The following is a 55834-nucleotide window of genomic DNA, read 5'->3' as shown; positions in this document are numbered from 1 at the left end:
AGAACCCGTCGCCAGTATTCTTGACGATCCGGCCGCTGTGCTCGGTGATTGCTGGATCAACCGCCTCCGCTAGGAGCGCGGTCAGTTTGGTGTGCGTCGCCTCTTCGTCATGATGCATGAGCCTCGAATAGCCGGCCACGTCGGCAGCCAATATAGCCGCCAACCTGCGCTCGATCCGCCCTAGCCGCTCCTGCGCCATGGCCCGCGATCCACTTTGGACGCATTGTACGATGGATTGGATGAAATTCCCACCGGACCGATGTGCTGTTAGGCCTTCGCCGTCTTGCCTCCCAAGTGCTGAACGTCGGCGTTCCGGCCGCTAGCGATCTCGTGACGGGCGGTGCCGGGAAGCCCGCGTGTGACCTGTTGCAGACGAGGTCTCATTGCTTCGTGAGAGCAGGGCAACTGCAGCCTAGGTCGCCGTGCCGGCGCACGGCAGAAGAGCGGATCACAAGGACCGTTCGCGCGACGGCGATGATCTGCGCGCTGCGCTTGACCCGCGCGCAAGATGCATCTAGGAACAAAACCGCTGGTTGAGCGTTTGTTTTCATTTACGCCTGGGTCGAAACAGAGCCTTGGAGGCCAAATGATTACCGCCGCGCAATGCTTGGAAATGGCGCATCGATACAGGACACTCTCTCAAACATCCGGCATTTCCAAAGACCGCGCTTTCATCATGAAGAACATCGCAAGAAGCTTTACTGGTTTGGCAGGTCAATTGGACCGACTTGATGCGCTCACGAGAGACGAACAGCCGACATAGTCAGCCGATGCGGACGGCGCGCGAGCGTGAATCCGCGAGGCTGCCGAGCAGACTGAGGATGTCGCCGAACTCCCGGAGGGTTGCCAGCCGGTATCCGTGAGGGAGGGGATTACCTCGAAAGAGGCCCGACAAGCACACCCTTGAAGCACTTGTCAGAGCGCTCCTGTTCCCGGATAGCATTGCGGATGGGGCAAATTGAGCCGATCCGCCGCCGCCATCAATCGCCGATCCGTCACGTGCGCCCGAACCACGTCGACGAGGACGATGGTGCAAGATTTTTCCGCGGCCTGCTGATTGCCGCGGGGCCGAGCCTGCTGCTTTGGCTATGTCTCGCGCTCTCATTCAAAATGATCCTCGAGGTCCATCTACTTCCCTGAGGGAAGCGAACGAGCGGCTCTTAGGGAGTGCATGCCCAAGCTTGCGGGACGCTCCTCGGCCTTGAACGCGTGGGCCATGTGATGCGACAATCGTAGAGCGAGCGCCACGACGATCAGCGTTGGATTGGCTTGACTGGACGTTGGCAACACCGACGTGCTGCACAGGTACAGGTTCGCGATGCCAAAAGCGCGAAGGTCCCTGTCCACAACTCCGTCCTTTGCCGATGAGGCCATGCGGGTCATGCCGAGTTGATGCGTGCCATCCTTGGCCTGCCGCAGAATGGTCTTTTGTTGATCGGATGGGTTACACCGCAGCACCATCCGGGCGAGACTTCCCCGCTTCAGCCATTCCGACATTCGCTGGTGTGTTCTCTCCAGGGATGCTGCGTCCGCTTCCGTAAAGCGCAAGTCGATCGCAATCCGGTTCATGCCCAACCGATCGACCTCGCCTGTCAAGGTTACCCGGCTCTCCCGATTGGGCAGATGCTCGGCATGATAGGCGAGCCTGTACTGCGAGCCTTGGTTGCGTATCAGGAAACCTGGAGGCCGAGGGTCTGCGTACCACCGCTCCAAAAGCGAGTTCGCGTCAGCCAGAATGCTCTTGAAGCCTGCTGGCGCGAGGTTTCGCAGATGTGCCCCGGCAGTGCTTCCGAGACTATTTTCGCTGTATCGGCGCCGAATGACTTCCGGCAAGATTGCTCGCCCGAGGCCGTTCGCGCCGGATAACAAGAACACCAGCGAGAGCAGCGCTCGTTGATGCCTCGCGTCTGCAATCGCGCCTTCCGGCCATAGAACCGTGTTCGACAGCGCCCATTTTTTCTGCGTCGCCTCGCTCGGCTGGAATCGGCGGCGGGTATAGGTTCCGTTCGCATCTTTCCGGAAATCGAACAGGTCTACGTGTTGCGGCTTGAGAAATCTGACGTCCGCTATCGAGCCCATCAAATGGCTCATGTAGTATCGCCCAAGGGGGCCAGCTTCGCCGCCGAACAGCCTGGGGCGATCGCGCTGCATATTCAAGGCCAACCTTGTCGTCTCGATCCCTCCCGCCGCAACAACGAGCATTCGAACGGGTAATCGGGACAGTTTCGATCCGTCCGACGACGCCACGGCAAGTCCAGTGACGACACCGTCGCCGGAGAGGAAAACCTCGGTCACCACCGTGTTCAGGCACACTCTGATCCGGGCGGATCGAACGGCGGCACCACCGTGCCGGACCTGGCTACGCCTCTCGCACGCGAAGCGCGCAAGACTCGTGCACGAAAACTCATCGCCAGATTCATGAGCTACGTTGGCCGCAATGAACTCCGCAGGGCCTGCGTCAAGAAAGCGACTGGCCGGTTCAAGGAACGGCGATACATCCTCGTATGTGATCGGCCACACTCCGTCGCTTACAAATTTCCGCTCCTTGAAGTCGATCGGATCGTAGGCCACGCAAGCTCCGGCCCAAAGATTGGATGTTCCCCCGAACATTTTTGCCGATACGGCCTCGAGCGGGCCGTGGGTTGCCGGCGTGCGGAGTTGCGCGGTGAACAGACCGTCCACGGATCGGCGTCGCCTCAGACCTCCAGCTTCGAGGACCTGACTGGAAATTCCCAGCCGATCGAGCTCGAGCGCGATTGCGAGACCTACAGGACCCGCTCCGATGATCGTGACTTCGGCAGCGTTCTGCGATCTATCGAAAGCGTCCCCAAACATTGGGTATCCTTCGGCGATTTAAGGACACAATCTGCGTGGGAATTGCGGTTGCAAGATGGATACGCACGATCAAGGGAGGCGAACAGCCCCTCCTGAGCGGAGCGAGCGTCACCGGGTCTGCTTGCGCGATGCGGCTTGAGGAGCGCGGCTCCTCATTTTGCAGACCTCAGCTGAGATCGATGCGACGTGAAGCAGGCTCGATGGAGACCCTGCCTGCGCCTTCGACGAGTGACGTCCTCAGCAGCGCGATCTTCCGGTCGAGTTGCCACACCTCGACATTGCCGCGCAACGCGAACTGCTGCGCATGGACGAGCGCGGCTGCATCGGAGGATGCCTCGAAGGCCTCGGCGGATTGGAAGATGCCGTTCGCCCCGACGAGATAAGCGCGATATTGCAGCGTCATGTCGGCGCTCTCAGACCGGGAGAGCTGAGCCATGCATCGATCTGCATGGCTGTTTCGTCCTGTTGCGCCCTGCGAAGTAACATCTCGCGGCGATGGCTTGGAGGAAGCAGGCGCGCCTCTTCGCGCAGACAATTGATTTCGTCGACGAGCCGCTCTCTGAGCGATCGAGTTTGTTCGCAGTGACTGCGTTTCATGCCGAAGCTCCCTTGTTCTGACAGGGCGGGAGCGCAATTGGCGTTCTCATCACCGATAGAAGCCACGGGCCGGGCGGTGATCACGAACCATACCATAGATCAGCAGCATGTATGTCCACAAAGACACTTTGTTCGCGCGGAATCTGCCAAGCCTGGGTTGCTCGCAAACTACCTCAGGGCTGCTTCCATAGTCCGCCCCGCTGGCACGCTCGATAGGGCGGCGCCCCGTTTGTTGCCGGCTGCGACCGGCTTTTTGGGCTTGACCACGATCAATCCGTCGCGAATGGCCTGCTTCCGCGCCTGCTTTCGCAGGCGCCGCACGGCGTCGGATTTTCGTCGCGCCGTCGCGGCCGACGGCTTCTCGTAGAATCGTGCGCGGCGCATCTCCTTGAAGACGCCTTCACGCTGCATCTTCTTCTTCAATACGCGCAGTGCTTGATCGACATTGTTGTCGCGGACGAAAACCTGCATCGGCGGCTCCTGTATTGAGGCTGCCTTGGTCAACCACGACTGCGCGACAGCCGCGTGCGCAGGGATGATTGGATCTCGCGAAGATCTCGCCGCTCACACGAGATGTCTTCAGGTCTGAGTCTCCAGGCGGGCAAAGGTTCCGCGGAAGCCCACGGCCGCGATTAAATCTGCCCGAAGCCTTGCTAATGCTAATGGCGAGGTATACCGTCCCTTTGTTCGTTCAGCCGCTGTGCCTTGTTGAATGCGCCCGCGGGCTCCTTTTTCCAGAGACATCGACGAATTGAATCGGTTCTGCGTGAGCGTCACGTGGAATGCGCGCCTATGCGCTTTGGAGAGAGAAATGACGACAGGTACTGTGAAGTGGTTCAACGGCCAGAAGGGCTTTGGATTCATTCAGCCCGACGACGGCGGCAACGATGTGTTCGTTCATGTCAGCGCAGTCGAACGGGCGGGTCTTGCGGGGCTCGCCGAGGGCCAAAAGGTCAACTTCGAGACCAAGACCGACAAGATGCGAGGCAAGGTCAGCGCTGAGAATCTCTCGCTGGCTTGAGTTTTCCTACGCCGTTTCACGGATGTACTGAAACGGCACGCGGCCCGCTCGATCCCGGATCGAGCGGGTTTTGCCCGTTACCGAAGAGGGTGAAAGACGAGCGCCAAGAGATGAGCGCCAAGAGATGAGCGCGAAGAGATGAGCGCGAAGAAATCGGCCGAACCGTCAACAGAGTCCATCGCGCGGACCGAGCGTCGCCGCCTGGCCGCCGAAGAGGGCGCGCGGGCGATGGCGGATGCCGAAAGGCGGGCGGTCGATGTCCGCAACAACATGGCGCGGCTTCGCGAGCTGCGCGAGGCCAGGGACGCGGCCGACGGAGATCTGCGTGCATCCTCGTCGTCGGCACCTGCACTGAAGAAGCGCAAGAGAAAGCTGTCGCGATAGCCGATTTCAACCGCGCGATGAGAGGGCTCGACATGCCAATGAGTGCGATCCGTGCCTAGGACCAAGCCGGATGGCGGCAGCACAATCACCTTCTTTCTCGCACTCGGCGCCGGCCGACAGATGTGCCGTCTCGCGACGACATTTCAGACGCAGAAGCAGGCCTTTAGCTATCTTCAGAAGTACCGGACGGAGTTTGAGCGCATCGCACGGGCGCGCCTCGAGTCAGGCGAGCTCGAAGACGGTGTCGTCGTTCTCTCGATGCTCTAAAGCATGATCCGGGCAAGTGCGCAGCGGTTTTCCGAAAAAGATCATGCTCAAACGACGACCTCAGGCGCGATGACGATTCATCCAGATCTCATCGCGCTTTAGGCGACGAGAATGCCGCGCGAAAGATCGGACCGTCGGCATCGCGCACCTCGATAGCCAGACCGCATCCGGTCGCGGACGGTGGAAGGTCCTTTGCGGTATCGGCAAGCGACAGCGCGGCCTCGATCTCGGCGGCCCTCTGGTTCGCCAGGGTCAGTCCCTCTTCGTCCACAGAGAGTGCGTTGCCGTCTCTGACGTCGAAGTAATAATGCGGCACCGGCATTCCCTTATCTGGGGCGGTTTCCCTGCTTGGCCTCTCGGGCCAGTCGTTCTGCTTTCAGGCGCTCGCGATTTTCGTGAAGGGATTGTTGCGCCTTCGCATAGTCGGTCATCGGCTTCTTCGTTTCGACCGGCTTGAACGCTTTATGGGCCTCCCGCAGAGCCCGGGACGCGGGATGATCTCTCATCATCTTGACCTCGATTGGGTGGACAGGCGCGATCTCGAAGCGCCGGACCTGGCGTTTCCAGCCCGCGGGCTGGTAGCGATCGACTTTGTCGTCGGATGGCCGCCTGCGATTCCACGGGCGTGCAGGGAATAACGGGACGGGACCTCGTCGGTTCCTTGGAGCCGGCCTCAATTCGGCATCGATCGCCACCCCCGGTTGCTCAGCGGGCCTATCTGCTGCGGGACGCGACCGCCAGCTTCATTCCGCCGCGAACTGCGTCAGCGTCGCGCTGCGCGGGGCGACGCGAATGAGTGCCTCGCGCGCCTCGATCTACGGATCCGATCCATTGTTGAGACCCGCGAAAGCGCGCTGACACCGTGGGTCCTGTCACCACCCAAAATCAAGTCGCCACACTCCGGTCCGATTCCGCTGACAGTTCCACTGCACTTGAAATCGACCCTGCGGCTGGCACGAAGTTCACGGTGGTCCCGCCGCATTGTCAGGAGATGTGCGAATGCTCGGCGCGAACGAAGGGGAGATCAAGAAAATCTCCCGGCAAGAAGAATCCCAAGGAGCTCCAGAAGCGATGCAAAGATGGACCAGCGCGGATGCCTGGACGGTCTACCGGCTTCCCTTCAACGATCTTCTGTTTCGTGCGCAATCCGTGCATCGCAGTCATTTTGACCCAAATCGCGTGCAGCTCAGCCGGCTCTTGAACATCAAGACCGGGGGTTGCCCGGAGGACTGCGGCTATTGCAGCCAGTCGTCGCATCACGCCACAAGCGTAGCGGCCTCCAAGCTGATGGAGGTCGAGAAGATCGTGGCCGAGGCCCGCAAGGCCAAGGCGAGCGGCGCGACGCGGTATTGCATGGGGGCGGCCTGGCGTAACCCCAAGCCGCGCGACATGGATGCGATCGTCGAGGTCGTCGGCGCCGTGAAGCAGCTCGGGCTCGAGACCTGCATGACGCTCGGAATGCTCGACCGCGCTCAGGCCGACCGGCTGAGCGCGGCCGGGCTCGATTACTACAATCACAATATCGATACCTCGGAGCGCTATTATCCGAGCGTCATCTCCACCCGCACATTCGCCGATCGTCTCGATACCTTGGAGCATGTCCGCGAGGCCGGCATGAAAGTGTGCTGCGGCGGCATCCTCGGCATGGGTGAGAACGAACAGGATCGCGTCGACATGCTGGTCACGCTCGCCAACCTCCCGGAAGCGCCGGAGAGCGTACCGATCAACATGCTGATCCCGATCCCGGGAACGCCGATGGCGAAAGCGACGCCGATCGGACCGATCGAGTTCGTGCGCATCGTCGCGCTGGCGCGCATCATGATGCCGGCCTCCTTCGTGCGACTCTCGGCCGGCCGGTCGGCCATGACCGATGAGATGCAGGCGCTGTGCTTCTTTGCCGGCGCAAACTCGATCTTCGTCGGCGACACGCTGCTGACGGCAGGCAATCCGCAGAACGAAGCCGATCGGAAGTTGTTTGGCAGGCTCGGGCTGGAGGCGCTGTGAGGGGATCGCTCTGGAAGGCCACCGAAACCGGTGGCCTTCCTCTGCGAGCGACCCGTCATGCGGGAGCCGTCACTGCGGGGCGTTTCACCAGTGCAAAGGCCGCGGCAGCCAACAGGCAGAGGATTCCGGCAAGAAGAAACGCCGGCACATAAGTCCCCAGCACATCTCTGCTGACGCCAGCGGCAAAGGCCATCAGGCCGACGCCGAACTGATGGGCGGCAAAGGAGCTTGAATCACGTCCTGGGCGCCGCCATCAACCGTCATGACTTATAGCCTTGCCGCTAATGTTCTGAATTTACTTCCGCTTTCGGCGGCATAGCGGACTCTGCCCGGAATTGCCGTTGGCTGAACCAGGCGCGAATGACCCAGAAGAGACATACGCCGCTCGGATCATCTGCTTAACGTGAGGCCGCCGATAATCCTATAACGCTTCGGGGAAGACATAATTCTGCCAGCTGCGCATACGCAGAAGTATCTTCCGCAACAGTGACAACTCGTGAAAATGTTCGGTATAGATGGCGGCCTCGCCTGCCGAGCCGAGCGGCACCTTGTAACCGGATATGTCATCGACGAGGTCAAGCCGAACAAGAGCCCGGCCTTCGGGCAGCCCCTCGACACTATATAGCGTACCCGAGGTTTGAAGCTGGCCAGCAGCAACCACATCAATCACGAGGCTGACCTTGGCCTTGAAGACACGACCCGGTACGGCTTTGAACAGAACTTCGGCCTCATTGCCAATATTAACACGCTGCAGGGCGTTTTGCTGGAACGCCGCTACCAAAGCCCGGTCCGTTGGGCTGTCATTGACGAAAACCATGGCTGGACGGAAGGGGGCCGGGACCACATAGACGCCCGGCCGCAGTGCCAGCTCGGCGACAAAGCCGCCTGTAGGGGCTCGAACAACGGTCTGGTCTAGATCGTATTGAGCATCGGCAAGCTCGTTGCGTAAACGCACAATGGCCGAGTGTTCACCGTCCACGGTCGCGCCATACGCTTGCCGGGTACGATCTTCTGCAGCAATAGTCTCGGCCGTCGCCTGTTTTGACGCATCCAGATTACGCGTGGCGGTGTCCAACGTCGCCTGCGCGACCACGTTCTTCTCGAACAGCTCCTTCTGCCGGTCGTAATTGATCTGGGCAAGCTCCTGGTTGGTCTTCGCCTTTGCGGTCGCCGCTGCGGCCTGATCGACGGACGCCTTGAGCTGGGCGACATTGGCCTCTGCGTCCGCTAGCCCCGCCCGCTTTTCCGCGACGACATACTCGTAAGGCTTGGGATCTATCTTGAAGAGAACGTCTCCAGCTTCGAGGTGCTGGTTGGTATGGCCCTGAACCGGTACCTCGATCACCCTACCTTTAATGGAAGGTATTATGGCCACAGTGGTGAAGTAAATGCGCGCGTTGGTCGAAAACGGTTGGTTGTAGGCCATTGTTATGAACAGGAGCGCAAGGCCGAAGATGCCACCGAGAGCCGCTGTCGCAAGGGTCCATTGATTGACTGGGATTCTGAAAATCTTGAAGATGGCAATGCAGATCGCCACGTAGGTCAATGTGAGCAAGATTTCCATCAGTGCCTCCTGAGGAACGCCTGACCTTGTCACAAGACTTATCTCGAAATTCCTGGCGCCTTTGATCTAGATCAAGAATGGCTCTCGCCTGGTATAGGCTGTATCATGTCGGCTCATGGCCCCTTTGAGACACGCCGACGGACCTCTCGATGACTGCTCGTCGGGGAAGAGCGGAAGTGGTTGGCGCACTGTCAAAGCGACGCGAGTGAGCCCAAACGGACAACAAGCACTAACGGACTGGGTCGTACCGTACTGCGCGCGACATCTTTCGGCCTGTCGACGAGTTGATATACGTCGAGGCTCTCGTGCTTGCCTTTGACGAGATGCATTCCCCGGCTGATGCAGTGAAAGCCGTCCGGGAGCATCTCAAAGATCTCGCGGCTAATCAGGGTGATCGACTCGGCATCGGGATCAATGACCTTTCCGAGGCTTTCCAACCGTTGCGTTGCGTTCACGGCGTCGCCGACGATCGTGTAGTTGATCCGGTTGGGCGCGCCGATGTCACCAACGATGACGGTTCCGATATGAACGCCGATCCGGATGCGAACCGGCTCAAACCCTGTGGCGACCCGTCGCTCATTGTCCGCCGCAATAGCCTGCTGTATCGCCGTGGCCGCCCGACACGCCGACGCGGCCGGATTGTCCACGCGGCCGGGCGCACCCCAGAAGGCCATGACGGCATCGCCGATAAACTTGTCGATGGTCCCGTCTTCCTGTTCGATACAGGCGGAGACAAGAGCGAGGTGTTGATTGATGAAATCGGCGACCTCACCAGCAGTCATGTTTTCGCATGCAGTCGTAAAACCGACGATGTCGGTGAACATGATGGCGAGCTTTCGTTCCTCTGTGCCGGCGCCGACCCGTCCTTCCTTGATAAGGCGCGTGACCAGCGTGCGCGGGACGTAGCGGCCGAAAGCCCGCAGGCCATCAAGCATCGCGTTGAATGACTGCGCGAGTCCGTTGATCTCGCGAATCCGGCTGTACGCCAGTGGCCCAACCTTGTCGAAATCAAAGGTACCAATCGCTGCGGCGCCCCTCGCGGCTCGTCGGATTGGGCCGGTAATCGCCCCAGCCATCAGCGCGGTAGCGATCAGTGATACCCCGAGCATGGCAAGAGCGATGATCGACGCCCAATAGAAGAGTCGAAGGGGAGCGTCGACCGCGCGCGCCAGAACGTAGACGCCGATGGTGATCGGCAGGTCGCTGTATCCGGAGATCTCGCGCGCAAAGACGAAATAGCGCTCGCCGTCGACCGTATGCTGACGTGCCAAATCGCCTACAGGCGGCGTTATTCCGGCTTCGTCGAGCGGCGGTAAACTGGAAAAATTTGCGATTACCCGGTCGCCAAATGTCCGAAGCATGAGCAACGGAGTACTTTCTGATTGCTGCCGGCTTCCATCGATCGCAAACCGGTGTGCGAGAACGCGATCCTGCCCATATAGCATGAAGGCTACTGAACGCGGCGGATCGCTCAGCTCCGTTGCAAGCTTTGACAGGGCTCGGGTAGAGACCGCGATGGCGAGAAACCCCACATATAGATCTCTCTTCCAAATGGGAACGCGATAGTTCAGGGAAGTCGTCTGTGTCGGCGCGCGAAATACCGGCGGTCCCCAATACGAGTCTTTGCGGGTACGAATCTCGTCGGCGACCTCGGCGAGTTGACGGTCCGAGGTGATGTCCAGACGGTCCAGTCGAAACTCTGTATTGGTTTTGCCACGCACGACGCGCAACGCGTTGCCGTTAGAGTCGGCAAGGATGAGCCCGCCGATCTGGGGGGCCGCCGCGATCGCGCCGCTCACGAAATCTCCGAGAGCGGGGTCGGAGAATAGATAGCGACCGTCGCCGATTGCCGCCGCAATGAAGGTTGCCTGATCAACCACCGCGTCCAGGTGTCGCCGCAGCGCCATCTCCTGTATAGTAAGCCCGCGCGCGATGAGCCGGGTGGCGAATTCATCTACGACACTGCGGCCGGTGATCCAATTCAAAGCCAGAATTGAACTGACTGAAACCAACACAAGCAATCCCATGCTTAGCAAGAGCGTCGGCATCAGTCCCAGCCGAGCATTATCTCGGCTGGACGAGATGCGTTTTGGTTCGAGATCGCTCATGTTGATGGTAGCGGCATTGGTCCACCTTAGCTTGTGAATGGGCCTGCCTTCCAAGGCCAGCACTATATCCCGCGCGACTGGCCGGCGCGGCACTCAAGCCTGCTGCGCCCGCTCATTCTGATCGGGCAGAATTCGTTGCCGATGTTCCGCCTCGGGGTATTCCTCTCATTCGCCGCGCATTGGTTCCTGTTCAGGTTGAAGGCGGTATCGACACCCAGATCCTAGTCATCGTTGCCGGCATGACGGCCATGGTGGGCCTGGAATGGCCATTGAACAGGTTCAAAGGCTTTTCCGGACCACCTCGCGCGGTCCAAGGCGGCCACGCCGGCATCGGCCTGATAGAGGATGGAGCCCGAAAACCGCTGTTTGCTGCGGCGCATGAGTCCGGAATTGGCCCATCGCGTCAGTTAGCTGAGCTGCAAACCCTAGGCGCTATCGGTGCATAGCGGACTCCGGCGAGTCGTCCGCCCGGTTAATTTATGGGTTCATGGCCTACAAGCTTCTCTGCGGCGCATCCTTCGAGACGCCCGCCTATGGCGGCCCTCAGGATGAGGTCGCATTTCGCGGCGAGATTTTAGACCCCTCATGGTGAGGAGCCCGCCAAAGCGTGCGTCTCCAGACGATGCTTCGCATTGCGAGTGAACCATGCAGGCCGAGTTTGCCCGGCAGCTTCCAGCTTTCTTATGCGAAACCGGCGGCGCCTCGACCCGAGTTTTACTCTTTCGGATGATGCCATATTACCCCTGTTTTGCCCGACGCGTCAAGCAATAATTCGTATAATCAGAAATTACGTTCGGGGCCGAGAGGTTGGCTACTGTGCATGGGGTTGTTTTCAACTTTTGAGTCGGGCCTGCGACCGCACGACCTTGCCCATGCAAAAAGGGCCGCCCGAGGGCGGCCCTTTCGTCTTGATTGAAGTGGCTCGCTTACTCAGCGGCCTGCTTCTGCGGCGGATCGAGCGCGCCGGACTTGTGGATATCGGCGACCTGGTGGTCCGAGAAGCCGAGCACGCTGCGCAGGATCTCGTCGGTGTGCTCGCCGAGCAGCGGGGAGCGGGTGACCTCGCTCGCGCTGTCCGACAGCTTGATCGGGTTGCCGACCGAGATGTACTTGCCGCGGGTGGGGTGATCGACCTCGACCACGGTGCCGGTGGCGCGCAGCGACTGGTCCTCGGCGATCTCCTTCATCGACAGGATCGGGCCGCAGGGGATGTCGTCCTTGTTGAGGATCTCCATCGCCTCGAACTTGGTCTTGGTCATCGTCCACTGCTCGATGCGGGCGAAGATCTCGTTGAGGCGCGGCAGGCGGGCCGCCGGCTTGGCGTAGTTCGGGTCGGTCTTCCAGGTGGGCTCGCCGATCACGTCGCAGATCTTCTCCCAGACCGGGGCCTGGGTGATGAAGTAGATGTAGGCGTTGGGATCGGTCTCAAAACCCTTGCACTTCAGGATGCGGCCGGGCTGGCCGCCGCCGGAGTCGTTGCCGGCGCGCGGCACGGCATCGCCGAACGGAATGCCTTCGCCGAACTGGCTGTACTCCTTGAGCGGGCCGTGGGCGAGGCGCTGCTGGTCGCGCAACTTGACGCGGGCGAGGTTGAGCACGCCGTCCTGCATCGCGGCGGTGACGCGCTGGCCCTTGCCCGAATGCGTGCGCTGATAGAGCGCGGTGACGATGCCGAGCGCCAGGTGCAGGCCGGTGCCGGAATCGCCGATCTGCGCGCCGGTGACGAGCGGCAGGCCGTCGCGGAAGCCGGTGGTGGAGGCGGCGCCGCCGGTGCACTGCGCGACGTTCTCATAGACCTTGCAGTCTTCGTACGGGCCAGGGCCAAAGCCCTTGATCGAGGCGACGATCATCTTCGGGTTGATCGCCTGGATCTTCTCCCAGGGGAAGCCCATGCGGTCGAGCACGCCGGGGCCGAAATTCTCGACCAGCACGTCGCACTTCTTGATCAGCTCGGTCAGGACTTCCTTGCCCTTGGGGTTCTTGGTGTCGAGCGTGATCGAGCGCTTGTTGTGGTTGAGCATGGTGAAATACAGGCTGTCCACGTTCGGGATGTCCTGCAGCTGGCCGCGGGTGATGTCACCCACGCCCGGGCGTTCCACCTTGATCACGTCGGCGCCGAACCAGGCGAGCAGCTGCGTGCAGGTCGGTCCGGACTGGACGTGGGTGAAGTCGAGAATGCGAACGCCCGTGAGCGCTTTGGTCATCGTGTTGCTCCGTACTCTGTCTGCCCCCGCAAACCGCAGGGAATAAGGGTTGAGGGGTGGACTTACTTCTTCTTCTGCAGAACGCTCTGCGGATTGAGGTTGCCGATGCGGCCGCTCTCCGAGCCCGCGGCCGGATCGATCACCGCGTTGATGAGCGTCGGCTTGCCCGAGGCCATCGCCTCGTTGACGGCGCGCTTCAGTTCATCCGGCGAGGTCGCATTCACGCCGACGCCGCCGAAGGCTTCCATCATCTTGTCGTAGCGCGCGCCCTTGACGAACACGGTCGTCGCGGGATCGTCGTTGGCGCCGTTGACGTCGGTGCCGCGATAGATGCCGTCATTGTTGAAGATGACGACGCAGATCGGCAGGTTGTAGCGGCAGATGGTCTCGACCTCCATGCCGGAGAAGCCGAACGCCGAGTCGCCTTCCACCGCGAGCACGGGATGGCCGGTCTCGAGCGCAGCGGCGATCGCCTGGCCCATGCCGATGCCCATCACGCCCCAGGTGCCGACGTCGAGACGCTTGCGGGGCTTGTACATGTCGATGACGCCGCGGGCGAGATCGAGCGTGTTGGCGCCTTCGTTGACGAGGATCGCCTCGGGGTGATCCTTGATCACGTTCTTCAAGACGCCGAGCGCGCCGTGATAATCCATCGGCGATTTGTTGTTCATGAGCTTCGGCGCCATCTTGGCGACGTTCTCGTCGCGCTTGGACGTGATCGCCTTGGTCCAGTCGGCGGGCGGGGCGGTCCAGCCCGTCGCGATCGCCTGGTTGAAGGCGGAGACGACCGAGCCGATGTCGCCGACCACGGGCGCGACGATCTCGACGTTGGAGTCCATCTCGCGCGGCTCGATGTCGACCTGGATGAACTTCTTCGGCGTCTCGCCCCAGCTCTTGCCCTTGCCGTGCGAGAGCAGCCAGTTCAGCCGCGCGCCGATCAGCATGACGACATCGGAGTCCTTCAGCACGGTCGAGCGGGCCGCACCAGCGCACTGCGGATGCGTGTCGGGGAGGAGGCCCTTGGCCATGCTCATGGGCAGGAACGGCACGCCGCTCTTCTCGACGAAGCTCTTGATCTCCTCGTCGGCCTGCGCGTACGCCGCGCCCTTGCCGAGGATGATGAGCGGGCGCTTCGCGCTCTTGAGCACGTCGAGCGCGCGCTTGACCGAAGCGGGCGAGGGGATCTGCGCGGGCGCAGCGTCGATCACCTTGACCAGCGACTTCTGGCCGGCATCGGCGTTCATGACCTGGCCGAACAGCTTTGCCGGCAGGTCGAGATAGACGCCGCCCGGACGGCCCGAGACCGCGGCGCGGATCGCGCGGGCGAAACCGATGCCGATGTCCTGGGCGTGCAGCACGCGATAGGCCGCCTTGCACAGCGGCTTTGCGATCGCGAGCTGGTCCATTTCTTCGTAGTCGCCCTGCTGGAGGTCGACGATCTCGCGCTCGGACGAGCCGGACACGAGGATCATCGGATAGCAGTTGGTGGTGGCGTGCGCGAGCGCGGTGAGACCGTTGAGGAAGCCGGGCGCCGAGACCGTGAGGCACACGCCGGGCTTCTTGGTGAGATAGCCGGCGATGCCTGCGGCGTAGCCGGCGTTCTGCTCGTGACGGAAGGAGATCACGCGAATACCCGCGGCCTGCGCCATGCGGCCCAAATCCGTGATCGGAATGCCCGGCACATTATAGATGGTGTTGATGCCGTTCAGCTTGAGCGCGTCGATGACGAGATGGAAGCCATCCGTCAGTTCCTGCTCGGTGCCCGGTGCCTCGGACTTGGTCGCGGTATTCAGCATGGGCCTTGTCTCCCTGGTCTCAAGTAGTGGGGCGAGTTTTTCGCCCTTCTGGTGAAGGTTGCTAGGTGAACAGTTACGTGAACAGTTCCTGGCCGTGCGCTTCGACGTAAGCGGCAAGGCCAAGGGTGTGGTCGCGGGCGCGCTTCTCGGCGAGCTCGGTGTCGCGCGCCTCGAGTGCTTCGATCATGGCGAGATGCTCGGGCAGCGAGGTCGCGGTGCGGTCCTTGCGCCCGATCGTGAGCTGGCGATAGCCGCGCACGTGCAGCAAGAGGTCGTTGGTGAGATCGACCAGAACAGGCGATTCCGACAGCGAGATCAGCGCCTGGTGGAAGGCGATGTTGGCGCGCGAATATTCCTCGACGTGATCCTCGGGCAGGCGGTCCTTGCCGAAGTCCTTGAAGAAGTCGCGCAGCGCCGAGATGTCCTTCTTGCGCGCGGTGGTGGTGATGAGGCGCGCGGCCATGCTCTCCAGCGCCGCCCAGGCGCGGATCATGTCGACGATCTCGCTCTTGGTCCTGCGCACCACCATGATGCCGCGGCGCGGCACGGTCTTCACGAAACCGTCCTGCTCCAGCATCGCGATGGCTTCGCGGATCGGCGTGCGGCTGACACCCAGACGCTCGGACAACGCGCGCTCGTCGAGCATCACCGGCTCGGGCGTCGAGTAGATGTCCATCTTGAGGATGGCTTCCTTCAAGGCGTCATACGCCTTGTTCTTGAAGCTGCTCTCCGGGGCAATACGAACGATTGCGATATCTGCCTCGGCCATGTTCGGCAACGCCTTGGTTGGTTTCCGCAGTGACACGACGAATCTCCTCCAGTGGGAGTCGTCTTTTACAGGATTATTAACGGGAAAGTTTTTGGCATACCACATGCCAGAATGTCAAGCTGCCTATTTTTTGCGGCGTTCTAAGTCGCGCGGCGACTTGACAAGTTGGCTTCTGGCATACCAAATGCCATCGCCAGCCATTTTTGATCCAGGGCGGCGGAGTAATGTCGGCCTTATGCCACTCCGTTCCGCCGCATGGAACAGAGCGCGGCGAATGGCAAGCATCACGGGCAGCCGCAACACGCGCGCGCTTTGCAAAGAACGAACTTAGGTCAAGGGAGAAGCCATATGTCCAATTCCAAAGATGCCGTCCGCAAGGTGCTTGACCAGGTCAAGGCGGACAACCGCACCAGCCTGACGGCCCCGGAAGGCAAGCTGGTCTGCGACGCCTACGGCATTCCGGTGCCGAAGGAGGGCGTGGCCAAGTCGGCGGGCGAGGCCGGCAAGATGGCCTCCGCGATGGGCTTCCCGGTGGTGATGAAGATCGTCTCGCCGGACATTCTCCACAAGACCGAAGCCGGCGGCGTCATCGTCGGCCTCAAGACGGCCGAGGAGGCCGAGAAGGCCTACGAGACCATCCTCGGTAACGCCAAGAAATATAAGTCCGATGCCAAGATCGAAGGCGTCCAGGTGCAGCAGATGCTGGCCGGCGGCACCGAGGTCATCGTCGGTTCCATCACCGACGCCTCGTTCGGCAAGCTGGTGGCCTTCGGCCTGGGTGGCGTACTGGTCGAAGTCTTGAAGGACATCACCTTCCGCCTCGCGCCGGCGACCAAGGAAGACGCGCTCTCGATGCTCGACGGCATCCAGGCGCATGAGATCCTCAAGGGCGTTCGCGGCGGCGAGCCGGTGAACCGCACGGCGCTTGCCGACGTCATCGTCAAGGTCTCGCAGCTCGTCACCGATTTCCCTGAAATCGTCGAGCTCGACCTCAACCCGGTGTTCGCAACGCCGAAGGGCGCGACCGCAGCCGACGTCCGCATCGTCGTCGACTTCGCCTATGTGCCCAAGCCGAAGCCGCGCCCGACCGAAGAGATCGTCGTGGCCATGAACCGTATCATGCAGCCGAAGGCGGTCGCCGTGGTCGGCGCCTCCGCCGAGGACGGCAAGATCGGCAACTCCGTGATGAAGAACCTCATCAACGGCGGGTACAAGGGCGAGATCTACCCGATCCATCCCAAGGCCGCCGAGATCCTCGGCTACAAGGCCTATAAGAGCGTCAAGGACGTGCCCGGCGTGATCGACGTCGCGGTGTTCGCGATCCCCGCCAAGTTCGTGGCCGCTGCGCTGACCGAATGCGGGGAGAAGAAAATCCCGGGCGCGGTGCTGATTCCGTCGGGCTTCGCCGAAGCCGGCGCGCCGGAGCTGCAGGCTGAGATTGTCGAGGTCGGCAAGAAGTACGACATCCGCCTGATGGGGCCGAACATCTACGGCTTCTATTATACGCCCGCCAATCTCTGCGCGACCTTCTGCACGGCTTACGACGTCAAGGGCCACGCGGCGCTGTCGTCGCAATCGGGCGGCATCGGCATGGCCATCATCGGCTTCTCGCGCTCGGCCAAGATGGGCGTCTCTGCGATCGTCGGTCTTGGCAACAAGTCCGACATCGACGAGGACGATCTGCTCGCCTTCTTCGAGCAGGACCCGAACACCAACCTGATCGCGCAGCATTGCGAAGACCTCAAGGACGGCCGCGCCTTCGCGGAAGCCGCCAAGCGCGTCTCCAAGAAGAAGCCGGTCGTCGTGCTCAAGGCCGGCCGCACCTCGGCCGGTGCGAAGGCGGCCTCGTCGCACACCGGCGCGCTCGCCGGTAACGACCGCATCTATGAGGATGTGTTCAAGCAGTCCGGCGTGATCCGCGCCCGCAGCTTGCGTCAGCTGCTCGAATTCGCCCGTGGCGTGCCGGTGCTGCCGACGCCGAAGGGCGAGAACGTGTTGATCATCACCGGTGCCGGCGGCTCGGGCGTGCTGCTGTCGGACTCCTGCGTCGACAACGGTCTGTCGCTGATGTCGATGCCGCCGGATCTCGACGCGGCCTTCCGCAAGTTCATCCCGCCGTTCGGTGCGGCCGGAAATCCTGTGGATATCACCGGTGGCGAGCCGCCGATCACCTACGTCAACACCGTGAAGCTCGGCCTGTCGGATGAGCGCATCCACGCGCTGATCCTCGGCTACTGGCACACTATCGTCACCCCGCCGATGGTATTCGCCCGCAACATGGTCGAGGTGAAGAAGGAGATGGAGGCCAAGGGCTTTGTGAAGCCGATGGTCGCCTCGCTCGCCGGCGACGTCGAGGTCGAGGAAGCCGCCGAATATCTCTACCAGCACGGCATCCCGGCCTACGCCTATTCGACCGAGCTTCCGGTCGAGGTGCTCGGCGCCAAGTACAAGTGGGCGCGCGGGGCAGGGCTGCTCTGAGACGAAGACGCCGCTTCGGCTTGATCCGGAGCGGCATTTCTTCAGGTACGTCGTTCCGGGGCGATGCGGAGCATCGAACTATGGTGCGCAATTGCGCACCTGAGAACCTCGAGATTCCGGGTCTGGTCCTTCGGACCATCCCGGAATGACGAACCTCCAAAGCGGCAGGTCGCGATGAGCAAGAACGTGATCCGGCGCAAATCGCTCGAGCCCAGGCCGGCCGCTGAGGCCGACCATGAGGGCCGTGACGGCGGCGTGCAGTCGGTCGACCGCGCGCTGTCGATTCTCGAAACTCTCGCTGAAGACGACGAAGGCTATCGCCTCAGCGATCTCGCCGTGCGGACCGGCCTGTCCGCCTCGACCGTGCATCGCCTGCTGGCGACGCTGGAAAGCCGCCGCTTCGTGCAGTTCGACCGCGCCGAATCCAAATGGCATGTCGGCGTCCGCAGCTTCACCGTCGGCGCAAGCTTTGCGCGGCGGCGCAATTTCTCCACGCAGGCGATTCCTTACTTGCGGAAGCTGCGCGATCTCACCCGTGAGACCGCCAATCTTGCCGTGGTGGACGATGAGTTCATCATCGTGCTGACCCGCATGGAGAGCCGCGAGATCATGCGGTCGCTGACCCAGGTCGGCGGCCGTGTCGCCATGGTGACGTCAGGCGTTGGCAAGGCGGTGCTTGCGACCTATTCCGACGAGGATGTCGGCGCGGTCATCCGCCATCACGGCATGCCCCGCCTGACCGAGAAGTCGATCGTGCGGCCAAGCGACCTGTTCAAGGAGCTCGAAAAGATCCGCAAGCAGGGCTTTGCGATCGACGATGAGGAGGCCTGCATGGGCCTGCGCTGTATTGCCGCAGTGGTCTATAACGACTGCGCCGAGCCGCTCGCGGCGATTTCGGTCTCGGGCATGACCAGCCGCCTGACCGACGACAGATTGCCGGAAATCGGCCAGATCGTGCGCGAAGTCGCCGGCGAGTTGACCATCGCGCTCGGCGGGGTGATGCCCGCCTCCGCCTAGCGAGGAACCAGGGTGCTGTCGGCTGGACAGCATAGGTCGTTTTGGCTGATATGCGACCAAACGACACAATGCGGCACACGATCAACACGTCCGCATAAGCCCTGGAGACTGCCCCGATGTTTCAATTCCCTGCGCGCCTTGTCGGCGCAGCCATCGCGCTGACCCTTGCGGCAGCAAGCCCGGCTTTTCCCCAGCAGCTCGAGCTCAAGCTGATGGCGCCGGCGGCCCCAGGCGGGGGATGGGACCAGACCGCGCGCTCGATGCAGCAGGCGCTGGTCGCCTCCGGCGTGGCGCGCAGCGTGCAGGTCACCAACGTTCCCGGTGCCGGCGGCAGCGTCGGTATTGCGCAGTTCGTCAACGGCGCCAAGGGCGACGGCAACCAGCTGATGATCAACGGCTTCGTCATGGTCGGTGCGCTCGCCATGAACAAGTCGCCGGTCACCCTCGATCAGGTGACGCCGATCGCGCGCCTGACCGAGGAAATCCAGGTGATCGTGGTACCCGCGAATTCGCCGATCAAGAATGCGCAGGATCTCGCCGCCGCAGTGAAGGCCGATATCGCCAAGGTCACCTTCGCCGGCGGCTCGGCCGGCGGCGTCGACCATGTGATGGCCGCGTTGTTCGCAAGCGCCGTCGGCGCGGACGCCAAGAAGATCAACTACATCCCGTTCTCCGGTGGCGGCGAGTCGCTCGCCGCGATCCTCGGCGGCAAGGTCACCGCAGGCATTTCGGGGCTGAGTGAGTATGAAGGACAGATCAAGTCCGGCAAGCTGCGCGCAATCGGGGTGACCTCGGAGAAGCGCATCCCGGGCAGCGATATTCCGACCTTCAAGGAGCAGGGCATCGACCTCGTGATCGCCAACTGGCGCTCGGTCGTCGCGCCTCCCGGCATCACGCCGGAGCAGAAGAAGACGCTCAGCGACGCGGTCGAGAAGATGGTCAAGTCGGACGCCTGGAAGGAGATCCTCAAGCAGAAGGGCTGGGAGGATGCCTATCTCGGCGGTGATGCCTTCTCTGACTTCCTGAAGAAGGAAATCGTGCGTGTCACCGACGTGCTGAAGTCGGTTGGTCTCGTCAAGTCATGAGCTCAAGCGATCCCGTCCAGCCGCGGCGCGTCGATCGCGCCGGCATCGTCATCGCCGCGCTGCTCGCAGGTCTCGCCGCGGTGCTGGTCTGGGACGCGCGCGGCCTGCAATCGGCCGCGATGTACGGCATGGGGCCGGAGGCGATGCCGGTCGTGGTCGCCAGCGGTCTTGCGCTGCTGGCGATCGGTAATTTCGTCGACGCGCTGCGTGGCAATCTGCCGGAGCGCGAGAGCGCCGATCCGGTGCCCGTCGTCTTGATCCTCATTGGCCTTGCGCTGCTGATCGCCATCATCGGCTTCGGCGGCGGCTTTATCCTCGCGACGTCAGCGCTGTTCGTGACGACGTCGGCCGCGTTTGGGCGCCGCGCTATCCTGGTCGACAGCATCATCGCCCTCGTGATGTCGACCCTCATCTACCTCGCGTTCGATCGCCTGTTGACGCTGAGCCTTCCGACCGGCCCGCTGGAGCGATTGCTGTGATGGACACTTTTGCGGCGCTGGCCCACGGCATGGCCGTCGCTGTCCAGCCGATGAATTTGCTCTATGCGCTGATCGGCGTGTTTCTGGGCACCGCCGTGGGCGTCCTGCCCGGCATCGGCCCGGCGCTGACGGTCGCGCTGCTCCTGCCCGTCACCTACAAGCTTGACCCCGGCGGCTCGCTGATCATGTTCGCCGGCATCTATTACGGCGGCATGTATGGCGGCTCGACCACCGCGATCCTGATCAACACGCCGGGCGAAAGCGCCTCGATGGCGACCGCGCTCGAAGGCAACAAGATGGCCAAGGCCGGCCGCGGCGGGCCGGCGCTGGCGACCTCCGCGATCGGCTCCTTCGTCGCCGGCACCATCGCCACCATTGGCCTGGCGTTCCTCGCGCCGTGGCTGGTCGATTTCGCCGTGCGCTTCGGCCCCGAGGATTACTTCGCGCTGATGTGCGTCGCCTTCGTCACGGTCTCGGCGACCTTTGGCGATTCCCCGGTCCGCGGCCTGACCAGCCTGTTCATCGGCCTGACGCTCGGCCTCGTCGGCATCGACAAGCTGACCGGTCAGGCGCGCCTCGCATTCGGCGTCCCTGAATTGCTCGACGGCGTCGAGGTGACGACGCTCGCGGTCGGCCTGTTCGCAGTGGGCGAGGCGCTCTACGTCGCATCGCGCCGTCACCACACCGAGGAGAAGCTCGAGCCGGTGCGCGGCTCGCTGTGGATGACCAAAGAGGACTGGAAGCGGTCGTGGAAGCCGTGGCTGCGCGGCACCATGTTCGGCTTCCCGATCGGCGCGTTGCCCGCGGGCGGCGCCGAGATCCCGACCTTCCTGTCCTATTCGACCGAGAAGCGGCTGACGAATCATCCCGAAGAGTTCGGCAAGGGCGCGATCGAGGGTGTCGCAGGACCTGAGGCGGCCAACAACGCTTCCGCCGCGGGCACCTTGGTGCCGCTCTTGACGCTGGGCCTGCCGACCTCGGCGACCGCTGCGATGATGCTGGCGGGCTTTCAGCAATACGGCCTCAACCCGGGGCCGCTGCTGTTCGCCGAGCGGCCTGACCTGGTCTGGGGCCTGATCGCCAGCCTGTTCATCGCCAACATGATGCTGCTGGTGCTCAACCTGCCGCTGGTCGGCCTCTGGGTGCGGCTGCTCGCGATCCCCCAGCCCTGGCTTTATGCCGGCATTCTCGTCTTTGCGACCATGGGAACCATCGCTGCAAAGCCCTCCGTGGTGGAATTGTCGATGCTGGCCGGCTTTGGTGTGCTCGGCTTCCTGATGCGGCGGTTCGATTTCCCGATCGCGCCGGTCGTCGTCGGCCTGATCCTCGGCCCGATCGCAGAAAGCCAGCTCCGCCGCGCGCTCGCGATCAGCCTCGGCGATCCCATGACGCTGGTCCAGAGCCCGATCTCGGCAACGCTGCTTGGCATCGCGTTGATCGCGCTCCTGGCGCCCTTCGTGCTGAAGGGACTCGGGCGGTTCAAGGCGAACGAGGATTAGCGATCCGTCGCGCGAATATCTGCTAGTCTCCCATCCATCCCGTGGGGAACGTCATGCCGTCGGAAATTCGCTCGCCTCGTCTCGCTGTCCTGATCGATGCCGACAATACGTCGGCCAAGATCGCGGATGGATTGTTCGAGGAGATCGCCAAGATCGGCGAGGCCAGCGTCCGTCGCATCTACGGCGATTTCTCCAACGCGCGGTCGAAGGGCTGGGCCGACATTCTGGCGAAGCACGCCATCATCCCGCAGCAGCAATTCGCCTACACGACCGGCAAGAACGCGTCCGACATCACGCTCGTGATCGACGCGATGGATCTGCTGCACAGCGGCCGCTTCGACGGCTTCTGCCTGGTGTCGTCGGACAGCGACTTCACCCGGCTTGCCGCGCGAATCCGCGAGCACGGCATCGACGTGTTTGGGTTCGGCGAGCAGAAGACGCCGGAGAGCTTTCGGCAGGCCTGCCGAAAGTTCGTCTACACCGAGAATTTGCGCGGCGGCGTGGTGAACAATCGAGATGCCGCGTCCACGCCACGTTCGCTGCAGCCGCCGGAAGCCGCAACATCAATCATCAAGAACGTCATCACCCAGGCGGAAAGCGAAGACGGCTGGGTCGAGCTTGGCGTCGTTGGAAAGCAGGTGACCAACCTGGCGCCCGATTTCGATCCGCGAACCTACGGGTCCCGAAAGTTGATCGACCTCGTGCGCAAGACCAACGCCTTCGACCTCGACCAGTCAAAGGGATCGGTGCGCATACGTGTCAAGCCTGTGACGGTGGCTGCGCCGGCGCCGAAACGACGTTCCCGGCGAAAAGCTGAGGAAGCCAAGAGCTGATCGCGAGGGCCCAAGCTCGCCATGGCCTGAAACGGCCGCCGGCGACGTTGCCCAATGCGTAAGCACGAGTGCCGTTTTATTTGAGTTGCCCCTGCCGCCGTCGGAGGCAACCATTACTGGGCTGTCCATGTCACGCGAGAGCCTCCGATGACCAAACTGACCCGTTTTTCCGTCGCGCCGCTGCACAGCATGACGCGGCGCCTCGCGGATGTTGCCTCGGGGCGCCTCGCGCCGGACCTCGTCGTCACGGGTGCGCGGGTGCTCTCGACCTATTCAGAGCGTATCCATCCAGGCCGCGAGGTCTGGATCACCGGCGGCCGCATCGCGGCGGTGAAGCCGGCCGGAGCGGCAAAGAAGGTCTGGAGCGGGGTCGCGACTTACGACGCGGCCGGCGGCATCATCGCGCCAGGACTGGTCGATCCGCACATCCACATCGAATCCTCGATGGTGACGGCCTGCGCCTATGCCGAGGCCGCGCTGCTCAACGGCACCACCACGATCTTCTGCGACAGCCACGAGATCGGCAACGTCATGGACGTCGCCGGCGTCGAGGCGATGCTGGAGGACGCCCGCGAGGCGCCGCTGTCGATCTTCCTGACGGTGCCGAGCACGGTGCCGGCGACCTCGGCCGAGCTTGAGACCGCCGGTGGCGACCTCACGCCGGACAAGATCGCAGGCCTGTTCGATCGCTGGCCCGAGGCGGTCGCGCTCGGCGAGAAGATGGACTTCGTGCCTGTCACGATGGGTGACGAGCGCAGCCATGCGATCCTCGCCGCTGCCCTGAAGCGGGGACGGCCGGTGTCCGGCCATGTCTATGGCCGCGAATTCGTCGCGGCCTATGCGGCATCGGGCGTCACTGACACCCATGAAGCGATCGACCGCGACATCGCCGACGATCTGCTCGACGCCGGCGTCTGGGTGTTCCTGCGCGGGGGCCCACCGACCACGCCATGGCATTCGCTGCCGCAGGCGATCCGCACCATCACCGAGCTCGGGGCCTCGCACAAGCGCGCGGCGGTCTGCACCGACGACCGCGACGCCGACGATTTGCTGCTGTTCGGACTCGATTGGGTGGTGCGCGAAGCCGTGAAAGCCGGGATGTCGCCGGAGCAGGCCTGGTCGATGGGCTCGCTGCACGGCGCGACGCGTTTCGGCATGGAGGGCGATATCGGCGGGCTTGGCGGCGGCCGCCGCGCCGATCTCGTGCTGATGGACGATCAGCTCAGGCCACAATGCACCTGGTATGGCGGCGAGCTGATGGTCGAGCACGGCAGGATTACCAAGCTGCTCGATCAGGCGCTGTCGCAGCGCTACGAATATCCCAAAGCGGCTTATGCGACCGTCAAACTGCCGGCGAAGATGAAGCTGACGCCGGAACTGCCGGCGAAGGCCTGCACCGTTAACGCAATCAAGACCGCGCTGCCCGGCATCACGCTGATCCATGAGAAGGTTGCGATCGAGCCGGTAAAGGACTGGCCGTCGCTGTTCGCGCGCTACGGTCTCTGCTTCGTCGCAGTGGTCGAGCGCCATGGCAAATCGCCTGGCAACGTCGCTCATGGCCTCCTCAAGGACTTTGGCCTGAAGCGGGGCGCGGTCGCCTCCAGCGTCGGCCATGACAGCCACAACATCATCGTCGCCGGAACCAACGAGGCCGACATGCAGGTGGCGATATCGGCGATCAAGGAAAAGCAGGGCGGCGTTTGCGTCGTCGCCAACGGCGAGGTGAGGGCGCTGGTGCCGCTGCCGATCGCCGGCCTGCTCTCCGACAAGCGTGTGACGGAAGTCGCTGAAGAGGTGAAGGTGCTGAAGAAGGAATGGGCCGAGGCCGGCTGCACTATCCCCTACATGGGGTTCAATTTGATTCCGCTATCGGTCATTCCGGAAATTCGTATCACCGACAAGGGCCTGGTGCTGGTACCTCAGATGGAGCTGGCGCCGCTGTTCGAGTGATTTCTTTCATGCATTTCTCGATCTAAGCGCTTGAGGCAGCCGCATTTTTCTCAACGCTGCCGCATCGTGGAAAATAAAATCGATCTCGTTGAGATCGGCTTCTCCGCATCTGATGATCTCGCTCGCTGACTTAAACCAAGCGAGGTCCGATATGGCGAAGATGCGAGCTGTCGATGCAGCCGTGCGTATCCTGGAGAAGGAAGGCATCTCGACGGCCTTCGGCGTTCCCGGGGCGGCGATCAATCCGCTTTACTCGGCGCTGAAGAAGCGCGGCTCGATCCGCCACATCCTGGCGCGCCATGTCGAGGGCGCCTCGCACATGGCCGAGGGCTATACGCGGGCGAAGGCCGGCAATATCGGCGTCTGCATCGGCACCTCGGGGCCGGCCGGCACCGACATGATCACCGGGCTCTATTCGGCGATCGCCGATTCCATCCCGATCCTCTGCATCACCGGACAGGCGCCGCGAGCGCGGCTGTACAAGGAAGACTTCCAGGCCGTCGACATCGAATCGATCGCAAAGCCCGTGACGAAATGGGCGGTGACTGTGCGCGAGCCGGCGCTGGTGCCGCGCGTGTTCAGCCAGGCGTTTCACGTGATGCGGTCTGGCCGGCCCGGACCGGTGCTGATCGACATGCCGCTCGACGTGCAACTCGCCGAGATCGAGTTCGACGACGAGACCTATGAGCCGCTGCCGGTCTACAAGCCCGCCGCGACCCGCAAGCAGGTCGAAAAGGCGCTGGAGATGCTCAATGCCGCCGAACGGCCGCTGATCGTCGCGGGCGGCGGCATCATCAATGCCGATGCGTCGGACCTGCTGGTCGAATTCGCCGAGATCGCCAACGTCCCCGTCGTGCCGACGCTGATGGGGTGGGGCGCGATCCCCGACGACCATGTGCTGATGGCCGGCATGGTCGGCCTTCAGACCAGCCACCGCTACGGCAATGCCACGCTGCTCGAATCCGACTTCGTGCTCGGCATCGGCAACCGCTGGGCCAACCGTCATACCGGCTCGGTCGAGACTTACACCAAGGGCCGCAAATTCGTGCATGTCGACATCGAGCCGACCCAGATCGGGCGCGTGTTCAATCCCGATCTCGGTATCGTCTCGGATGCCAAGGCCGCGCTCGAACTTTTCGTCGCCGTCGCCAGGGAGTGGCGCCGGTCAGGCAGGCTCCGCGAGCGCCAGGCGTGGCCCGCGGCCTGCCGCGATCGCAAGAAGACCATGCTGCGCAAGAGCCATTTCGACAACGTTCCGATCAAGCCGCAGCGCGTCTATGAGGAGATGAACAAGGCGTTCAGCCGCGACACCACCTATGTCACGGTGATCGGCCTGTCGCAGATCGCCGGTGCGCAGTTCCTCGGCGTCTACAAGCCGCGCAATTGGATCAATGCGGGGCAGGCGGGTCCGCTCGGCTGGACGCTGCCCGCCGCGCTCGGCGTGCGTGCCGCCTGTCCGGATCGGGAGATCGTGGCGCTGTCCGGCGACTACGACTTCCAGTTCCTAATCGAGGAGCTCGCGGTCGGGGCGCAGTTCAACCTGCCCTACATCCACGTCGTCGTGAACAATTCCTATCTCGGCCTGATCCGCCAGGCCCAGCGCGGTTTCGACATGGACTACCACGTTCAGCTCTCCTTCGAGAACATCAACGCGCCCGAGATCGGCGTCTACGGCGTCGATCATGTCGCGGTCGCCGAAGGCCTCGGCTGCAAGGCGATCCGCGTCACGGACCCGAAGGACACACAGGCTGCATTCGCGACCGCGCGCGAATTGATGGCCAAGCATCGCGTGCCGGTGGTGGTGGAGTTCATCCTCGAACGCGTCACCAACATCGCGATGGGCACCGAGATCGACAATATCGTCGAGTTCGAGGAGGTGCTGGACCTGCCGCTCGACGAGGTCGGGACCAAGCAGCCCGCCGTGCTGCAGCCGGCAGAATAGGGGACAGCGATGCCGAAATTTGCCGCCAACCTCACCATGCTCTTCAACGAGATGCCGTTCCTCGACCGCTTCGCTGCGGCGAAGGCGGCCGGATTTTCCGGGGTCGAGTATCTCTTCCCCTATGATTTCGACAAGGCGCAGCTGCGCGAGCAGCTCGAGGCCCATGGCCTGACGCAGGTCCTGCACAATCTGCCCGCAGGCAATTGGGCCGGTGGAGAGCGCGGCATCGCGATCCTGCCTGATCGCGTCAGCGAATTCCGCGACGGCGTATTCCGCGCCATCGACTATGCAAAGGCGCTCGATTGCGACCAGCTCAACTGCCTCGTCGGCATTGCGCCTGCGGATGCCGATCGGAGCGAGCTTCAGGAGACGCTGGTCGGGAACCTGCGCTTCGCCGCCTCGACGCTGGCGCGGGAGAACATCAAGCTGCTGGTCGAGCCGATCAACACGCTCGACATTCCCGGCTTCTTCCTCAACGGGACCGAGCAGGCGGTGCAGCTGATCTCCGAGGTACGGTCGAACAATCTGTTCATCCAGTACGATATCTATCACATGCAGATCATGGAGGGCGATCTCGCCCGCACTATGCAGGAATATCTGCCGCAGATCGCACACATCCAGCTCGCCGATAATCCTGGCCGCCATGAGCCCGGCACCGGCGAGATCAACTATCCCTTCCTGTTCCGCCATCTCGACGCGATCGGTTATCGCGGCTGGATCGGCTGCGAGTACAAGCCGCGCACCACGACGCTGGAAGGCCTGTCCTGGCACGCCGCGCAAACATTTGAGACCTGAGGAAACCCGGACATGATCGACATCGGCTTCATCGGACTTGGCACCATGGGACGGCCGATGGCCGGCCACCTCCTGGCCGCGGGTCATCGCGTTCTGCTGCACGACGTCGCGCCGGTCGCGCCTGAGCTGATTTCTGCGGGCGGCGTCGCCTGCAAATCAGCAAAGCAGGTCGCGGAGGAAGCCGATGCGGTCATCATCATGGTGCCGGATACGCCGCATGTGGAGGCTGTGCTGTTCGGTAAGGACGGCGTCGCGGCCGGCATCTCCAAGGGCAAGATCGTGGTCGATATGAGCTCGATCTCGCCGCTGGCCACCAAGGAGTTCGCGAAGAAGATCGAGGCGCTTGGCGCGGACTATCTCGACGCGCCCGTGTCGGGCGGCGAGGTCGGCGCGAAAGCTGCGAGCCTCACCATCATGGTCGGCGGGCCGGAGCGCGCCTTTGGCACGATGAAACCGGTCTTCGACAAGATGGGCAAGAACGTTACCCATGTCGGTGCCAATGGCGATGGCCAGACCACCAAGGTCGCCAACCAGATCATCGTCGCGCTGACGATCGAGGCTGTGAGCGAGGCGCTGCTGTTCGCATCGAAAGCCGGCGCCGATCCGGCACTGGTGCGCAAGGCGCTGATGGGCGGTTTTGCCTCGTCGCGGATTCTTGAAGTGCATGGCGAGCGCATGGTGAAGCGCAATTTCGAGCCCGGCTTCCGCATCGAACTGCATCAGAAGGATCTCAACCTCGCGCTCGAAGGCGCCCGCTCGCTCGGCCTGTCGCTGCCGAGCACGGCGGTAGCGCAGCAATTGTTTTCGTCCTGCACTGCGCATGGCGGCAAGGCCTGGGATCATTCCGCCATGGTGCGGGCGCTGGAACTGATGGCGGGCCATGAGATCGCAGCCAGCTGAACCGTTACGCGGTAACACTCTCCGGATGTGATGCATCTTTCGACCCGGCGGAACCGGAACAATGCTCCGGTCCCGCGGGTTGAAAGCGCACAACAACACTGGAGAGTGTGAATATGAAGTCCCGTCTTGCGATTTCGTTGGCTGCCGCGTCGCTGCTGGCGTCGAGCGCAGCCTTTGCCCAGTCGACGACCGAACAGGGCGCCAGGGACGGCGCGCGTGCGGGCGGCGACATCGGCGGTCCGGTCGGCGCGATGGTCGGCGGCACCGTCGGGGCGGCCGTCGGCGCGGGCCTCGAGATTCCGAATGCAGTGCTGGGCGGAATCCCGCGCAGTGACTCCGTCGTGGTCCAAGAGCGCGTCGTGGTCGGCGAGCCGCTGCCCCCGACCGTGGTGCTGCGACCGGTGCCGAACTACACCGAGTACCGCTATGCGGTCGTGAACGATCGCCGCGTGATCGTCGAGCCGCGCACGCGCCGCGTGGTGAAGATCATCGACTGATCGAAGCGTAGACTTTGGAGAGCCGGGCCCTGCAGAGCATCACTCCGCGGGGCCCTGGCTTGTCAGGGTCGCATTTGCGCGAAGGCGCGCGAGCGCCCAATCGGCTGCGGTGGCGAGCGCAAAGCCGATGCAGGCCGTGCCGGCATCGACCAGAAAATCCTCCAGCCGCGCATGCCGTCCCGGTGCCCACAATTGCATCAGCTCGAGCATGCCGATCAGGGCCACCGCGATAGCGGTGACTGCCAGGCGGCGATTCCTATAAGCGAGGCCAAAGGCCAGCCCGACCAGGAGGAAGGCGAGGGCATGCTCGCCATCCTGCCCGAGATCGGAATGCGGCCGCAGGGTCGGCGGTCCCAAGGTCGCAAAAGTGACGGCGGCCGCTAGAAGCCAGGCAAACAGGCGAACAAGAATGGACATCCGGCGCCGATAGCACGGATTTGCAACGGCCTGTACCGGATATGGATCAGATCGCCGTGTAGTTAATGACGAAACCTTAAAGTGGCTCGCGCACGCCGAGGCCGTGCATGAAACGCTCCCGTATTTGCACGGGGTCACGCCGGGTGGTGCCGACCCCGGGCTTGTCGTCGATGCGCACCGCGATCAGGCTGGGCTCGGAGCGTGACATCGCCTCGTCGACCAGACGCTCGAAATCCTCCTCGTCCGCGGCCCAGGCGCTGTTGGCGAGCCCTGAAGCGGTGGCGATGCCGACGATGTCGGCCACACTCGCAGCCGGCGTCGGTTGCGCGCCGGTGATCTGGTAGATGCCGTTGTCCATCACGATCATGATCAGGTTCTTCGGCTTCAATGCTGCAATGGTCGAGAGCGCGCCGAGTTGCATCAGCAGCGAGCCGTCGCCTTCGAGCGCGAAAACGCGGCGGTCGGGCTGCGCCAGCGCGACGCCAAGCGCGATCGGAAAGGCGAGGCCCATGCTACCGAGCATGTAAAAATTCTGCGGGCGGTGGCCGGCGGCCCAGAGATCGAAATTGGTATTGCCGATGCCGCCGATCACGGCTTCCTCGTGCTTGAGCTTCGCGATCAGGCGCGAGGTGACGTCGAAGCGGTTCATCACTTTGGTGTTGCGCGTGGTCATGGCAGCGCTCACTTGTCGAAGGTCTTGCCGCCGGTGAGCAGCGGGTTGAGGATCAGCGCCACCGGCGCCTGCGTGGTCACGGCCTGCTTGATCGAGCGGTCGGCGATGAATTCGAGCTCGTCGAGCCGGGTGATGGTGTGGTGCTCCAGCGCGAGCGAGTCCAGCACCGGGCGCATGGTGCGGCAGACCAGCGACTGTCCGTAATTGAACTCGCCGAGCGTGCCGCGCTCGGACACGAACATGATCAGCGGGATCTGGTAGGGCACCGCGAGCGAGGCGAGCACGTTGGCGAGCGTTGCAAAGCCGGAGGTCTGCATCAGCACCGCGCCGCGTCGTCCACCCATCCAGGCGCCGGAGACAATGCCGACGGCCTCTTCCTCGCGGGCGGTGGCGAAGGTGGTGAAGAAGGGATCGGCATGCAAATTCTTGATCAGCGGCGTCAGCACGCGGTCGGGCACGTAAGGGATGAGGCTGATCTCGTTCCGCTTCAGGGTCTGCAGGACGATGCCATGCCAGCTCTTGTCGCCGGACCCCTGTGCCGCCTGAGCCTGCTGTTCCGCAATCGCCATTGCGTTCTCCCTCGAGCCGCGCATGCTTCTTGGTTCTGGCCGTCGCGGCGGTCTGCCGAACTTGACGCAGGCAGCGGGATTGTCAACATGCCCGGGCCGGCACCGTGATCTGCGCCAGACGGCCTGCCGCGGCCGGCACCGCCATGGCATAAGCGGCAACAATGAGAAACGGGAGGGACGCATGGACGGGGCGCGGATTGCGCAGGCCTTGCGGGTCTCCATGAGAGAGCCGGAAGGGTCCTGATGTCCGTCAACAGCAAGCGCGTCTTCTACGTCAAATATCTGGCCAATCCGATCTATATCGACATCCTGAAGGCGCGCCCCGATGTCCGGCTCGATCGCATCGAGAACGAGAGCCCCGAGGATTTCTACGCGCCTATCCTGAGCGCGGCCCATGTCTACCAGATCGGCGCGGCCCGCGACGAACTGGCGCCGCACTTCCATGTCGACGCCGCCCTCCTGAAGCGCACGCCAAACCTCCTGCTGGTCTCCAGCAATGGCGCGGGCTTCGACCCTGTCGACGTCGAGGCCTGCACGGATGTGGGGGTCCTGGTCGTCAACCAGTCCGGCGGCAACGCCCATTCCGTCGCCGAGCACGCGCTGGCGATGATGCTGACCTTGTCGAAGCGCATCATCCAGTCCGACCGCAGGCTCCGCAGGGAGTCCAACGTCAACCGCAACGAGCTCGTCGGCAACGAGATCGAGCACAAGACCGTCGGCATCATCGGCCTCGGCAATGTCGGCCGCCGCATCGCCGCGCTGTGCAAGGGCCTGTTCGGCATGAAGGTGCTGGCCTACGATCCGTACCTCACGGCCGAGGTGATGGCCGAGCGGGGCGGCGAGAAGGTGGAGCTCGACGAGCTCTTGCGCCGCGCCGATTTCGTCTCGATCTCCTGCCCGCTGGACAAGCGCAGCCGCAACATGATCAGCACGCGCGAGTTCGCGCTGATGCAGCCGCACGCCTATTTCATCACCACGGCACGCGGCTTCATCCACGATGAGGATGCGCTGCTCCAGGCCTTGCGCGACAAGCGCATTGCTGGCGCGGGTCTCGACGTCTGGTCCAAGGAGCCGCCGCCGCCGGAGCATCCGCTACTCCAATTGGATAATGTGCTGGCAAGTCCGCACACCGCGGGCGTGACGATCGAGGCGCGTCAGAACATGGGCCGCATTGCCGCCGAGCAGGTGCTGGACACGCTCGACGGCAAGCGCCCGCCGCGCATCATCAATCCCGAGGTCTGGCCGCGCTATGCCGAGCGCTTCAAGCAGGCTTTTGGCGTGACGCCGCAGTAGCGGACGTGCGAAGTCTGTTCGTGCTCCGATCGTTGGTTACCAGGCTCAAAACAGAAAGCGGCAGATTTTACTGATGCCGTGAATGAACGCGTATGACTTGTCCTGTAGATCAGGATGCATGAGCATACTCTCGATTGCGACCTCCGGACTTTCTGCGGCGAGCCTGCGCGTGAACGTCGCCGCCAGCAATATCGCCAACATCAACACGACCGGGCCGCTCCCCGTGTCAGGCGGATCGAGCACATCGGCCAGCTCGGGCATTGCTCCGACGTATCCCGCCGCTTATGTGCCGCTGCGCGTCGATCAGGTCTCCCAATCGAGCGGCTCGGCGCCCGGCGGTACGATCGCGACCGTGTCGGCGGTTTCGCCGAGCTATACCGCGCAATCCGACCCGAGCGCTCCCTTCGCAAACCAGGATGGCCTGGTCGCCGCGCCGAACGTCGATCTCGCGAGTGAATTTGTTGAGCTGGCGACCGCAAAATACAGCTTCATTGCCAATGCGAAGGTCATTCAAGCCTACGCCGAGACAGAAGACACGCTTCTCGACATCAAGACGTGATCGCTGACGGATCGTCTCAAGGCCTAGCTTTGGCGGCGGGAACCGTCGCCAACCTTGATCCGCGTCAAAATCTCCTTTCCCCATCCGGCCTAAATGGGATTACAGTGCCGCCGGGGCAGCAGGGAGGTCCCATGTCCACTTATGTCGTCAGATTCATGAAGGACGTGTTCGGCCACGGGCGGGAGATCGAGGTTTGCCAGGGCACCCTCGAGGTCGACGCCTGCGATGAGAACGAAGCCAAAGAGCGGGCGAAAGCAAAATTCTGCAAGGACCAGGCCTTGCATCACTGGTCTCTGCATGCCGACCGGATTCAGGTGAAATCGGCTGACCTTCCGTCGTAAAGGCCGCGCAGGCCTATCTAGCGTCCGGGCGCCGTGAGCGCCGGCGGGGAGGTTGCGCCCGCGCCGAGCGAGCGCTGTACCATGACGGTGTCGGACCAGCGGCCGTGGCGATAGGCGACGCCGCCGAGCAGGCCGGCGCGCGCGAAGCCGAACTTCTCGTGCAGCGCCAGCGAGGGCGCGTTGTCGGCATCGATATAGCCGATCATCTGGCGGAAGCCGGCCGCAGCGCAGGCGTCGATCAATTCGCCGAGCAAGAGCCGTCCGACGCCGCGGCCGAGATGCTCGTGGTGGACGTAGATCGAGTGCTTGGCGGTGTAGCGATAGGCCGGCCGCTTGCGGAACAGCACCGCATAGGCATAGCCGACGACCTCGCCGCGAAAGGTCGCGACCAGGTGCGGCAGGCGGGTCTGCTTCAAATTCTTGCGACGGTCGCGCAAATCGTCCGGCTCGGGCGCGCCGGTTCCCTCGACGTCGCGCGGCACGCCGTTGCGGACGTGATGGCGGTAGATCGCCAGCATCGCCTCGACATCGCTCTCGCGTGACGGCCTGACCAGGACAGGCTCGTCACTCGCGCGCACAGCTGTTTCGTTCATCGGCACCTACTCGGCAACGACGTAAGTATAGAGCCCGATGCGTCCCTGCGCATCGGTCTCCTTGTAGACGCCCTGGATTTCCACATCGAAGCCCGGGAACGTGTTGAAGCAGGTCTCGAACATCTTGAGATAATCCACCATGGGCTTGGCCCGTTCCGTCAGCCGCTCGCCGGGCACGATGGTGGCAATGCCGGGCGGGTAGACCACGAAGGGCGTCGTGGCGATGCGGCCCGCGATCGCCTCGATCGGCAGATAGTCGACATCGTTCTTGAACAGATAGCGTGCGGCATCGCGGGGCGACATCGCGATCTCGGGCATGTGTTCGGGCATGAATTGCCGGGCCTGGAGTGCGCTGACGTCGGCGGCGCGGAAAAAGCGATGCATCTCGCCGCAGAGATCGCGCAGTCGCACGCCGGCATAGCGCGCCTGCCGCCGCTGGTAGAACTCGGGGATGACGTCGGCCAGCAGCGCATTGTCGTCATGCAGCTTCTTGAAGGCGACGAGGCCGGAGATCAGAGTGCCGGCCTTGCTCGCCTCGACGCCGGGGGTGAGCAGGAAAAGCAGGGAGTTGAGGTCGTTCTTCTCGGGGACGATGCGATTCTCGCGCAGATATTGCGCGACGACCGGAGCGGGGATGCCGTGCTCGGCATAGGTGCCGGTCGCGCGGTCGAAGCCGGGCGTGAGCAGTGTCAGCTTGTTCGGATCGGTGATGGCGAAGCCTTCAGCGAGATTGGGGAAGCCGTGCCAGTTTGTATCGGGCGAGAGCTGCCAGAGCGCGGGATTGGTGGCGAGCTCGTCGGTGGAGAGCGACTCCCAGGCGACGTTATGCGCGGCGCCGGGGCGGCTGACGTCGGGGATGGCGACGCGATCCGGGACGAAGGGCTCGAAGAACCAGCGCCGATCCGGATTCTGCTCCTTCTCCTCGAACTCCCGGCGCATCGCGCGGACCTTCTTGCGCAGCTCGATGCCGAGACGGATCGTGTCGTCCCAAAGCACCTCTCCGGAGCGGCCCTTCATCATTTGCGCGCCGACGTCGAGCGAGGCGAACAGGGGATAGAAGGGTGAGGTCGAGGCGTGCTGCATGAAACTTTCGTTGAAGCGGCGGTGCTCGACACGACGCTTCTGGCCGCGGATGTGGCGGTCCTTGATGTGGATCTGCGAGGCCTGCGAGAAGCTCGCGAGCTGCTTGTGGGTCGACTGCGTCGCGATGATGCCGGGCGCCTCTGGGGGAAGGTTCGCCAGCCCCATGGCGAAACGGCCGGCATAGAGCGGGTGGAATTTCATGAAGCCGGCCCAGGCCTCGTCGAACAGGATGTACTCGCAGAGATGGCCGATGCGCTTCAGGATCATCTCGGCGCTATGGATCGAGCCATCATAGGTGCACTGCTCGACCACGGCGACGCGGAACGGCCGTTCCTTGCGCCAGGCGTCGCGATCGGTCACCAACGGATGGTTGCGGATCGCCTCGCGCAACGCCTTCTCGTCGAGCATGTCCCAGCGCATCGGGCCGATCAGACCCCAGGCGTTGCGGACGGTCGGGACATAGACCGGGATGCCGCCATTGATCATCAGCGCGCCGTGATGGGCGGCCTTGTGGTTGTTGCGGTCGAACAGCACGAGGTCGCCGTCGGTGACGAGGGCGCCGAGCGCGACCTTGTTCGAGGTCGAGGTGCCGTTGAGCACGAAATAGGTCTTTTCCGCGCCGAAGATCTGGGCCGCTTCCTTCTGCGCCTTCAGCGCCGGCCCCTCATGGGTGAGGAGGTCACCGAGGTCGAGCACGGAATTGTCGAGGTCGTCGCGGAACACGGATTCGCCGAGATGCTCGACGAAGACCCGGCCGATCGGGCTGCGGTTGTAGAACACGCCGCCATTGTGGCCCGGGCAGGTCCAGAGCTGGTTGCCTTCCTCGGCATAGTCGACGAGGGCGCCGAAGAACGGCGTCTTCAGCGTCTCGGCATATTGCTTGAGCCGGCTGATCAGGTTCTTGGCGATGAAGGTGGGCGTCTCCTCGGACAGGAAGACGTAGCCGTCGATGAAGTCGAGCACCTCGACCGGCAGGTCCTCGAAGCGCTTGCGCCGGATAAGCAAGATGATCGGGAAGTCGAGGCCGCGGCGCCGCATCAGGTTGATCAGCGCCGAGGTCCTGCCTTCCAGGCCTTTCTTGCCCCAGTCCACCACCATGCAGCCGATTGCGGCATCGGTCTGCACCGCGATCTCGGCGTCTTCCAGCTTGCGGGCCCGGACCACCTCGAAGCCGGAGCGCTGGATCTCCTCGATGATCTGGTTGAAGCGGAGACCCTCGAGGTCGTCGGCGTCGAATGCCGGTGCTGCGAACAGGAAGTTGAAGCGCTTGAAATAGTCCATGGCGTGTCCCGAATGTGCGAGACGGACAGGTCTCAGCACATTCGATGACAGTTCTATGACAGAGAGCGTAAGAACCGGGAAAAGAGCTACCGCTTCGCCTCGCCGAACACCACCGTCGGCACGGCGCGGTTGACGATTTCCCGCAAGGCAAAGCTCGATTGCACCCGCGCGACGCGCGGCAGCCGCGATAGCTCGGTGCGATGGATGCGTTCGAAATCCTGGATGTCGCGGGCGAGCACGATCAGGATGTAGTCGTCGGTGCCCGACATCAGGAAGCAGCGCACGACAGAGGGGCATTTCACCACCTCGGCCTCGAACGCCTTCAGCGCCTCGTCGCTCTGGCTCTCCAGCGCGATGCGGACCAGCACGGTGGTGGTGAGGCCGAACTGGTTGAGATCGAGCGCGGCCTGATAGGCCTGGATGTAGCCGTCGTCCTCCAGCGCCTTCTGCCGCCGCGCCAGCGCGGTGCTGGATAGCCCAACCTTGTTGGCGAGCTCAGTGTGGCTGGCCCGCGCATTGGTGGTGAGTTCCGCGAGGATGGCGAGATCTTTCCGGTCGAGGGCCAAGGTTTTGTTTCCGGCGTGAAAGGGCGCTTGCGCGCCGGAAACCGGCGCGCAAGCAGCCAAACTAGCGGATATTTGCACGAAACCAAACCGCCCCCGTCGCTACGATCAACAACGGAATCAATGTGTTGGCGAGGAGCTCAAGATGCGTGTCGGTGTGCCCAAGGAGATCAAGGTGCAGGAATATCGCGTCGGGCTCACCCCGGGCGCGGTCCGTGAATATGTCGCGGCCGGGCATCAGGTCACGGTCGAGACCGGCGCCGGCAGCGGCATCGGCGCGTCCGACGAGGTGTATCAGCGGGCGGGGGCCACCATCGCCGCGAGCGCACGCGACATCTTCGCCGCATCGGACATGATCGTGAAGGTGAAGGAGCCGCAGAAGAGCGAGTGGGTCCAGCTCCGTGAAAGCCAGATCCTGTTCACTTACCTGCATCTTGCGCCGGATCCCGAACAGGCCAAGGGTTTGCTTGCGTCCGGCTGTACTGCGATCGCCTATGAAACCGTCACCGACGCGGCCGGTCACCTCCCGCTGCTGGCGCCGATGAGTGAAGTCGCCGGCCGCCTCGCGATCGAGGCCGCCGGCGCCGCGCTCAAGCGGTCCGCGGGCGGCCGCGGACTGCTGCTGGGCGGTGTGCCCGGTGTGCAGCCGGCGCGCCTCGTCTTGCTCGGCGGCGGTGTGGTCGGAACGCAGGCCGCGCGCATGGCTGCGGGTCTTGGCGCCGAAGTCACGGTGATCGATCGCTCTATTCCTCGCCTGCGCCAGCTGGATGACGTCTTTCTCGGGCGGGTCCGCACCCGCTTCTCCACGATCGAGGCGGTCGAGGACGAGGTGTTCGCCGCCGACGTCGTGATCGGCGCGGTGCTGGTGCCGGGCGCCAGCGCGCCAAAGCTGGTCACGCGCGCGATGCTGAAATCCATGAAGCCGGGGGCGGTGCTGGTCGACGTCGCGATCGACCAAGGCGGCTGCTTCGAGACCTCGCATCCGACCACGCACACCGATCCGACCTATGAGGTCGACGGCGTCGTGCACTATTGCGTCGCCAACATGCCGGGCGCGGTGCCGGTGACATCCAGCCAAGCGCTGAATAACGCGACGCTGCCGTTCGGCCTGATGCTCGCGAGCAAGGGCTTTGCCGCGGTGCTGGAGAATCCTCACTTGCGGAACGGACTGAACGTGCATCGCGGCCGCATCACCAACAAGGCGGTGGCGGAAAGCCTCGGGCTGGAGTTTGCGCCCGTGGAGAGCGGGCTGGCGGCTTAGAGCGGCTGTCAATCCGGCTTGCGGTGGCGGCTGCCGAGCGCGGCCGCGATCGTCTCGGGCTTCTCGATGCGTTCGATCAGCATGTTGATGCGGTCGCCGCCCCAGAACAGCTCGCCGTTGAACACCATGGTCGGCACGCCGAACACACCAAGTGCCTCGGCCTCGTCGATGATGCGGTCGTGCTCGGCGCGGGCAGGGCCGTTGACGTAGGCTTCGAACTCGCTGGGCGAGCCACCGCACGAGGTGATGATTTCGGTGATTGCCGCGAGATCGTCGATCTCCAGCTCATGGCTCCAGAATTTGCGGAACACCGTGTCGTGGTAGGTGCGGAAGAAGCCGTGCCGTTGCGCGAACAGCATGCCGACACTCGAATAGAAGGCGTCGTAGATCCGCCGCGGGCCCTTCATGACGAGCCCTTGCGCATTGGCATAGCGCCGCGCGTCCATATAGAGGTAGCGCACCTTGCGCCAGAAATGCGGCGTGCGCTCCTCGACCTTGCCCATGAACTCGGCGATGCGCAGCGTGTAGGGCCGCCATTCGAGCTCCACGCCGTGCGTCTCTTCGAGCTCGAACAGCCGCTTGTTCGCCACGAATGCGTAGGGACTCTTGTAGTCAGTGTAGATGCGGACGATCGGTTTGGGCATTGGGCGCTCCCTCCAGTCTACGCCTTCGTCAGCCTATATTGCCCCAGATCCGGATCGTGCGTCATGCGCCAATAGTCCACGAACCGCCAGGGCATGGCTGAAAACACGCGGCCGCTCGCATTGCGATAATAGGTGCTCATGCCCGGATGGGTCCAGATCATGGCCTCGTGCTCGACGTCGACCTTGCGGACGTAATCGTCGAGCACGTCGGGGCGAACGTCGATGACGGCGATATCGCGCTCGATCATCTCGGCGAGACAGGCGGAGATGTAGCGGCTCTGGCATTCCGACTGGAAGATGACGCTGCCGCCATGGGCCGGTCCGGAGTTCGGGCCGAGCATGCAGAAGAAATTGGGAAAATCAGGCACGGTGAGGCCGAGGAACGCGGTCGGATTGTCGTTGGCCCAGGCCTGCCGCAAATCCTTGCCGCCGCGGCCGCTGATGTTGAGACGCGCGGCCATCTCCGTCACCTTGAAGCCGGTAGCGACGACGATGATGTCGGCGGGGCGGTGCTCGCCGTCGGCGGCGATGATGCCGGTTTCGTCGAAACGGTCGATCGTGTCGGTGACAAGCTCGACATTGTCCCGCCTCAAGGTCTTGAACCAGTTGTTGTCGAGCAGGATGCGTTTGCCGTAGGGCGGATAGGTCGGAACGCATTTCTCGATTAGATCGGGCCGTCCCTGCAATTCGGACAGGATGAAGTCGGTCAGCTCTTGGCGATGCCGGTCATTGCCCTTGTTGACGGCGCGCTCGGGGTGCGGCCAGGCGGGGTCCTTGCGCAGGAACGGCAGCAGGCCGTCGCCATAGCGCCAGAACATGTTGAAGCGATACCACTGCACATAGAACGGCAGATGCGCCAGCAGCCAGCGCGCGCCCTCGGTGATCGGGTCGGAATAACCCTTCACCGGCCGCGCCCATTGCGCGCTGCGTTGATAGACCGTAACTGACGCGACGCGGCCGGCTATCGACGGCACCAGCTGCATCGAGGTTGCGCCGGTGCCGATCACGGCGACATGCTTGCCGTCGAGGTTGATGTCGCCGGACCAGAGCGCCGAATGCAGGATCGTGCCCTTGAAAAGTTCTTCGCCGTTGAAGTGCGCACGGGAGGGATCGTTGAGCTGCCCGATGGCGCTGACCAGCGCGGTGGATTCGAAGGTCTCTTCGCCGTCTTTCGTCTTCAGCGTGGATATCCAGCGCTTCTTGCCCTCGTCCCAGCGCGACGCCGTCAGCTCGGTGTTGACCCGCAAATGCTTGCGGATGCCGTATTCATCGGCGACCTTGAGCAGATAATCGAGCAGTTCCTCGCGCTGGCAGAAATAGCGTGTCCACGCATTGCCCGAGCCGAACGAGTAGGAATAGGAATGGTTCGGCGTGTCGACGCCGCAGCCGGGATAGCGGTTGATCCACCAGGTGCCGCCGAGCTCGTCGTTCTTCTCGACGATGGTATAGGGGATGCCGAGATGGCCAAGCGCCACGCCGAGCGCGATGGCGCAGACGCCGGCGCCGACGATCAGCACATGCTGCTCCGCAAGCTTCTCGTTGGCGGGCCTCTTGGTCCAGCGCGCCTCGCGCGGCACAAAACCCATTTCCTCGCGCATCAGCGGCGCATATTCCGGCGCGACGTTCTCGCCGAGACAGGCGCGCATCATCCTGAGCAACAGCTCCTCGCCGGGATCGGTGATGACAGGCTCCGGCGTACCATAGGCAAAGAGGTTGACGACCGCGGCGCGGATCTCGTCCTGGATCTCGCGGGGCACGCCGGCCTCGGGGTCGGGGATGAGGCGGATGTCGCGCTTGGGCAGGTACGGCGGCTCGAGCCATTTCTCGTCGCCCGTCATGTGCACCAGCACCATCAACAGGCAGCGGATGTCGGCCTCAGCAATTGCTGAGGCGAGGTCGAGCGGCTTGTGTGGAGATGCGATGTTCATGGCGTGTCCCCGGAGGCAGTGAAGAGGCCGCGCGTCATCAGCTTGCGATAGGCGGAGATGACGTGGTCGGGCACGGCGGTGACGCCGCCGTCCGAATAGGAATAGCGGCGGCTGAGATAGCCACGCGAGCCCATCAGCATGTGAACGATGGCCTCGAATTCCTCGTCGCTGTAATCGTGAATCGCGCCTGCCGCTCGCGCGCGGCGCAAGATGCGGACATAGGCGACCGAGATATTGTCCAGGTGCTTCTGGTAGCCGCTGGGCGCGAAGAACTCGGCCTCGTTGAGGATGCGCAGGAATTCCGGCACCTCGCGGATGAAGTCGAAGAAGGCGGAGAAGCGCGAAATTTCCTGCCTTGCCGCATCCGCCGTGCCGGTGCGGGCGCGGATGAACTCGACCATGTCGAGGCCGATCTTCGGCAGCAGCTGGTCGAGCAGCTCCTGTCGGTTCTCGAAATGATTGTAGAAGGTGCCTTGCGCGACGCCGGCCTCTTCGGTGATGCGGGCGACGGAGGCTTCGGCATAGCCATATTTGCCGACGACCTTGGTCGCGGCGTCAAAGATCTTCTGCTTGGTCCAGGCGTTGCGCTCGACGCGGTTGAGCTTGGTCACCTTGGCGTTCACTTGATTCATTCAGACGTCTCCAGCTCGGCGCGCAGCACGCGCTTGAGGATCTTGCCACTGGGATTGCGGGGGAGGCTGTCACGGATGATCAGCTGTTTCGGCACCTTGAAGCTCGCCAGTCGCGCGCGGCAATGTTCGGTGAGGGCAGGGAGCTCGAGGCTCGCGCCTTCCGCCAGCACGACGATGGCGATCGGCCGCTCGCCCCAGCGCGAATCGCGCAGGCCGATTACGGCGACCTCGCGCACTTCAGGCAGATCGTAGATGACGCGTTCGACCTCGGAGGAGGCGATGTTCTCGCCGCCTGAGATGATCATGTCCTTCTTGCGGTCGGTCAGGTAGAGAAAGCCCTCGTCGTCGAGATAGCCGACATCGCCGCTGCGGAACCAGTCGCCGAAAAAGGCGGAAGCCGTCTTCTCCGGATCCTTCCAATAGCCGCGCGTGATCTTGGGGCCGCGCAGGCAGATCTCGCCATTGACGTTCGGCGGCAGCGCCTTGCCGTCCTCGTCGCGGATCTCGATCCCGACATGGGCGATGGCGCGCCCGGTCGAGCCGATCTTCTCGATCTCGCGGCCCGCTTCCATGAAGGTGTCGCCGCCGACGGTCTCGGTGAGGCCATAGGCGTCGATATAGCGCGCATTGCGGAAGAATTCTGAGAAGGCGCGGATGCGGACTTCCGGTGTCTTCTCGCCGCCGCCGATCGCCCATGTCAGGCTGGAGACGTCGTAGCGGTCACGGGCCGGGCAGGTGAGCATCGCCGTGGTCATGACAGGCGCGAACCAGGCGGCGTTGAGCTTGTCCTCGGCGATGGCGCTGAGCGCCGTCTCAGGTTCAAAGTTTCGCTCGATGCGGATGAAGCCGCCATGCCAGAGCACGGCGATGCCGGGCAGGTCGAGCGCGCCGACGTGATAGAGCGGGCCGACGACGAGGAGGCGCGTCTCGGCACTCAGGCCGAGCGGGATCGTCTGGTCGGCCGACTTCCAGTAGAAATTATCGTACGAGAGCATCACGCCCTTGGGGCGGTCGGTCGTGCCCGAGGTGTACATCAGGCGCATCAGGTCGGACGGCGCGCGGATGTTCATGGACGCGGGTGCCGCGTCGCCTGCGAGATGCGTGACGCTTTGCTGCGCGGCCTCGCTCAGCACGACAGTCTTCGCGCCCGCTGCGTTCGCAGCCAATTCCTCATCGACGATCAGCAGCCGCGCGCCGGCATTGCCGGCGATGTAGCCGACCTCGTCGCGCGAGAGGCGAAAATTGATCGGCAGGAACACCGCGCCGAGATGGCTGGTCGCGAAGACCAGCTCCAGGAACGCGGCGCTGTTCTTCATCAGCACCGCCACGACATCGCCAGCGCCGATGCCCTGTGACGCGAGCCAGCCGGCCGTTTGCCGGATGCGCGCATCGAACGCCGCGTAGGAGATCACCCCGCCGCGATATTTCAGCGCGGGCCGGTCCGGCGTTCGCCGGGCATGAAAGGCGATGAAGCTCGAAAGGTTGATCATTCTGCGGTTTCGGGCCGATTGGCGGCCTCGTTTCCTCCTATTCTGAATTCTGACTCATAGTTCATGTTTGTCTTGACGTCACCCCCTGCCTCTGAAATTGTTGGGAACACGGAGACGAGACGATCTTCGACAAGGGACTGGAACGCCGACCCGAAAGAGGGAGGGGAAAATGACGAGAACCCGCACGCCGGGCATCAGCCGCCGTTCAACACTGGCGCTGATGGGCGCCGGTGCGATGAGTGTTGCCGCGCCGTGGGTGGCGCGCGCCCAGGCCAAGACCATCAAGATCGGCATGCCGACAATTCTGTCGGGCCGTGTCGCGCAGCTCGGCACGTCGTCGCGCAATGCGGTGATGCTCGAGGTCGAGAAGGTCAACGCCGCCGGCGGCCTTGCCGGGCGGCAGATCGAGATGGTGGTCCGCGACTCCAAAGGCCAGCCGCAGGAAGCGGCCCGTGTCGCGCGCGAGCTCGTCAATACCGACGGCTGCGAGCTGTTGCTCGACGGCGAAGCGTCCTCCGGATCGTTTGCGGTTCACGAGGTCGCGCGTGATCTCGGCGTGCTCTGCATCCACACCTGCTCGGAAGCCTCCTCGCTCACCGCCGATCCGAAGCAGCATATCCCGAACGCATTCCGCTGCGTCCGCCAGGGCATCCACGATTCCATCGTCGGCGGCAGCTACGCCGCTTCGATCGCCAAGGCCAAGGGCCTGAAGAAATGGGCGACCTGCTCGCCCGACTACGCCTATGGCCGCGACACCACCGGCGAGTTCACGCTGTACCTGAAGCGGTTCGCGCCTGATGTCGAAGTCATCAGCGAGTCCTGGCCAAAGCTGTTCCAGCCCGACTACACCGAAGTGGTGACGAAGATCCTGCAGGCCAAGCCGCAGGCGCTGTATTCCTGCCTGTGGGGTGGCGATCTCACTTCCTACATCGACCAGGCCAACATCTATGCGATGTTCAGCCAGATGGAGGTGTTCGCGGTCAACATGGCCGACTACACCGCGCTCACCGTGGTAAAGAACCTGCCGAAGGGCATCCACTCCGGCAACCGCTACATCAAGACCTTCCCGACCACGCCGGAGAACGCGGCCTGGGGCGATGCCTACAAGGCCAAGTACAACGAATATCCCACCAACTGGTCGTGGCAGAATGCGACCGCGGTGATGTTCCTCAGCGAAGCCGCGAAGAAGGCGGACTCCACGGACGGCAAGAAGATCGCGGAGGTGCTGAAGGGTCTGACCATCAAGTGCCCGTTCGGCGCCGACGGCACCGTGACGATGCGCGGCGACGACCACACGCTGGTCGGCTACGCCATCGGCTGGGGCACCACGATCCCGCAGGAGCCCTACGTGCCCGAGGTCAAGGCCGGCGACTGGAAGACCATCTTCGAGCTCGAAGCCGAGTGGAAGAAGAGCAAGGGTTACACCTGATCACGCGCAGGGCGGAGACGGGCGACCGTCTCCGCCCTGGTTTCGTATTCCGCGCCGTGTCCGGCGCGCCGTAAAGAAGGTGCTTCCGTGGATCTCGACGCGCTTGCCGGCTGCCTCGCCAGCTCCGCCTGCCTGGTGACGCAAACCACCAGCGGCCTCATCATCGGCATGCTGCTGTTCCTGGTGGCGGTCGGGCTAACCTTGATCTTCGGCGTGCTCAAGGTGGTCAATTTCAGTCACGGCGCCTTCTACATGTTCGGCGCTTACTTCGCGATGACGGCCTATCAGCTCACCGGCAGCTTTGCGCTGGCGATGCTGGCCGGCGCGGCCGGCACCGCCATCCTCGGCCTGATCTTCGAGCGCGTCTTCATGAGCCGCGTCTACGGCGCCGACGTCCTGATGCAGCTCCTCGTCTGCTATGCCTTCGTGCTGATCTTCGACGACGTCGTGCGCATCATCTGGGGGCCTGAATTCAAGTCGATGGGCATGCCGTCCGCGTTCCAGGTGATGCCGCTGTTCATCGCCGGCGGCGTGGTGCCGCCTTATTACCTGCTTCTGATCGGCGTCGCGCTGCTCGCGGCCATCGTGCTCGGTATCGGGCTCTCGCGCAGCCGCATCGGCAAGGTGATCCGCGCCGCCGCGCATAATCCCGGCATGGTCTCCGCGCTCGGCATCAACACCGGCCTGATCTATGGCGGGGTGTTCGCGCTCGGCGGCATGCTGGCGGGGCTGGCCGGCGCGCTCGCGGCGCCCGTGCGGTCGCTGACGCCGGGGATGGGATTTTCGGTGCTGATCGAATCCTTCATCGTCACCGTGATCGGCGGCATGGGCTCGATCCTGGGGGCGCTGATCGGCGCGCTGCTGCTCGGCCTGATCCGCTCGTTCGGCTCGCTCGGCTTTCCCCTGTTCACGGAAGGCCTGATGTATCTCTTCATGGTGATCGTGCTGGTTTCCAAGCCCACCGGCTTGTTCGGCAAGGAGGCGGCATGACCGAGCTCGAGGCCGGACGCGCGCAGACGCTGGCGCCGGTGCGAAACGGTACGGCACTTCATCGTTATCGCGACGTGCTGATCGCGCTGATCGCCTTCGCCGTGCTGGCGAGCCTGCCGCTGTTCACCGGTAGCAAGGCGCTGCTCGATTTCGTCATTCGCTGCTCGGCCTACGGCCTGTTCGCGACCTCGCTCAATCTCCTGGTGGGCTACACCGGCCTGACCTCGTTCGGCCACGGTATGTTTTTTGGCTTAGGGGCCTACAGCTTCGGGCTGATCATGCAGAAGCTCGGTGTGCCGATTCCGGTCGCCTTCGTCGCGACGCTGGCGATCACGGCCGTGATCGCCGCCATCATCGGCGCGATCTGCGTGCGTCTGAAGGAGATCTACTTCGCCTTCGTCACGCTCGCCTTCCAGATGCTGATCCATTCCACCATCCTGTCCTGGGCCTCCTTCACCGGCGGCGATCAGGGCCTGCGCGGCGGCATCCCACGCCCGGTCTTTCTCGGCATTGATCTTGCCAACCACGTCCATCTCTATATCGCGAGCTGCGCGCTGCTGATCCTCGGCCTGCTCGCGATGCGTCAGATCGCGCAATCGCCGTTCGGTTACACGCTGCGCATGATCCGCGACAACGCCGCGCGCGCGAGCTTCCTCGGCATCGACGTCTGGCGCGCAAAGCTCACTGTCTTCGTGCTGGCGGCGCTATTCGCGTCGATGGGCGGCATGGTGATGGCGCTGTTCGTCTCCGGCGCCTATCCGGAATTCGCCTATTGGACCATCTCGGGCGAGGGCATCTTCATCAACATGCTCGGCGGCGTCTCGACCTTCTTGGGGCCGATGGTCGGCACCGTGCTGCTGCTCTTGCTCAACGACACCGTCACGCGCTTCACCGAATACCATGGCATCGTGCTCGGCGTGGTCATCCTGTTCTTCGCGCTGGGCCTGCGCAAAGGCCTGCTCGATTTCGTCGCCGAATGGTTCGCACACCGGCGTGACGCGGGCGAGGGGCGCTAGCGATGCTCGAGATCCGCAACCTCGCAAAGTCCTTTGGCGGCGTGAAGGCGACCAACGACGTCTCGCTCGACTTTCCCGATGGTTCGCTCACCGCCGTGATCGGCCCGAACGGCGCCGGCAAGAGCACCTTCTTCAACCTGATCACCGGCGCGTTGAAGCCGGATTCCGGCCAGGTGCTGCTCGACGGCGTCGATCTCGCCGGTCGTTCGCCGCCGGAGATCGTGCGTCACGGCATCGGCCGAGCCTTCCAAGTCGCCAGCATCTTCAAATCGCTGACAGTGCAGGAGACCATGTTCGCCGCCGTCAGCGCCGATCAGCGCACCTCCGCAGTGCTGCACAAGCGTTTTCCCTTGCCGGAGACACGCGACCGCGCCGAACACGTGATGGAGCTGCTCGGCCTTGCCGGCAAGCGCAATCGCACCGCCGCGACGCTGTCGCATGGTGACCAAAAACTGCTCGACATCGCTCTGGCGTTGGTGCTCGAACCCAAAGTGCTGCTGCTGGACGAGCCGACCGCCGGCATGGGTCCGGAGGAACGCTGGCGCATGATCGACAAGGTGCGCGAGCTCTGGGAGACACAGAAGATCACCGTCGTCTTCATCGAGCACGACATGGACATCGTGTTCAAGATCGCGCCCAAGATCGTCGTGCTCTGCTACGGCCGTATCCTTGCAACTGGCACGCCGGACGAGATCCGCAACAACAGCGCCGTGATCGACGCCTACCTCGGCACCGAGCATGCGGGAGCCGCCGCATGAGCACCCCTGTCATCGAAGTCGCCGATCTCGACGTCTATTACGGCACCAGCCAGATCCTGTTCGGCGTCGGCCTCTCCGTGCGGCAGGGCGAGACCATGGCGCTGCTCGGGCGCAATGGCGCCGGCAAGTCGACAACTATGAAGGCGATCATGGGCCTGGCACCGCCGCGGCGGGGCAAAGTAAGCCTGCGCGGCGCGGTGATCTCCGGCCAGAAGCCGCACCATATCGCGCGCGCCGGCCTCGGCTTCGTGCCGGAGGACCGCCAGATCTTTCCGGAGCACACGGTCGAGGACAATCTCGTCATCGGTCGCAAGAAGGGGCCGGAAGGCCAGGACGAATGGCCAATCAAGCGCATCTATGAAGTCTTCCCGCTCCTGGAGCCGCTGCGCCATCGCATCGCCGGACGCCTGTCCGGCGGCGAGCAGCAGATGCTCGCGATCGCGCGCACGCTGATGGGCAATCCGGCGCTGCTGCTGCTGGACGAGCCGAGCGAGGGGCTCGCACCGATCATCGTGCAGCGGATCGGCGAGCTGCTGCGTCAGCTTCGCCAGCTCGGCTCGACCGTGCTGATCGCCGAGCAGAACATGCATTTCTGCCTGGGGCTGGCGAGCCACGCCACGGTCATCGACAAGGGCCAGATCGTCTATGCCGCCGGGATCGACGAGCTGAAGGCCAACGACGCGATCCGTCGCCGCTATCTGGCCCTCTAAGCCGGGTGCCGGTGTCCAAATAGGCCGGAAGAAGAAAACTATTGCCCCGGCACCGTCGGGAGGAAGGAGTTTCCCCTCCGGAGGACAAAAACGCCAATCGCTTCCATTGCTGTTTTGGGCCGAAACGACGACATTTCCGCCAGAGATTGATGGATTTGACGGCCATGGAACGTACCGGATTTGAGCCCTTCGGCGAGCAACTGGTGTCCGCAACGGACACCCAGCCGCGGTCGCGCGCTTCAAAAATGCTGCTGCGGGTCGGCACCGGCCTGTTCTGGTCGCTGGTCGCCGGCATCGTGCTCGCCCGTGCCGCTTTCTTCGAGCCGGGCGTCTATGATGGCTTCAGCCGCGTCGCTTCGCTCGCCAAAAGCCTGATCTTCTGACCCCTCGCTATTCCCGGGCCGAGCACAGAACTTCCCTCGGCCCTGATATGCCGAAAACTTATTCCCCAATCGGACTGCGCTGCGTATAAATCCTTCTCCTTGGGAGAGATTTGTGACGCAGAATCAAGCATCCAGCCCGGCCGATTCCAAGCCGGCCACCACCGCGAGCCGGGTTCTCGCGCTGATTCCCGGCATTCTCCTCTGCGTCGCCGTCGCCGGTGTCTCGGCCCTGCTGGAGCGGGCTGAGCTCGGCGTGTTCGAGCATCCCTATGTCGAGGCGCTGGTGATGGCGATCCTGCTCGGCATGGCGCTGCGCAGCTTCTGGAAACCCGCGCCGCGCTGGCAGGCCGGCATCGCCTTCAGCGCCAAGCAGCTGCTCGAGGTCGCGGTCATGCTGCTGGGTGCCTCCATCAGCTTTGCCGCCATTGCAGCCTCCGGCATCGCTCTGCTGGCATCGATCGCGGCCGTCGTCGTGGTCGCGCTCTGCGTCTCCTTCGGCCTCAGCCGGATGCTCGGCCTTTCGACGCGGCTGTCGATCCTGATCGCCTGCGGCAATTCGATCTGCGGCAATTCCGCGATCGCGGCGGTGGCGCCGATCATCGGCGCCAACAATGACGAGATCGCATCGTCGATTTCCTTCACCGCGATCCTCGGCGTGATGATGGTGCTGGGCCTGCCGCTGCTGATCCCGCTGCTGCAATTGTCCGCCACGCAATACGGCATCCTCGCAGGTCTCACCGTCTACGCAGTGCCACAGGTGCTTGCGGCGACGGTGCCGGCCGGTCTCATCTCGACGCAGATCGGCACGCTGGTGAAGCTGATGCGCGTGCTGATGCTTGGGCCGGTCGTCGTGGGCCTGTCGCTGGTCGCCTCGCGCTGGCAGGCCGGCGCCAAGAAGGCCAATGTCGGCTTCTTCCGCCTGGTCCCCTGGTTTATCCTCGGCTTCCTTGCGCTTGCGACCCTGCGCTCCCTCGAGATCGTGCCGGCCACGGTGGTGGGACCGGTGACGAAGATCACTGGCTTTCTCACCGTGGTGTCGATGGCCGCACTCGGCCTCGGCGTCGACGTGCGCGTGCTCGCCAATGTTGGCGGCCGGGTGACTGCCGCCGTGACTCTGTCGCTGATGCTGCTGCTCGGCATCAGCATCGCACTGGTGCATTGGTTCAAGTGATGAGGGCAAGACTGCCGTAGGGTCGGCAAGGCGCGATAGCGCCGTGCCCACCATCTGCGTGTGACCAGGGATGGTGGGCACGCTTACGCTTTGCCCACCCTACGAGACCGTCGTCTCCGCAAGCGGGGAGGGCTTAATCGAATCCTCTAGCGATTGGCCGTGGACATCCCCTGCCAGACCGCTATTGGTTTTCGCCAATGCGATTGGCCGGCAAATCACACGGCCGATCCGACAAGAGCGAGGGCGCGGCCATGACGACTTTGACGGTAAAGGACCTTCTCCCCGAGGACGAAACACGCGGCACGCTCGCCGGTCGCGTCTGGCTGCCGCAGGTGAACGGCCCCGCCGTGGTCGCCGTGCGCGGGGATGGCGTGTTCGACGTCACCGCCAAGTTTCCAACCATCAGCGCGCTCTGCGAGGAGGACAGCCCGGCCAAGGCGCTGGCCGCGGTCAAGGGCGAGCGCATCGGCGATCTCGAAGCCATCGTGGCCAACACCCCGCCCGATGGTCGTGATCCCAAGAAACCGTGGCTGCTCGCGCCGGTCGATCTCCAGACCCTGAAGGCCGCCGGCGTCACCTTTGCCATCTCGATGCTGGAGCGCGTGATCGAGGAGCGTGCCAAGGGCAATCCGGCCTCGGCCGAAGCGATCCGCAAAGAGGTGACGCGGCTGATCGGCGACGATCTGTCGAAGCTCAAGCCGGGCTCCGACCAGGCGATGCATCTGAAGCAGGTGCTGATCGATCAGAACGCCTGGAGCCAGTATCTCGAAGTTGGCATCGGCCCCGATGCCGAGGTCTTTACCAAGGCTCCGACCCTGTCCTCAGTTGGCACCGGCATGGATGCCGGGCTGCATCCGAAATCGACCTGGAACAACCCCGAGCCCGAGCTGGTGCTATTCGTCTCCAGCCGCGGCAAGATCGTCGGCGGCGCGCTCGGCAATGATGTAAACCTGCGCGACTTCGAAGGCCGCTCGGCTCTGTTGCTCTCGAAGGCCAAGGACAACAACGCCTCCTGCGCGATCGGTCCGCTGCTCCGCCTGTTCGACGACAGTTTTACGCTCGACGACGCGCGCAAGCTCAATATCAGCCTGAACGTCGAGGGCGCGGACGGCTTCGTTCTCGACGGCCATTCCTCGATCAGCATGATCAGCCGCGATCCGACTGATCTCGTCGGGCAGACCATCGGCAAGGTGCATCAATATCCCGACGGCTTTGTGCTTTTCCTCGGCACGATGTTCGCACCCGTGAAGGATCGCGAGGCGCCGGGGCAGGGGTTCACTCACAAGCGCGATGATATCGTCACGATCTCTGCGCCCCAGCTCGGCAAGCTCGTCAATCGCATGCGCACCAGCGACGAGTGCGAGCCCTGGACGTTCGGCATCGGCGCGCTGATGAAGAACCTCGCGCAGCGGAAGCTGATCTAGTTCTTCTCCTTGCGTCTGCTTGCGGCTTCGTCATGGCCGGGCTTGTCCCGCCCATCCACGTCTTGCGTGCGGCACGAAGAACGTGGCTGCCCGGGACAGGCCCGGGCCTGACGCGTTGCTGGGCACGCAAACCACTCCACAAATTTTCCTTCGTCTCAGCGTTGCATCGCCGGAACAAAATCGCTCTGAAGGTGTCGTAAGACTCTCCACAATGTTCCCAGCGATTTCGAATGAATAGTCAGATAATATGACTAGTCAGCCCCTCTCTTCCATGATCTAGTGCCCCTAATCGCCCCGAATGGGGCATGCGTGGGTGCCATGTTACCAAAATCGGCGCTCGCCAGTATCCAGGAGAGAGGCGCCCCATGACCGCGCGCATCGTGGTCATTCCAACCAAACGAGCCCATTCCAACCATGCGGAAGTGGCCCGCTCGATCGGCGTCGACATCATCGCCGGCCGCTATGCGGAGGGAACGCGCCTGCCTGGTGACGCCGAGATGATCACCATGTTCGGCGTGTCGCGGCCGGTGCTGCGCGAGAGCGTGAAGACGCTGGTCGCCAAGGGGCTGCTCTCTACCAAGGCGCGGGTCGGCACCGTCGTGCGCGAGCGCGCCGCCTGGAACATGTTCGACGCCGACGTGCTGGCCTGGCATCTCGACGCCGGTATCGACAAGCGCTTCCTCAACGACCTCGCCGAGATTCGTCTGGCGGTCGAGCCGCGCGCCGCCATGCTCGCAGCCTCCCAGCGATCTGAAGAGGACATCGCCGGGCTTCGTCGCAGCATGGAACGCATGCGGCACGAGGCGTCCGACTCCGTTGGCTTCGCCGATGCCGACCTCGCGCTTCACGTCGCCGTGGCGCGTGCGTCCGGCAACCTGTTCATGCGCTCGATCGGCCACGTGATCGAGGCCGCGCTACGCGCCTCGTTCCTGCTCAGCGCGCCGGTCGAGCCGGAGGACCGCGACACCGTGCTGCTCTGGCATCAGAAGATCGTCGATGCGATCGCCGCCGGCGATGCCGATGCAGCCTCGGAGGCCATGGTCTATGTCATTCACAACGGCATGCGCCGCCACGAGGGCACGGTGATCGAGACCGCCCCGGCGGACTCGCTACCGTCCGCAGATATTGGAGAATAAGCGTGAGCGAACTTCGCATCGCCATCGTCGGCTTCGGCAAGATCGCACGCGACCAGCATGTCGGTGCGATCGCCGTCGTGCAAGGCGCGACGCTCGCGGCCGTCGCCAGCCGCAACGCTTCGCTGCCCGGGCTGCCGCATTTTGCGACCATCGAGGAGTTGCTGGAGGAGGGACCGCCGATCGACGCGGTCTCGCTCTGCACGCCGCCGCAGGTGCGCCGCGCCCAGGCCGCGACCGCGCTCGCGGCCGGCAAGCATGTGATGCTGGAGAAACCGCCCGGCATCGGCGTCGCCGAGCTAGACCCGCTCATTGCGATGGCGGCGGAGGCAAAGCGGACACTGTTTGCGACCTGGCATTCACGCTACGCGCCCGCGGTCGAGCCGGCGCGCCAATGGCTCGCCACGAGGCGGCTCAAATCGGTGCACATCAACTGGAAGGAAGACGTCCGCGTCTGGCATCCCGGGCAGACCTGGATCTGGGAGCCGGGCGGGCTTGGCGTGTTCGATCCCGGCATCAACGCGCTCTCGATCCTGACCCGGATCCTGCCGCAACCGGTCTTCGTCACCGCGGCCGAGCTCGCATTTCCAGCCAATTGCCAGGCGCCGATCGCCGCCAATCTGACGCTGACAGATATCGGCGGCCTGCCTGTTACCGCCGAGTTCGATTTCCGCCAGACCGGGCCGCAGAGCTGGGATATCCTCGTCGACACCGACGGAGGGCAAATGAAGCTGTCCCGCGGCGCCAGGATCATGGCGGTCGACGGCAAGGTTGTTGCCGATGCGCCTGATGAGGAATATCGCGAGCTGTACCGGCGTTTTGTCGCGCTCACCGCGACCGGGATGAGCGACGTCGACCTAGCGCCGCTCCGTCTCGTCGCCGATGCCTTCCTTCTCGGCAAGCGCACCCTGGTCGAACCTTTTGTGGACTGAACATGACTGGTGCAAGAACAACAAGAGACGTCTTTGGAACGCTGCCTGACGGCCGCAAGGTCGAGCGTATCGTGCTGCGCGGCGAGGGCGGGTTTGAGGCCCGTATCATCACCCATGGCGCGGTGATTCAGGCGCTGATCGCGCCGGACGCCACGGGCGGCTGCGACGACGTCGTGCTCGGCCATGATGCCTTCGCCGGCTATCTCGCCGAGCGGAAGTTCTTCGGCGCCACAGTTGGCCGCTACGCCAACCGCATCGCCAAGGGACAGTTTTCGCTCGATGGCGAGATCTTCCAACTCCCCGTCAATAACGGCCCGAATGCCCTGCACGGCGGGCTGGATGGTTTTGATCGCAAGCTCTGGGACATTGCCGGGATCGAAGACGGCGCCGAGCCCGCGGTGACGCTCACTTACACGAGCCCGCACGGCGAGGAAAACTATCCCGGCAAGCTCGATGTGCGCCTGACCTATCGCGTCACCGGCCCGGCCGAGCTGTCGCTGATGATGGAAGCACGGACGGACCGTCCGACCATCGTCAACCTCACCAACCACAGCTTCTTCAACCTGGAAGGCGCGACCTCGGGCACGCCGATTCTCGATCACAAGCTGACGGTCGCGGCCGAGCATTTCCTTGCGATCGATCCCACCGCCATTCCGCTACCGGAGCCGCCGCGCAGCGTTGCCGGCACGCCGTTCGACTTCCGCGAGGCGCAGGCCGTCGGTGCGCGCATTCGCGAGGGCCACGAGCAATTGCGCAACGGCAAGGGCTACGACCACACCTATTGCCTTGGACGTGACGGCAAGCTGGCGCTCGCAGCGCGGCTGGAGGCGCCGCGCTCGGGGCGCGTCATGGAGCTCTTCACCGATCAGCCCGGCTTGCAAGTCTATTCCGGCAACTATCTCGACGGTACGATCTCGGGCAAGGGCGGCAAGCTCATTCGGCAGTCGGATGCCATATGTCTCGAACCGCATATGTGGCCCAATTCGCCGAACCGGCCGGACTTTCCGAGCCCGCGCCTCGATCCCGGCCAAGTCTATCGGCATCACACCGTCTATCGCTTCGCAGTGAGGACGCCATGATCGAACAGGTGCCGACCTCGGTTCTATCAGCCGAGCAGTGTCATCTCGGCGAAGGGCCGACCTATGATGTCACCACCGATACCGCGTGGTGGTTCGACATCCGCGAGGGACGTCTGTTCGAGGCGCATCTCGCTGGCCGTACCATCCGCATCCACGCGCTCGGCCGGATGGCGAGCGCGCTCGGGCGGATCGATGCCGAGCGCCAGTTGATCGTCGCGGAAGATGGCCTCTACATCCGCCGGCTCGCCGATGGTGCGATGACATTGCTCTGTCCGCTCGAAGCCGACAATCCCGCCACCCGCTCCAACGATGCCCGCGTGCATCAGTCCGGCACGTTCTGGATCGGCACCATGGGCCGCAAGGCGGAAGCCGGGGCGGGAGCGATCTATGCGTTCCACCGCGGCAAGATCTCGACGCTGTATCCCGGTATCAGCATTCCGAACTCGATCTGCTTCTCGCCTGATGGCGCGACCGGCTACTTCACCGACACTGCGCGCGCGGTGCTCTATTCGGTGCCGCTCAATCCAGCCACCGGCCTGCCGCGCGGCGAGCCGGAGGTGTTGCTGCGCCACACCGGCGTCGGCGGCCTCGACGGCTCGGTGTGCGATGCCGACGGGAATATCTGGAACGCCTGCTGGGGCGCGGGCCGCATCGATGTCTATTCGCCGCAGGGCGAACGCCTGCGCTCGCTCAGTGTGCCGGCAAAACAGTCGAGCTGCCCGGCCTTCGTCGGCCCGGATCTGTCGCGCCTTCTCGTCACTTCTGCCTGGCAGGACATGGATGCGGCGGTGCGCGCCGCCGATCCGCAAGCCGGCTGCACCTTTCTATTGGAGGCATCTGCGCGCGGTCGCGCGGAGCCCGACGTCAAGCTCGCATAGGAGACCAGAGTCAATCCAACCAAGTTCTCGACGAAACGAAGAAACAGTCTGACACCCAAAGGGAGTGAAACATGCTGAAATTGAAGACGACATTTCTCGCACTGGCGCTGGCCGGCGCTGCAACGCTGGCAGCTGGCGTCACCGCGTCCGCACAGGAGAAGGCAACCGTCGGCATCGCGATGCCGACCAAATCCTCCGCGCGCTGGATCGACGACGGCAACAACATGGTCAAGGTGCTGAAGGAGCGCGGCTACAACACCGACCTGCAATATGCCGAGGACGACATTCCGAACCAGCTCTCGCAGGTCGAGAATATGGTGACCAAGGGCGCCAAGGCGCTGGTGATCGCCGCGATCGACGGCACCACTTTGTCCGACGTGCTCAAGCAGGCGAAAGCAAAGGGCATCACCGTGATCGCCTATGACCGCTTGATCCGTGGCACGCCGAACGTCGACTATTACGCGACCTTCGACAATTTCCAGGTCGGCGTGCTCCAGGCGGAGTCGATCGTGCAGGGGCTTGGCCTCAAGGACGGCAAAGGTCCGTTCAACATCGAGCTGTTCGGCGGCTCGCCCGACGACAACAACGCTTACTTCTTCTACAACGGCGCCATGAGCGTGCTGAAGCCCTACATCGACAGCGGCAAGCTCGTCGTCGTCTCCGGCCAGATGGGCATGGACAAGGTCGCGACCCTGCGCTGGGACGGCGCCACCGCCCAGGCCCGCATGGACAATCTGCTCAGCGCCTACTACGGCAACAAGAAGGTCAACGCGGTGCTGTCGCCCTATGACGGCCTCTCGATCGGCATCATCTCCTCGCTGAAGGGCGTCGGCTACGGCAGCGCCGACCAGCCGATGCCGATTATCTCGGGCCAGGACGCCGAGGTGCCCTCGATCAAGGCCATGCTGCGCGGCGACCAGTATTCGACCATCTTCAAGGACACCCGTGACCTCGCCAAGGTGACCGCCGACATGGTCGACGCAGCGCTCGCCGGCAAGCAGGTCACCGTCAACGACACCAAGACCTACGAGAACGGCGTCAAGACCGTGCCGTCCTATCTGCTCAAGCCGGTCGTGGTGTACAAGGACAATTGGGAGAAGGTGCTGGTCGACAGCGGCTACTACAAGAAGTCGCAGTTCCAGTAAGATTTAGTACTCCGTCATTCCAGGGCGATGCGAAGCATCGAACTATGGTGCGTAATTGCGCACCTGAGAATCTCGAGGTTCCGGGTTCGCCCTACGGGCGCCCCGGAACGACGGTGATTAAAGGACACCAACGCCATGACCGCCATGCTGGAGATGCGCAACGTCAGCAAGAGCTTTGCCGGTGTGCAGGCGCTGCGCGACGTCAACTTCTCGGTCGAGGCCGGCCAGATCCACGCCCTCGTCGGCGAGAACGGGGCCGGAAAATCCACGCTGATGAAGGTGCTGAGCGGCGTCTATCCCGCTGGCAGCTACGAGGGCACCATCGTCTTCGAGGGCGAGGAGCGCCGTTTCCGCGACATCAATGATTCCGAGGCGCTCGGCATCATCATCATCCACCAGGAGCTGGCGCTGATCCCGCTGATGTCGATCGCGGAA

The 55834-nt window shown here is 63.5% G+C and carries 55 protein-coding genes (2 of these 55 running past the window's edge); 34 read left to right on the top strand and 21 right to left on the bottom strand.

Features of this window, described 5'->3' with window-relative positions; translation table 11 throughout:
• The 4 genes from BRAGE_RS0122900 to rpsU all read right to left on the bottom strand — a co-directional run.
• Positions 1 to 199, bottom strand: the start of a protein-coding gene (locus tag BRAGE_RS0122900) for an adenylate/guanylate cyclase domain-containing protein (protein WP_027558850.1). It extends 1592 nt beyond the left edge of the window; only the first 199 of its 1791 coding nucleotides appear in the window; it begins with the start codon at positions 197 to 199; its stop codon lies beyond the left edge, outside the window.
• 929 nt (positions 200 to 1128) lie between these two features.
• Complete coding sequence (locus BRAGE_RS0122890; RefSeq protein WP_027558852.1) at positions 1129 to 2835, bottom strand: GMC oxidoreductase; 1707 nt, start codon at positions 2833 to 2835, stop codon at positions 1129 to 1131.
• Between the two features lie 166 nt (positions 2836 to 3001).
• Positions 3002 to 3271: a hypothetical protein gene (locus BRAGE_RS49115; RefSeq protein WP_035729980.1), complete on the bottom strand. Its 270-nt coding sequence runs from the start codon at positions 3269 to 3271 to the stop codon at positions 3002 to 3004.
• 329 nt (positions 3272 to 3600) lie between these two features.
• On the bottom strand, positions 3601 to 3903 hold the full coding sequence (gene rpsU, locus BRAGE_RS0122875) for a 30S ribosomal protein S21 (RefSeq protein WP_027558853.1): 303 nt from the start codon (positions 3901 to 3903) through the stop codon (positions 3601 to 3603).
• Positions 3904 to 4243: 340 nt separating this feature from the next.
• Between rpsU and BRAGE_RS0122870 the strand changes: the two genes are divergently transcribed.
• The 3 genes from BRAGE_RS0122870 (at position 4244) to BRAGE_RS0122860 (ending at position 5104) form a co-directional block, all read left to right on the top strand.
• Positions 4244 to 4453, top strand: a complete 210-nt coding sequence (locus BRAGE_RS0122870) for a cold-shock protein (protein ID WP_027558854.1) — start codon at positions 4244 to 4246, stop codon at positions 4451 to 4453.
• A 138-nt stretch (positions 4454 to 4591) separates the two neighbouring features.
• A complete protein-coding gene (locus BRAGE_RS0122865; protein ID WP_027558855.1) occupies positions 4592 to 4837 on the top strand; it encodes a hypothetical protein in 246 nt (81 codons plus the stop codon).
• Between the two features lie 42 nt (positions 4838 to 4879).
• Positions 4880 to 5104, top strand: coding sequence for a hypothetical protein (locus BRAGE_RS0122860; RefSeq protein WP_027558856.1), 225 nt, complete (start codon positions 4880 to 4882; stop codon positions 5102 to 5104).
• Positions 5105 to 5192: 88 nt separating this feature from the next.
• On the opposite strand, the gene BRAGE_RS0122855 is transcribed toward BRAGE_RS0122860, so the two are convergent.
• Together BRAGE_RS0122855 and BRAGE_RS56855 are read right to left on the bottom strand one after the other, a co-directional pair.
• Complete coding sequence (locus BRAGE_RS0122855; RefSeq protein ID WP_084334256.1) at positions 5193 to 5426, bottom strand: DUF6894 family protein; 234 nt, start codon at positions 5424 to 5426, stop codon at positions 5193 to 5195.
• Between the two features lie 4 nt (positions 5427 to 5430).
• Entirely contained in the window at positions 5431 to 5613 is a 183-nt protein-coding gene (locus BRAGE_RS56855) for a hypothetical protein (RefSeq protein WP_027558858.1), read from the bottom strand.
• A gap of 562 nt (positions 5614 to 6175) precedes the next feature.
• On the opposite strand from BRAGE_RS56855, the gene bioB reads away from it, so the two are divergent.
• Positions 6176 to 7108 carry a biotin synthase BioB gene (bioB, locus tag BRAGE_RS0122845; protein WP_051378499.1) on the top strand — a complete coding sequence of 311 codons (933 nt, stop codon included), beginning with the start codon at positions 6176 to 6178 and terminating at the stop codon, positions 7106 to 7108.
• A gap of 421 nt (positions 7109 to 7529) precedes the next feature.
• Here the strand turns inward: bioB and BRAGE_RS0122840 are convergent, their stop codons facing one another.
• Both BRAGE_RS0122840 and BRAGE_RS0122835 read right to left on the bottom strand, forming a co-directional pair.
• On the bottom strand, positions 7530 to 8672 hold the full coding sequence (locus BRAGE_RS0122840) for an HlyD family secretion protein (protein WP_027558860.1): 1143 nt from the start codon (positions 8670 to 8672) through the stop codon (positions 7530 to 7532).
• A 191-nt stretch (positions 8673 to 8863) separates the two neighbouring features.
• Entirely contained in the window at positions 8864 to 10780 is a 1917-nt protein-coding gene (locus tag BRAGE_RS0122835; protein WP_084334260.1) for an adenylate/guanylate cyclase domain-containing protein, read from the bottom strand.
• Between the two features lie 33 nt (positions 10781 to 10813).
• On the opposite strand from BRAGE_RS0122835, the gene opgC reads away from it, so the two are divergent.
• The gene (opgC, locus tag BRAGE_RS49105; RefSeq protein WP_027558862.1) at positions 10814 to 11005 is read left to right on the top strand and encodes an OpgC domain-containing protein; all 192 of its coding nucleotides are present in this window, start codon (positions 10814 to 10816) and stop codon (positions 11003 to 11005) included.
• Positions 11006 to 11706: 701 nt separating this feature from the next.
• On the opposite strand, the gene frc is transcribed toward opgC, so the two are convergent.
• From frc to BRAGE_RS0122820, 3 genes are all read right to left on the bottom strand, one after another.
• Complete coding sequence (gene frc, locus BRAGE_RS0122830; protein WP_027558863.1) at positions 11707 to 12984, bottom strand: formyl-CoA transferase; 1278 nt, start codon at positions 12982 to 12984, stop codon at positions 11707 to 11709.
• Between the two features lie 62 nt (positions 12985 to 13046).
• Complete coding sequence (oxc, locus tag BRAGE_RS0122825) at positions 13047 to 14780, bottom strand: oxalyl-CoA decarboxylase (protein ID WP_027558864.1); 1734 nt, start codon at positions 14778 to 14780, stop codon at positions 13047 to 13049.
• 73 nt (positions 14781 to 14853) lie between these two features.
• Positions 14854 to 15549, bottom strand: a complete 696-nt coding sequence (locus BRAGE_RS0122820; protein WP_167336571.1) for a GntR family transcriptional regulator — start codon at positions 15547 to 15549, stop codon at positions 14854 to 14856.
• A 348-nt stretch (positions 15550 to 15897) separates the two neighbouring features.
• Between BRAGE_RS0122820 and BRAGE_RS0122815 the strand changes: the two genes are divergently transcribed.
• The 11 genes from BRAGE_RS0122815 (at position 15898) to BRAGE_RS0122765 (ending at position 29024) form a co-directional block, all read left to right on the top strand.
• Positions 15898 to 18027: an acetate--CoA ligase family protein gene (locus BRAGE_RS0122815; RefSeq protein WP_027558866.1), complete on the top strand. Its 2130-nt coding sequence runs from the start codon at positions 15898 to 15900 to the stop codon at positions 18025 to 18027.
• A 174-nt stretch (positions 18028 to 18201) separates the two neighbouring features.
• Positions 18202 to 19044 (top strand): IclR family transcriptional regulator, encoded by an 843-nt coding sequence (locus tag BRAGE_RS0122810; RefSeq protein ID WP_027558867.1) that lies wholly within the window; start codon positions 18202 to 18204, stop codon positions 19042 to 19044.
• Positions 19045 to 19160: 116 nt separating this feature from the next.
• Positions 19161 to 20129 (top strand): Bug family tripartite tricarboxylate transporter substrate binding protein, encoded by a 969-nt coding sequence (locus BRAGE_RS0122805; RefSeq protein ID WP_027558868.1) that lies wholly within the window; start codon positions 19161 to 19163, stop codon positions 20127 to 20129.
• Positions 20126 to 20608 carry a tripartite tricarboxylate transporter TctB family protein gene (locus BRAGE_RS0122800; RefSeq protein ID WP_027558869.1) on the top strand — a complete coding sequence of 161 codons (483 nt, stop codon included), beginning with the start codon at positions 20126 to 20128 and terminating at the stop codon, positions 20606 to 20608. Before BRAGE_RS0122805 ends, BRAGE_RS0122800 begins: the two co-directional genes overlap by 4 nt.
• On the top strand, positions 20608 to 22107 hold the full coding sequence (locus BRAGE_RS0122795) for a tripartite tricarboxylate transporter permease (protein WP_027558870.1): 1500 nt from the start codon (positions 20608 to 20610) through the stop codon (positions 22105 to 22107). The genes BRAGE_RS0122800 and BRAGE_RS0122795 overlap by 1 nt, the downstream gene beginning before the upstream one ends.
• A 53-nt stretch (positions 22108 to 22160) precedes the next feature.
• Positions 22161 to 22940 carry an NYN domain-containing protein gene (locus tag BRAGE_RS0122790; protein WP_027558871.1) on the top strand — a complete coding sequence of 260 codons (780 nt, stop codon included), beginning with the start codon at positions 22161 to 22163 and terminating at the stop codon, positions 22938 to 22940.
• 147 nt (positions 22941 to 23087) lie between these two features.
• On the top strand, positions 23088 to 24890 hold the full coding sequence (locus BRAGE_RS0122785) for an adenine deaminase (RefSeq protein ID WP_027558872.1): 1803 nt from the start codon (positions 23088 to 23090) through the stop codon (positions 24888 to 24890).
• A gap of 151 nt (positions 24891 to 25041) precedes the next feature.
• Positions 25042 to 26832, top strand: a complete 1791-nt coding sequence (gene gcl / locus BRAGE_RS0122780; RefSeq protein ID WP_027558873.1) for a glyoxylate carboligase — start codon at positions 25042 to 25044, stop codon at positions 26830 to 26832.
• 9 nt (positions 26833 to 26841) lie between these two features.
• Entirely contained in the window at positions 26842 to 27627 is a 786-nt protein-coding gene (hyi, locus tag BRAGE_RS0122775) for a hydroxypyruvate isomerase (protein WP_027558874.1), read from the top strand.
• Between the two features lie 12 nt (positions 27628 to 27639).
• Positions 27640 to 28527, top strand: a complete 888-nt coding sequence (locus BRAGE_RS0122770; protein ID WP_027558875.1) for a 2-hydroxy-3-oxopropionate reductase — start codon at positions 27640 to 27642, stop codon at positions 28525 to 28527.
• 113 nt (positions 28528 to 28640) lie between these two features.
• Positions 28641 to 29024, top strand: a complete 384-nt coding sequence (locus tag BRAGE_RS0122765) for a DUF1236 domain-containing protein (protein WP_027558876.1) — start codon at positions 28641 to 28643, stop codon at positions 29022 to 29024.
• A 39-nt stretch (positions 29025 to 29063) separates the two neighbouring features.
• Here BRAGE_RS0122765 and BRAGE_RS0122760 read toward each other — a convergent pair whose 3' ends face one another.
• The 3 genes from BRAGE_RS0122760 to BRAGE_RS0122750 all read right to left on the bottom strand — a co-directional run bounded on the left by BRAGE_RS0122760 (position 29064) and on the right by BRAGE_RS0122750 (position 30683).
• Positions 29064 to 29441, bottom strand: coding sequence for a VanZ family protein (locus BRAGE_RS0122760; RefSeq protein ID WP_027558877.1), 378 nt, complete (start codon positions 29439 to 29441; stop codon positions 29064 to 29066).
• Between the two features lie 76 nt (positions 29442 to 29517).
• Positions 29518 to 30114, bottom strand: a complete 597-nt coding sequence (locus tag BRAGE_RS0122755) for a thiamine pyrophosphate-dependent enzyme (RefSeq protein WP_027558878.1) — start codon at positions 30112 to 30114, stop codon at positions 29518 to 29520.
• Positions 30115 to 30122: 8 nt separating this feature from the next.
• Positions 30123 to 30683 (bottom strand): thiamine pyrophosphate-binding protein, encoded by a 561-nt coding sequence (locus BRAGE_RS0122750; protein WP_027558879.1) that lies wholly within the window; start codon positions 30681 to 30683, stop codon positions 30123 to 30125.
• A gap of 243 nt (positions 30684 to 30926) precedes the next feature.
• Here BRAGE_RS0122750 and BRAGE_RS0122745 point away from each other — a divergent pair, with 243 nt between their 5' ends.
• The 3 genes from BRAGE_RS0122745 (at position 30927) to BRAGE_RS0122735 (ending at position 32876) form a co-directional block, all read left to right on the top strand.
• Entirely contained in the window at positions 30927 to 31976 is a 1050-nt protein-coding gene (locus BRAGE_RS0122745; RefSeq protein ID WP_027558880.1) for a hydroxyacid dehydrogenase, read from the top strand.
• A 118-nt stretch (positions 31977 to 32094) separates the two neighbouring features.
• Entirely contained in the window at positions 32095 to 32535 is a 441-nt protein-coding gene (locus tag BRAGE_RS0122740) for a flagellar basal body rod protein FlgC (RefSeq protein ID WP_027558881.1), read from the top strand.
• 131 nt (positions 32536 to 32666) lie between these two features.
• Positions 32667 to 32876 (top strand): hypothetical protein, encoded by a 210-nt coding sequence (locus tag BRAGE_RS0122735; protein ID WP_027558882.1) that lies wholly within the window; start codon positions 32667 to 32669, stop codon positions 32874 to 32876.
• Between the two features lie 17 nt (positions 32877 to 32893).
• Here BRAGE_RS0122735 and BRAGE_RS0122730 read toward each other — a convergent pair whose 3' ends face one another.
• The 3 genes from BRAGE_RS0122730 to BRAGE_RS0122720 form a co-directional block, all read right to left on the bottom strand.
• Complete coding sequence (locus BRAGE_RS0122730) at positions 32894 to 33469, bottom strand: GNAT family N-acetyltransferase (protein WP_027558883.1); 576 nt, start codon at positions 33467 to 33469, stop codon at positions 32894 to 32896.
• Between the two features lie 6 nt (positions 33470 to 33475).
• The gene (locus BRAGE_RS0122725) at positions 33476 to 35833 is read right to left on the bottom strand and encodes an Orn/Lys/Arg decarboxylase N-terminal domain-containing protein (protein ID WP_027558884.1); all 2358 of its coding nucleotides are present in this window, start codon (positions 35831 to 35833) and stop codon (positions 33476 to 33478) included.
• Positions 35834 to 35919: 86 nt separating this feature from the next.
• The gene (locus BRAGE_RS0122720; protein WP_027558885.1) at positions 35920 to 36399 is read right to left on the bottom strand and encodes an Lrp/AsnC family transcriptional regulator; all 480 of its coding nucleotides are present in this window, start codon (positions 36397 to 36399) and stop codon (positions 35920 to 35922) included.
• A gap of 142 nt (positions 36400 to 36541) precedes the next feature.
• On the opposite strand from BRAGE_RS0122720, the gene ald reads away from it, so the two are divergent.
• Positions 36542 to 37657, top strand: a complete 1116-nt coding sequence (ald, locus tag BRAGE_RS0122715) for an alanine dehydrogenase (RefSeq protein WP_027558886.1) — start codon at positions 36542 to 36544, stop codon at positions 37655 to 37657.
• An 8-nt stretch (positions 37658 to 37665) separates the two neighbouring features.
• Here ald and BRAGE_RS0122710 read toward each other — a convergent pair whose 3' ends face one another.
• From BRAGE_RS0122710 to BRAGE_RS0122695, 4 genes are read right to left on the bottom strand one after another with little or no spacing between them, the layout of a single operon-like run.
• The gene (locus BRAGE_RS0122710) at positions 37666 to 38301 is read right to left on the bottom strand and encodes a 2-hydroxychromene-2-carboxylate isomerase (protein ID WP_027558887.1); all 636 of its coding nucleotides are present in this window, start codon (positions 38299 to 38301) and stop codon (positions 37666 to 37668) included.
• 17 nt (positions 38302 to 38318) lie between these two features.
• Positions 38319 to 40229, bottom strand: coding sequence for a flavin-containing monooxygenase (locus BRAGE_RS0122705; RefSeq protein ID WP_027558888.1), 1911 nt, complete (start codon positions 40227 to 40229; stop codon positions 38319 to 38321).
• Entirely contained in the window at positions 40226 to 40861 is a 636-nt protein-coding gene (locus BRAGE_RS0122700; RefSeq protein WP_027558889.1) for a TetR/AcrR family transcriptional regulator, read from the bottom strand. Before BRAGE_RS0122700 ends, BRAGE_RS0122705 begins: the two co-directional genes overlap by 4 nt.
• Positions 40858 to 42351 carry an AMP-binding protein gene (locus tag BRAGE_RS0122695; RefSeq protein WP_027558890.1) on the bottom strand — a complete coding sequence of 498 codons (1494 nt, stop codon included), beginning with the start codon at positions 42349 to 42351 and terminating at the stop codon, positions 40858 to 40860. Before BRAGE_RS0122695 ends, BRAGE_RS0122700 begins: the two co-directional genes overlap by 4 nt.
• A gap of 169 nt (positions 42352 to 42520) precedes the next feature.
• Between BRAGE_RS0122695 and BRAGE_RS0122690 the strand changes: the two genes are divergently transcribed.
• The 14 genes from BRAGE_RS0122690 to mmsA form a co-directional block, all read left to right on the top strand.
• Positions 42521 to 43780: an ABC transporter substrate-binding protein gene (locus BRAGE_RS0122690; RefSeq protein WP_027558891.1), complete on the top strand. Its 1260-nt coding sequence runs from the start codon at positions 42521 to 42523 to the stop codon at positions 43778 to 43780.
• Between the two features lie 87 nt (positions 43781 to 43867).
• Positions 43868 to 44770: a branched-chain amino acid ABC transporter permease gene (locus BRAGE_RS0122685; protein WP_027558892.1), complete on the top strand. Its 903-nt coding sequence runs from the start codon at positions 43868 to 43870 to the stop codon at positions 44768 to 44770.
• Positions 44767 to 45786, top strand: coding sequence for a branched-chain amino acid ABC transporter permease (locus tag BRAGE_RS0122680; RefSeq protein WP_027558893.1), 1020 nt, complete (start codon positions 44767 to 44769; stop codon positions 45784 to 45786). The genes BRAGE_RS0122685 and BRAGE_RS0122680 overlap by 4 nt, the downstream gene beginning before the upstream one ends.
• Before the next feature lie 2 nt (positions 45787 to 45788).
• Positions 45789 to 46544: an ABC transporter ATP-binding protein gene (locus tag BRAGE_RS0122675; RefSeq protein WP_027558894.1), complete on the top strand. Its 756-nt coding sequence runs from the start codon at positions 45789 to 45791 to the stop codon at positions 46542 to 46544.
• Positions 46541 to 47254 (top strand): ABC transporter ATP-binding protein, encoded by a 714-nt coding sequence (locus tag BRAGE_RS0122670; protein WP_027558895.1) that lies wholly within the window; start codon positions 46541 to 46543, stop codon positions 47252 to 47254. The genes BRAGE_RS0122675 and BRAGE_RS0122670 overlap by 4 nt, the downstream gene beginning before the upstream one ends.
• Positions 47255 to 47418: 164 nt before the next feature.
• On the top strand, positions 47419 to 47637 hold the full coding sequence (locus BRAGE_RS0122665) for a hypothetical protein (protein ID WP_027558896.1): 219 nt from the start codon (positions 47419 to 47421) through the stop codon (positions 47635 to 47637).
• 112 nt (positions 47638 to 47749) lie between these two features.
• Complete coding sequence (locus BRAGE_RS0122660) at positions 47750 to 48808, top strand: YeiH family protein (protein ID WP_027558897.1); 1059 nt, start codon at positions 47750 to 47752, stop codon at positions 48806 to 48808.
• A 251-nt stretch (positions 48809 to 49059) separates the two neighbouring features.
• The gene (locus BRAGE_RS0122655; protein WP_027558898.1) at positions 49060 to 50232 is read left to right on the top strand and encodes a fumarylacetoacetate hydrolase family protein; all 1173 of its coding nucleotides are present in this window, start codon (positions 49060 to 49062) and stop codon (positions 50230 to 50232) included.
• A 365-nt stretch (positions 50233 to 50597) separates the two neighbouring features.
• Positions 50598 to 51368 (top strand): FadR/GntR family transcriptional regulator, encoded by a 771-nt coding sequence (locus BRAGE_RS0122650; protein WP_027558899.1) that lies wholly within the window; start codon positions 50598 to 50600, stop codon positions 51366 to 51368.
• A 2-nt stretch (positions 51369 to 51370) separates the two neighbouring features.
• Positions 51371 to 52297 (top strand): Gfo/Idh/MocA family protein, encoded by a 927-nt coding sequence (locus BRAGE_RS0122645; protein ID WP_027558900.1) that lies wholly within the window; start codon positions 51371 to 51373, stop codon positions 52295 to 52297.
• Between the two features lie 2 nt (positions 52298 to 52299).
• Positions 52300 to 53376 (top strand): aldose epimerase family protein, encoded by a 1077-nt coding sequence (locus tag BRAGE_RS0122640; protein WP_027558901.1) that lies wholly within the window; start codon positions 52300 to 52302, stop codon positions 53374 to 53376.
• Positions 53373 to 54254: an SMP-30/gluconolactonase/LRE family protein gene (locus tag BRAGE_RS0122635; RefSeq protein WP_108914352.1), complete on the top strand. Its 882-nt coding sequence runs from the start codon at positions 53373 to 53375 to the stop codon at positions 54252 to 54254. The genes BRAGE_RS0122640 and BRAGE_RS0122635 overlap by 4 nt, the downstream gene beginning before the upstream one ends.
• A 71-nt stretch (positions 54255 to 54325) precedes the next feature.
• Positions 54326 to 55399: a multiple monosaccharide ABC transporter substrate-binding protein gene (chvE, locus tag BRAGE_RS0122630; RefSeq protein ID WP_027558903.1), complete on the top strand. Its 1074-nt coding sequence runs from the start codon at positions 54326 to 54328 to the stop codon at positions 55397 to 55399.
• A gap of 135 nt (positions 55400 to 55534) precedes the next feature.
• Positions 55535 to 55834, top strand: partial view of a multiple monosaccharide ABC transporter ATP-binding protein gene (gene mmsA, locus BRAGE_RS0122625; protein ID WP_028146346.1) — the 5' end (the start) only. Its footprint extends 1278 nt past the window's final position; 300 of the gene's 1578 nt are visible here — the first part of the coding sequence; it begins with the start codon at positions 55535 to 55537; its stop codon lies off the right edge, out of view.

Source organism: Bradyrhizobium genosp. SA-4 str. CB756, from assembly GCF_000473125.1.
In the GTDB taxonomy this organism is placed as follows: domain Bacteria; phylum Pseudomonadota; class Alphaproteobacteria; order Rhizobiales; family Xanthobacteraceae; genus Bradyrhizobium; species Bradyrhizobium arachidis.
This window is presented reverse-complemented; position numbering and strand designations above follow the sequence as displayed.

Coding starts and splice junctions, on each gene's coding strand:
- BRAGE_RS0122735 (WP_027558882.1), top strand. CDS start 32,667: ATGTCCACTTATGTCGTCAGATTCATGAAGGACGTGTTCGGCCACGGG.
- BRAGE_RS0122670 (WP_027558895.1), top strand. CDS start 46,541: ATGAGCACCCCTGTCATCGAAGTCGCCGATCTCGACGTCTATTACGGC.
- BRAGE_RS0122770 (WP_027558875.1), top strand. CDS start 27,640: ATGATCGACATCGGCTTCATCGGACTTGGCACCATGGGACGGCCGATG.
- oxc (WP_027558864.1), bottom strand. CDS start 14,780: ATGCTGAATACCGCGACCAAGTCCGAGGCACCGGGCACCGAGCAGGAA.
- BRAGE_RS0122725 (WP_027558884.1), bottom strand. CDS start 35,833: ATGGACTATTTCAAGCGCTTCAACTTCCTGTTCGCAGCACCGGCATTC.
- BRAGE_RS0122665 (WP_027558896.1), top strand. CDS start 47,419: ATGGAACGTACCGGATTTGAGCCCTTCGGCGAGCAACTGGTGTCCGCA.
- BRAGE_RS0122745 (WP_027558880.1), top strand. CDS start 30,927: ATGTCCGTCAACAGCAAGCGCGTCTTCTACGTCAAATATCTGGCCAAT.
- BRAGE_RS0122690 (WP_027558891.1), top strand. CDS start 42,521: ATGACGAGAACCCGCACGCCGGGCATCAGCCGCCGTTCAACACTGGCG.
- BRAGE_RS0122680 (WP_027558893.1), top strand. CDS start 44,767: ATGACCGAGCTCGAGGCCGGACGCGCGCAGACGCTGGCGCCGGTGCGA.
- BRAGE_RS56855 (WP_027558858.1), bottom strand. CDS start 5,613: ATGATGAGAGATCATCCCGCGTCCCGGGCTCTGCGGGAGGCCCATAAA.
- BRAGE_RS0122840 (WP_027558860.1), bottom strand. CDS start 8,672: ATGGAAATCTTGCTCACATTGACCTACGTGGCGATCTGCATTGCCATC.
- chvE (WP_027558903.1), top strand. CDS start 54,326: ATGCTGAAATTGAAGACGACATTTCTCGCACTGGCGCTGGCCGGCGCT.
- BRAGE_RS0122800 (WP_027558869.1), top strand. CDS start 20,126: ATGAGCTCAAGCGATCCCGTCCAGCCGCGGCGCGTCGATCGCGCCGGC.
- frc (WP_027558863.1), bottom strand. CDS start 12,984: ATGACCAAAGCGCTCACGGGCGTTCGCATTCTCGACTTCACCCACGTC.
- BRAGE_RS0122640 (WP_027558901.1), top strand. CDS start 52,300: ATGACTGGTGCAAGAACAACAAGAGACGTCTTTGGAACGCTGCCTGAC.
- ald (WP_027558886.1), top strand. CDS start 36,542: ATGCGTGTCGGTGTGCCCAAGGAGATCAAGGTGCAGGAATATCGCGTC.
- BRAGE_RS0122695 (WP_027558890.1), bottom strand. CDS start 42,351: ATGATCAACCTTTCGAGCTTCATCGCCTTTCATGCCCGGCGAACGCCG.
- BRAGE_RS0122675 (WP_027558894.1), top strand. CDS start 45,789: ATGCTCGAGATCCGCAACCTCGCAAAGTCCTTTGGCGGCGTGAAGGCG.
- BRAGE_RS0122790 (WP_027558871.1), top strand. CDS start 22,161: ATGCCGTCGGAAATTCGCTCGCCTCGTCTCGCTGTCCTGATCGATGCC.
- BRAGE_RS0122810 (WP_027558867.1), top strand. CDS start 18,202: ATGAGCAAGAACGTGATCCGGCGCAAATCGCTCGAGCCCAGGCCGGCC.
- BRAGE_RS0122740 (WP_027558881.1), top strand. CDS start 32,095: ATGAGCATACTCTCGATTGCGACCTCCGGACTTTCTGCGGCGAGCCTG.
- BRAGE_RS0122705 (WP_027558888.1), bottom strand. CDS start 40,229: ATGAACATCGCATCTCCACACAAGCCGCTCGACCTCGCCTCAGCAATT.
- BRAGE_RS0122700 (WP_027558889.1), bottom strand. CDS start 40,861: ATGAATCAAGTGAACGCCAAGGTGACCAAGCTCAACCGCGTCGAGCGC.
- BRAGE_RS0122710 (WP_027558887.1), bottom strand. CDS start 38,301: ATGCCCAAACCGATCGTCCGCATCTACACTGACTACAAGAGTCCCTAC.
- BRAGE_RS0122835 (WP_084334260.1), bottom strand. CDS start 10,780: ATGAGCGATCTCGAACCAAAACGCATCTCGTCCAGCCGAGATAATGCT.
- BRAGE_RS0122765 (WP_027558876.1), top strand. CDS start 28,641: ATGAAGTCCCGTCTTGCGATTTCGTTGGCTGCCGCGTCGCTGCTGGCG.
- BRAGE_RS0122635 (WP_108914352.1), top strand. CDS start 53,373: ATGATCGAACAGGTGCCGACCTCGGTTCTATCAGCCGAGCAGTGTCAT.
- BRAGE_RS0122865 (WP_027558855.1), top strand. CDS start 4,592: ATGAGCGCGAAGAAATCGGCCGAACCGTCAACAGAGTCCATCGCGCGG.
- hyi (WP_027558874.1), top strand. CDS start 26,842: ATGCCGAAATTTGCCGCCAACCTCACCATGCTCTTCAACGAGATGCCG.
- BRAGE_RS0122855 (WP_084334256.1), bottom strand. CDS start 5,426: ATGCCGGTGCCGCATTATTACTTCGACGTCAGAGACGGCAACGCACTC.
- BRAGE_RS0122750 (WP_027558879.1), bottom strand. CDS start 30,683: ATGGCGATTGCGGAACAGCAGGCTCAGGCGGCACAGGGGTCCGGCGAC.
- BRAGE_RS0122655 (WP_027558898.1), top strand. CDS start 49,060: ATGACGACTTTGACGGTAAAGGACCTTCTCCCCGAGGACGAAACACGC.
- BRAGE_RS0122890 (WP_027558852.1), bottom strand. CDS start 2,835: ATGTTTGGGGACGCTTTCGATAGATCGCAGAACGCTGCCGAAGTCACG.
- BRAGE_RS49115 (WP_035729980.1), bottom strand. CDS start 3,271: ATGGCTCAGCTCTCCCGGTCTGAGAGCGCCGACATGACGCTGCAATAT.
- BRAGE_RS0122760 (WP_027558877.1), bottom strand. CDS start 29,441: ATGTCCATTCTTGTTCGCCTGTTTGCCTGGCTTCTAGCGGCCGCCGTC.
- gcl (WP_027558873.1), top strand. CDS start 25,042: ATGGCGAAGATGCGAGCTGTCGATGCAGCCGTGCGTATCCTGGAGAAG.
- bioB (WP_051378499.1), top strand. CDS start 6,176: ATGCAAAGATGGACCAGCGCGGATGCCTGGACGGTCTACCGGCTTCCC.
- BRAGE_RS0122650 (WP_027558899.1), top strand. CDS start 50,598: ATGACCGCGCGCATCGTGGTCATTCCAACCAAACGAGCCCATTCCAAC.
- BRAGE_RS0122795 (WP_027558870.1), top strand. CDS start 20,608: ATGGACACTTTTGCGGCGCTGGCCCACGGCATGGCCGTCGCTGTCCAG.
- BRAGE_RS0122755 (WP_027558878.1), bottom strand. CDS start 30,114: ATGACCACGCGCAACACCAAAGTGATGAACCGCTTCGACGTCACCTCG.
- rpsU (WP_027558853.1), bottom strand. CDS start 3,903: ATGCAGGTTTTCGTCCGCGACAACAATGTCGATCAAGCACTGCGCGTA.
- BRAGE_RS0122870 (WP_027558854.1), top strand. CDS start 4,244: ATGACGACAGGTACTGTGAAGTGGTTCAACGGCCAGAAGGGCTTTGGA.
- BRAGE_RS0122820 (WP_167336571.1), bottom strand. CDS start 15,549: ATGGCCGAGGCAGATATCGCAATCGTTCGTATTGCCCCGGAGAGCAGC.
- BRAGE_RS0122815 (WP_027558866.1), top strand. CDS start 15,898: ATGTCCAATTCCAAAGATGCCGTCCGCAAGGTGCTTGACCAGGTCAAG.
- BRAGE_RS0122730 (WP_027558883.1), bottom strand. CDS start 33,469: ATGAACGAAACAGCTGTGCGCGCGAGTGACGAGCCTGTCCTGGTCAGG.
- BRAGE_RS0122785 (WP_027558872.1), top strand. CDS start 23,088: ATGACCAAACTGACCCGTTTTTCCGTCGCGCCGCTGCACAGCATGACG.
- BRAGE_RS0122805 (WP_027558868.1), top strand. CDS start 19,161: ATGTTTCAATTCCCTGCGCGCCTTGTCGGCGCAGCCATCGCGCTGACC.